The sequence below is a fragment of the Phenylobacterium sp. genome (assembly GCF_004299445.1).
Classification (GTDB): domain Bacteria; phylum Pseudomonadota; class Alphaproteobacteria; order Caulobacterales; family Caulobacteraceae; genus Phenylobacterium.
Map to the genome: position 1 here is coordinate 1 of NZ_SCTC01000006.1, position 52442 is coordinate 52442.

49 protein-coding genes are annotated in these 52442 nt (G+C 69.1%); 17 read left to right on the plus strand and 32 right to left on the minus strand.

Annotated elements, in window-relative coordinates:
- Positions 1–276, plus strand: a 276-nt coding sequence (locus EPN98_RS02240) for a putative quinol monooxygenase (protein WP_293359697.1), incomplete at its 5' end; no start/stop codon positions are given.
- A gap of 135 nt (positions 277–411) precedes the next feature.
- Here the strand turns inward: EPN98_RS02240 and EPN98_RS02245 are convergent.
- Positions 412–1794, minus strand: coding sequence for a methyl-accepting chemotaxis protein (locus tag EPN98_RS02245; protein ID WP_293359700.1), 1383 nt, complete (start codon positions 1792–1794; stop codon positions 412–414).
- Between the two features lie 796 nt (positions 1795–2590).
- Between EPN98_RS02245 and EPN98_RS02250 the strand changes: the two genes are divergently transcribed.
- The 3 genes from EPN98_RS02250 to EPN98_RS02260 all read left to right on the plus strand — a co-directional run bounded on the left by EPN98_RS02250 (position 2591) and on the right by EPN98_RS02260 (position 4578).
- Complete coding sequence (locus tag EPN98_RS02250; protein WP_293359703.1) at positions 2591–3082, plus strand: hypothetical protein; 492 nt, start codon at positions 2591–2593, stop codon at positions 3080–3082.
- Between the two features lie 82 nt (positions 3083–3164).
- Positions 3165–3980, plus strand: coding sequence for a nucleoside triphosphate pyrophosphohydrolase (gene mazG / locus EPN98_RS02255; RefSeq protein ID WP_293359706.1), 816 nt, complete (start codon positions 3165–3167; stop codon positions 3978–3980).
- Positions 3981–4062: 82 nt separating this feature from the next.
- Entirely contained in the window at positions 4063–4578 is a 516-nt protein-coding gene (locus EPN98_RS02260) for a hypothetical protein (protein WP_293359709.1), read from the plus strand.
- Here EPN98_RS02260 and hflX read toward each other — a convergent pair.
- The 8 genes from hflX to dusB form a co-directional block, all read right to left on the minus strand.
- Entirely contained in the window at positions 4557–5873 is a 1317-nt protein-coding gene (gene hflX, locus EPN98_RS02265; RefSeq protein ID WP_293359711.1) for a GTPase HflX, read from the minus strand. The genes EPN98_RS02260 and hflX overlap by 22 nt on opposite strands.
- On the minus strand, positions 5870–6115 hold the full coding sequence (hfq, locus tag EPN98_RS02270) for an RNA chaperone Hfq (protein WP_111274395.1): 246 nt from the start codon (positions 6113–6115) through the stop codon (positions 5870–5872). The genes hflX and hfq overlap by 4 nt, the downstream gene beginning before the upstream one ends.
- 99 nt (positions 6116–6214) lie before the next feature.
- Entirely contained in the window at positions 6215–7078 is an 864-nt protein-coding gene (locus EPN98_RS02275; RefSeq protein WP_293359713.1) for a D-amino-acid transaminase, read from the minus strand.
- A gap of 3 nt (positions 7079–7081) precedes the next feature.
- Positions 7082–8473, minus strand: coding sequence for a sigma-54 dependent transcriptional regulator (locus EPN98_RS02280; RefSeq protein WP_293359716.1), 1392 nt, complete (start codon positions 8471–8473; stop codon positions 7082–7084).
- Positions 8474–8481: 8 nt separating this feature from the next.
- Entirely contained in the window at positions 8482–10695 is a 2214-nt protein-coding gene (locus tag EPN98_RS02285) for a PAS domain-containing sensor histidine kinase (protein WP_293359719.1), read from the minus strand.
- A 105-nt stretch (positions 10696–10800) separates the two neighbouring features.
- The gene (gene ntrC, locus EPN98_RS02290; protein ID WP_293359722.1) at positions 10801–12222 is read right to left on the minus strand and encodes a nitrogen regulation protein NR(I); all 1422 of its coding nucleotides are present in this window, start codon (positions 12220–12222) and stop codon (positions 10801–10803) included.
- Positions 12219–13337: an ATP-binding protein gene (locus EPN98_RS02295; protein WP_293359724.1), complete on the minus strand. Its 1119-nt coding sequence runs from the start codon at positions 13335–13337 to the stop codon at positions 12219–12221. Before EPN98_RS02295 ends, ntrC begins: the two co-directional genes overlap by 4 nt.
- Positions 13334–14341 carry a tRNA dihydrouridine synthase DusB gene (gene dusB / locus EPN98_RS02300; protein ID WP_293359727.1) on the minus strand — a complete coding sequence of 336 codons (1008 nt, stop codon included), beginning with the start codon at positions 14339–14341 and terminating at the stop codon, positions 13334–13336. The genes EPN98_RS02295 and dusB overlap by 4 nt, the downstream gene beginning before the upstream one ends.
- A gap of 99 nt (positions 14342–14440) precedes the next feature.
- Between dusB and EPN98_RS02305 the strand changes: the two genes are divergently transcribed.
- Positions 14441–15586, plus strand: coding sequence for a bifunctional 2-C-methyl-D-erythritol 4-phosphate cytidylyltransferase/2-C-methyl-D-erythritol 2,4-cyclodiphosphate synthase (locus EPN98_RS02305; protein WP_293359730.1), 1146 nt, complete (start codon positions 14441–14443; stop codon positions 15584–15586).
- A gap of 3 nt (positions 15587–15589) precedes the next feature.
- On the opposite strand, the gene EPN98_RS02310 is transcribed toward EPN98_RS02305, so the two are convergent.
- Positions 15590–17890, minus strand: a complete 2301-nt coding sequence (locus EPN98_RS02310) for a spermidine synthase (protein WP_293359733.1) — start codon at positions 17888–17890, stop codon at positions 15590–15592.
- A 76-nt stretch (positions 17891–17966) separates the two neighbouring features.
- Between EPN98_RS02310 and EPN98_RS02315 the strand changes: the two genes are divergently transcribed.
- Together EPN98_RS02315 and EPN98_RS02320 are read left to right on the plus strand one after the other, a co-directional pair.
- Positions 17967–18458 (plus strand): CinA family protein, encoded by a 492-nt coding sequence (locus EPN98_RS02315; protein WP_293359735.1) that lies wholly within the window; start codon positions 17967–17969, stop codon positions 18456–18458.
- A gap of 50 nt (positions 18459–18508) precedes the next feature.
- The gene (locus tag EPN98_RS02320; RefSeq protein ID WP_293359823.1) at positions 18509–19759 is read left to right on the plus strand and encodes an APC family permease; all 1251 of its coding nucleotides are present in this window, start codon (positions 18509–18511) and stop codon (positions 19757–19759) included.
- On the opposite strand, the gene EPN98_RS02325 is transcribed toward EPN98_RS02320, so the two are convergent.
- Positions 19716–20159, minus strand: coding sequence for a type II toxin-antitoxin system RatA family toxin (locus EPN98_RS02325; RefSeq protein WP_293359738.1), 444 nt, complete (start codon positions 20157–20159; stop codon positions 19716–19718). The two genes, EPN98_RS02320 and EPN98_RS02325, sit on opposite strands and share 44 nt — an antisense overlap.
- Before the next feature lie 2 nt (positions 20160–20161).
- Positions 20162–21124: a lipoyl synthase gene (gene lipA, locus EPN98_RS02330; RefSeq protein WP_293359741.1), complete on the minus strand. Its 963-nt coding sequence runs from the start codon at positions 21122–21124 to the stop codon at positions 20162–20164.
- A 150-nt stretch (positions 21125–21274) separates the two neighbouring features.
- Between lipA and EPN98_RS02335 the strand changes: the two genes are divergently transcribed.
- Together EPN98_RS02335 and EPN98_RS02340 are read left to right on the plus strand one after the other, a co-directional pair.
- A complete protein-coding gene (locus EPN98_RS02335; RefSeq protein ID WP_293359744.1) occupies positions 21275–22828 on the plus strand; it encodes an AMP-binding protein in 1554 nt (517 codons plus the stop codon).
- A 10-nt stretch (positions 22829–22838) separates the two neighbouring features.
- Positions 22839–23228 (plus strand): DoxX family protein, encoded by a 390-nt coding sequence (locus EPN98_RS02340; RefSeq protein ID WP_293359747.1) that lies wholly within the window; start codon positions 22839–22841, stop codon positions 23226–23228.
- Between the two features lie 30 nt (positions 23229–23258).
- Here the strand turns inward: EPN98_RS02340 and lpdA are convergent, their stop codons facing one another.
- The 10 genes from lpdA to EPN98_RS02390 form a co-directional block, all read right to left on the minus strand.
- Entirely contained in the window at positions 23259–24650 is a 1392-nt protein-coding gene (gene lpdA / locus EPN98_RS02345; protein WP_293359750.1) for a dihydrolipoyl dehydrogenase, read from the minus strand.
- A complete protein-coding gene (locus tag EPN98_RS02350; RefSeq protein ID WP_293359753.1) occupies positions 24650–25129 on the minus strand; it encodes a glutathione peroxidase in 480 nt (159 codons plus the stop codon). The genes lpdA and EPN98_RS02350 overlap by 1 nt, the downstream gene beginning before the upstream one ends.
- Before the next feature lie 12 nt (positions 25130–25141).
- The gene (locus EPN98_RS02355; RefSeq protein ID WP_293359756.1) at positions 25142–26455 is read right to left on the minus strand and encodes a pyruvate dehydrogenase complex dihydrolipoamide acetyltransferase; all 1314 of its coding nucleotides are present in this window, start codon (positions 26453–26455) and stop codon (positions 25142–25144) included.
- Between the two features lie 15 nt (positions 26456–26470).
- On the minus strand, positions 26471–26896 hold the full coding sequence (locus EPN98_RS02360) for an aldehyde-activating protein (RefSeq protein ID WP_293359759.1): 426 nt from the start codon (positions 26894–26896) through the stop codon (positions 26471–26473).
- Positions 26893–27300, minus strand: a complete 408-nt coding sequence (locus EPN98_RS02365) for a GFA family protein (RefSeq protein ID WP_293359762.1) — start codon at positions 27298–27300, stop codon at positions 26893–26895. The genes EPN98_RS02360 and EPN98_RS02365 overlap by 4 nt, the downstream gene beginning before the upstream one ends.
- Positions 27297–28691: a pyruvate dehydrogenase complex E1 component subunit beta gene (locus EPN98_RS02370; protein ID WP_293359765.1), complete on the minus strand. Its 1395-nt coding sequence runs from the start codon at positions 28689–28691 to the stop codon at positions 27297–27299. Before EPN98_RS02370 ends, EPN98_RS02365 begins: the two co-directional genes overlap by 4 nt.
- A 3-nt stretch (positions 28692–28694) precedes the next feature.
- Entirely contained in the window at positions 28695–29741 is a 1047-nt protein-coding gene (pdhA, locus tag EPN98_RS02375; RefSeq protein ID WP_293359768.1) for a pyruvate dehydrogenase (acetyl-transferring) E1 component subunit alpha, read from the minus strand.
- A 53-nt stretch (positions 29742–29794) separates the two neighbouring features.
- Positions 29795–30091 (minus strand): septum formation initiator family protein, encoded by a 297-nt coding sequence (locus EPN98_RS02380; protein WP_293359771.1) that lies wholly within the window; start codon positions 30089–30091, stop codon positions 29795–29797.
- Positions 30092–30310: 219 nt separating this feature from the next.
- The gene (gene eno / locus EPN98_RS02385; RefSeq protein WP_293359773.1) at positions 30311–31591 is read right to left on the minus strand and encodes a phosphopyruvate hydratase; all 1281 of its coding nucleotides are present in this window, start codon (positions 31589–31591) and stop codon (positions 30311–30313) included.
- Positions 31592–31695: 104 nt separating this feature from the next.
- The gene (locus EPN98_RS02390; protein WP_293359776.1) at positions 31696–33126 is read right to left on the minus strand and encodes an alpha/beta hydrolase; all 1431 of its coding nucleotides are present in this window, start codon (positions 33124–33126) and stop codon (positions 31696–31698) included.
- A 112-nt stretch (positions 33127–33238) separates the two neighbouring features.
- Here EPN98_RS02390 and EPN98_RS02395 point away from each other — a divergent pair, with 112 nt between their 5' ends.
- Both EPN98_RS02395 and EPN98_RS02400 read left to right on the plus strand, forming a co-directional pair.
- Complete coding sequence (locus EPN98_RS02395) at positions 33239–34675, plus strand: LytTR family DNA-binding domain-containing protein (protein WP_293359778.1); 1437 nt, start codon at positions 33239–33241, stop codon at positions 34673–34675.
- 58 nt (positions 34676–34733) lie between these two features.
- Entirely contained in the window at positions 34734–35507 is a 774-nt protein-coding gene (locus tag EPN98_RS02400) for an enoyl-CoA hydratase (protein ID WP_293359780.1), read from the plus strand.
- Between the two features lie 282 nt (positions 35508–35789).
- Here EPN98_RS02400 and rpmF read toward each other — a convergent pair whose 3' ends face one another.
- The 3 genes from rpmF to EPN98_RS02415 all read right to left on the minus strand — a co-directional run bounded on the left by rpmF (position 35790) and on the right by EPN98_RS02415 (position 37710).
- A complete protein-coding gene (gene rpmF, locus EPN98_RS02405; protein WP_293359783.1) occupies positions 35790–35972 on the minus strand; it encodes a 50S ribosomal protein L32 in 183 nt (60 codons plus the stop codon).
- Between the two features lie 100 nt (positions 35973–36072).
- Positions 36073–36888 (minus strand): PhzF family phenazine biosynthesis protein, encoded by an 816-nt coding sequence (locus tag EPN98_RS02410; protein ID WP_293359786.1) that lies wholly within the window; start codon positions 36886–36888, stop codon positions 36073–36075.
- A gap of 3 nt (positions 36889–36891) precedes the next feature.
- Positions 36892–37710 carry a dienelactone hydrolase family protein gene (locus tag EPN98_RS02415; RefSeq protein ID WP_293359789.1) on the minus strand — a complete coding sequence of 273 codons (819 nt, stop codon included), beginning with the start codon at positions 37708–37710 and terminating at the stop codon, positions 36892–36894.
- Positions 37711–37802: 92 nt separating this feature from the next.
- On the opposite strand from EPN98_RS02415, the gene EPN98_RS02420 reads away from it, so the two are divergent.
- The gene (locus EPN98_RS02420; RefSeq protein WP_293359792.1) at positions 37803–38807 is read left to right on the plus strand and encodes a helix-turn-helix domain-containing protein; all 1005 of its coding nucleotides are present in this window, start codon (positions 37803–37805) and stop codon (positions 38805–38807) included.
- Here the strand turns inward: EPN98_RS02420 and EPN98_RS02425 are convergent.
- The 5 genes from EPN98_RS02425 to secG all read right to left on the minus strand — a co-directional run bounded on the left by EPN98_RS02425 (position 38804) and on the right by secG (position 45050).
- The gene (locus EPN98_RS02425) at positions 38804–39877 is read right to left on the minus strand and encodes an alpha/beta hydrolase (RefSeq protein ID WP_293359795.1); all 1074 of its coding nucleotides are present in this window, start codon (positions 39875–39877) and stop codon (positions 38804–38806) included. The two genes, EPN98_RS02420 and EPN98_RS02425, sit on opposite strands and share 4 nt — an antisense overlap.
- Positions 39878–39996: 119 nt before the next feature.
- On the minus strand, positions 39997–41793 hold the full coding sequence (locus EPN98_RS02430; RefSeq protein ID WP_293359798.1) for a methyl-accepting chemotaxis protein: 1797 nt from the start codon (positions 41791–41793) through the stop codon (positions 39997–39999).
- Between the two features lie 110 nt (positions 41794–41903).
- A complete protein-coding gene (locus EPN98_RS02435; protein ID WP_293359801.1) occupies positions 41904–42794 on the minus strand; it encodes a hypothetical protein in 891 nt (296 codons plus the stop codon).
- A gap of 94 nt (positions 42795–42888) precedes the next feature.
- On the minus strand, positions 42889–44529 hold the full coding sequence (locus EPN98_RS02440) for a CTP synthase (RefSeq protein WP_293359804.1): 1641 nt from the start codon (positions 44527–44529) through the stop codon (positions 42889–42891).
- 68 nt (positions 44530–44597) lie between these two features.
- Positions 44598–45050: a preprotein translocase subunit SecG gene (gene secG, locus EPN98_RS02445; protein ID WP_293359807.1), complete on the minus strand. Its 453-nt coding sequence runs from the start codon at positions 45048–45050 to the stop codon at positions 44598–44600.
- A gap of 143 nt (positions 45051–45193) precedes the next feature.
- Between secG and EPN98_RS02450 the strand changes: the two genes are divergently transcribed.
- Both EPN98_RS02450 and EPN98_RS02455 read left to right on the plus strand, forming a co-directional pair.
- Positions 45194–45730 carry a GNAT family N-acetyltransferase gene (locus EPN98_RS02450; protein ID WP_293359826.1) on the plus strand — a complete coding sequence of 179 codons (537 nt, stop codon included), beginning with the start codon at positions 45194–45196 and terminating at the stop codon, positions 45728–45730.
- A gap of 25 nt (positions 45731–45755) precedes the next feature.
- Entirely contained in the window at positions 45756–46169 is a 414-nt protein-coding gene (locus tag EPN98_RS02455; RefSeq protein WP_293359810.1) for a VOC family protein, read from the plus strand.
- Here the strand turns inward: EPN98_RS02455 and tpiA are convergent, their stop codons facing one another.
- Positions 46170–46913 (minus strand): triose-phosphate isomerase, encoded by a 744-nt coding sequence (tpiA, locus tag EPN98_RS02460; protein ID WP_293359812.1) that lies wholly within the window; start codon positions 46911–46913, stop codon positions 46170–46172.
- 135 nt (positions 46914–47048) lie between these two features.
- Between tpiA and EPN98_RS02465 the strand changes: the two genes are divergently transcribed.
- The 3 genes from EPN98_RS02465 (at position 47049) to EPN98_RS02475 (ending at position 51315) form a co-directional block, all read left to right on the plus strand.
- Positions 47049–48983, plus strand: coding sequence for a peptidylprolyl isomerase (locus EPN98_RS02465; protein ID WP_293359815.1), 1935 nt, complete (start codon positions 47049–47051; stop codon positions 48981–48983).
- Positions 48980–50512, plus strand: a complete 1533-nt coding sequence (gene trpE, locus EPN98_RS02470; RefSeq protein ID WP_293359818.1) for an anthranilate synthase component I — start codon at positions 48980–48982, stop codon at positions 50510–50512. The genes EPN98_RS02465 and trpE overlap by 4 nt, the downstream gene beginning before the upstream one ends.
- A gap of 506 nt (positions 50513–51018) precedes the next feature.
- Positions 51019–51315 (plus strand): hypothetical protein, encoded by a 297-nt coding sequence (locus EPN98_RS02475; RefSeq protein ID WP_293359820.1) that lies wholly within the window; start codon positions 51019–51021, stop codon positions 51313–51315.
- Between the two features lie 69 nt (positions 51316–51384).
- Here the strand turns inward: EPN98_RS02475 and EPN98_RS02480 are convergent, their stop codons facing one another.
- A complete protein-coding gene (locus tag EPN98_RS02480) occupies positions 51385–52155 on the minus strand; it encodes a DUF1080 domain-containing protein (RefSeq protein ID WP_293359822.1) in 771 nt (256 codons plus the stop codon).
- Positions 52156–52442 lie beyond the last annotated feature (287 nt).

Sequence of the window (52442 nt, forward strand, 5' to 3'; positions counted from 1 at the left end):
AAGCCGGGTCAGCGCGACGTGTTGTTGGCGATCCTGCTCGACGGGACCGGCGCGATGCCGGGCTGCCTCAGCTACGTGCTGGCCAAGGACCCTACGAACCCTGATGCGATCTGGATCACCGAGACCTGGGACAGCGCCGAGAGCCACAAGGCGTCGCTGCAGCTCCCGGCCGTCCAGAAGGCGATCGCCAAGGCCCGGCCGCTGATCGCCGGCTTCGGAGAGCGTTTCGAGACGCAGCCCGTAGGGGGCGTTGGCATCGGGGGCCCCGCTGCGTAACACGCTTACGATTTCTGATAATCTTCCTTAGGCGCAAACCAGATGTATATCCATCCTGTCACCCCCACTGGCCATTTGGGCTCGTCGGCGGTGGAGCCCACCCTCCGATCGTCGGGCTCTTTCGCGCTCGAGCCCTCAAGCTGCACGGCGCCCGGATGACTCTCCGGCCGTCTTGAACCTCTCGACCAGCCGGCCGAGCTGCAGCGCTTCCTTGCGCAGGTTGTGGCTGGCCGCAGTCGTTTCCTCGACCATGGCGGCGTTCTGCTGGGTGACCTGATCCATCTGGTTCACCGCCGTGTTGACCTCAGCAAGTCCCATCGACTGCTCCTTGGCGGCCTGGGCGATGTCCTGCACCAGCGTCTCGATGCGCGAGAAGTCCGAAACCACGCTCGATAGCGCTTCGCCGACCTTGACCACGAGGCCCACGCCGCTCTGGACGCTGTCCGAGGCTTCGGCGATCAGGCCCTTGATCTCCTTGGCCGCGCTCGCGGAGCGCTGCGCCAGGGCCCGGACTTCCTGGGCGACCACGGCAAACCCGCGACCCGCCTCCCCGGCCCGCGCCGCTTCGACCCCGGCATTGAGGGCCAGCAGATTGGTCTGGAACGCGATCTCGTCGATCACCACGATAATCTGGGCGATCTGACGCGAAGATGCGTCGATCCGGCCCATGGCTTCGACGGCCTGCCCCGCGACCGTGCTGGAGTTCCCGACCGCCATGCGGCTATGCGACATGGCTTCCTGCGCCTTGCCCGCATTGTCGGCAGTCTGGCGAATGGTCGCAGTCACTTGGTCCAGGGCGGCGGCGGTCTGCTCCAACCCTGCGGCCTGTTGCTCCGTTCGGCGCGAGAGATCGTCGGCCGCGGCGGAAATCTCACGGGCGCCCCCGTCGACGGCGCTCGCGCTGGTCACCACTTGCGAGATGGTCTCGTTCAGCGCGCGCAGCGAGCTATTGAAGTTCAGCCGCAGCTGCTCGAACTCGGGCGGGAAGGCCTGGGTGATGCCGTGGGTGAGGTCGCCGGCCGACAGCGCGCGCAGACCGGCGTCGAGGGCATTGACGACCTTCTCACGCTCGCGGGCCTCCGCGGCTGTCAGTGCGTGCTGCGCCTCGCGCTCCTCCTGAGTGCGCGCATCGAGCTGCTCCTGCCGCTCGCGTGCGGCGCGACGCTCGAGCACGGCGTTGCGGAAGACCCCGACGGAACGTGCCATTTCGCCGATCTCATCGGGCCGCCCCTGGTGGGGCACATCCTGTTCGTAGTCGCCCTCGGCGAGCCGGCCCATGTAGCCCGCCATCCGCAGAACCGGCTTCACCACCTTGGCGCGCAGCGACGCGACCCCGCCGACCACGACGACGAGCATCAGAAGCGAAGTCACCCCCAGCAAGCCGAAGATCTGCAGCGTGATCGCGTTCGCCGACTTCACCTGGGCCTCGGCAAAGCTCAGCGACAGCTTCGAGAGATCGTCGACCACCTTGCGATGCGCCTGGTAGTGAACGCTCAGCGTATCGATCGCGGCGTTCATCGCTGCAACGTCACCCGCCTTCAGGGCGGGAAGGTACTGGTTGTCCATCACGGCCCAGAACTTCTGAACCTCGACGTCCGATCGATTCAGATCGGCTTGAATCTCGGGGGAGAGCGGGTTTTCCGACCAGTAGGCGCGTCGCGCGTCATATTCGCTGTGCAGCTTGGCGATCGTGGCCGCCAGCTCCTGGGGCTTGTCCAGTTCGTCTGGACCGCGGTGAGCCGTCAGGAGGGCTTCAACGAGGTAGAGTGGCGGCGGCAGGATGTCGGCAATCAGGGTCTGGGCTTCCGATTGCGCCTTCGAAACGGGACCTCCTACGCGGAGTTCCAGCAATGAATAGACCGCGGCGCCGGTCGCCAGAACAAAGCCGCAGATAAGGAGGGTCGCAAAGAGGTTCAAAACCCCGCTGATCCGAATTGCCATGAGCTGCCTCGCGAAATTCCGCGGGCATCCCACGCCGCCAAGTCTTAATGTGTTTGGTAATGGTGCGCGAATTCGATGGCCTGCCTCACCGATCTGAGTAATTGAGTTATCTCCTGAGTTTCGCCGCGCACCCGCCCCGATCGAAGCGCTGAATTCTCCCTCTCAGCCCCCCATCTCGTCCCCGCTCCTGGGCCGCGATGAGATCGGCGACGAAGCCTCTCAGGTCTTCAAGCGCGTCCGGGTGGTGACGACGATCACGTACCGGCTCCGCTGGTCGCAACAGCCCTTGCACCCGGCGGGCTCACCGACTTGTCATGTGCATCCGAAACCCCATCTGTTAAGTAACTACTGTATCCTCCTCGGAGACCCGCCCATGCGCAGCCTCGTCGCCCTCTCGGCCGCCGCACTCCTCGCCAGCGCCGGAAGCGCCCTTGCCGCCCCCGCCTCGGTCAGCGTCAGCGTGGGGCCGGAACTGCAGAAGAAGTTCGACAAGACCTATGGCGTGCGCGAGGCCGAGCAGCTGACCGCAGATCTCCGCAAGTCGGTCGAAGACGCGCTCGCCAAGTCCACCGCGCACGACGGCGCCCGGATCGAGCTGATCCTCACGGACGTGAAGCCCAATCGTCCCACCTTCAAGCAGCTGGGCGATACGCCCGGCCTGTCGATGGAGAGCTTCGGGATCGGGGGCGCCAGCATCGAAGGTCGTATCGTGGCCGCCGACGGCCGCGAACAGCCGGTGAAATACAGCTGGTACGAGAGCGACATCACCCAGGCCTACGGCAACTGGATCTGGCACGACGCCGAGTGGACTTTCGACCGCTTTGCGCGGCGCCTGGCCCGCGGCGAGGAAGTCGCCAAGCGCTGATCTGCCGGTCCATTGCTTGCGCTGAACAACGGCGCGCGGTCTGATCGCCGCGCGCCGTTTTTCATGCCCTGCCGAGTCCCCCATGCCCCGCCCTGCCCCGTCCGCCGACCTGCGGCCCATCGACCGGCTGCTGGAGATCATGGCGCGGCTGCGGTCGCCCGAGGACGGCTGCCCCTGGGACCTGGAGCAGACCTTCGCCACCATCGCGCCCTACACGATCGAGGAAGCCTATGAGGTGGCCGACGCCATTGAGCGCGGCGATCCGGGCGACCTGAAGGACGAACTGGGCGACCTGCTCTTTCAGGTGGTTTTCCACGCCCGCATGGCCGAGGAGCAAGGCGACTTCGCCTTCGACGACGTGGTCCGGGCGATCAACGACAAGATGGTCCGCCGCCACCCCCACGTCTTCGCCGACGAGACCTACGCCGACCTTGACGCCCAGAAGGTGGGTTGGGAGCAGCTGAAGGCCGCCGAACGCGCGGGCAAGGGCAAGGCTGCAAGCCTGCTGGACGACGTGCCCGTGGGGCTGCCCGGCCTCACCCGCGCGGTGAAGCTCTCCAAGCGCGCCGCGGGCGTCGGCTTTGTCTGGCCCACCGTCCAGGACGTCGTAAAGAAGCTGCACGAGGAGGTCGGCGAAATGCTGGCCGAGATCGAGGCCGGCGACCTGGAGAAGGCGCGGAACGAGATCGGCGACGTCCTCTTCGTCGTGGCCAACCTGGCCCGCACTCTCGACGTCGATCCGGAGGACGCCGTGCGGTACACGAACGCCAAGTTCGTGCGCCGCTTCAAGTACATCGAAGCGAAACTTGCGGAACGTGGCAAGACGCCGGACCAGTCCGATCTCGCCGAGATGGATGCCCTCTGGGATGAAGCGAAAGCCGTCGAGCGGGCCGACTGAACGGCGGCGCCCCTATTTTGCAATTTGATAATTGCAAAAAGGCCTGCGAGGCAGGGGCATCGTCCCCTAGCATGAGCCCCGCATGACCCACGCCCTGTCTCGCAAACTCGCCGGCGCTGCGTGTATCGCGGGCGGCGCCCTGCGACTGGTCGCGCCCTCGGCGCAGGACCTTGAGCCCGAGGCTGCCCAGCTCGTGTACCTGACCGTCGACGCCCTTTTGCTCCTGGGGCTGGTCGGACTCTACGGCCTGTCGGCCGACTGGCTCGGGCGACTGGGACTCGCAGGTTTCGCTGTGGCGGTCGTCGCGATCTGCATCATTCGATCTCAGGGCGCCGTCGGCGCATGGGCCTATCCGGTCGGCTCCGGCCTGCTCGGAGCTGCTATGGCGGTGATCGGGGGCTTGGGGTTGAGGCGTCGGGTTCACGGACGACTGGCGCCCGCGGCGTGGATTACGGCGTTCGCTGTGGGCGCGATCGCATCCGCCCTGGCGAGTGGCGTCATGATGATGGCGGCCGGCATCATCTTTGGACTGGGCTTCGTGTTCGCCGGTTGCAGCCTCCTGGCGCCGCCGCGTGATCAGCGTCCGACGGAGGCCTGAGGAAAGAGCTGCTCGAACTGGCCCAGCGCCTGGGCGGTCAGGCTCACCGACAGGCGCACCCTCCCGTCCTCGCCGTCTTCGCGCTCGATCACCCGGCCATGGCTGTAGAGCCAGGCGATCGCAGCGCCCTCGCCCGGCGGCGTGACGACATCCACCGGCGGCGCCTCATCCACCAGACCGGCGACGGCGGCGAGCAAGGCGGCGCACCCCTCCCCGGTCACTGCCGAGACCACGACGGCCGGCGGATGCGCCCGACGAGCGTCGCGGAGCACTTCCTCGCGCAGGTCGTCGGGCAGCAGGTCGGCCTTGTTCCAGACCTCCAGGATGCGGCGCTCGTCCATGTCGACTTCGAGCCGCTGCAGCACGCTGCGGACGTCGGCGGCCTGGGCCTCCGTCTCCTCGCTGGCGATGTCGCGGACGTGCAGCACCACGTCGGCCTCGCGCACCTCCTCCAGCGTGGCGCGGAACGCCTCGACCAGTTCGTGCGGCAGGTCCGAGATGAAGCCCACGGTGTCCGACAGGATGGCCGGCCGGCCATCGGGCAGCTTCAGGGACCGCAGCGTCGGGTCCAGGGTCGCGAACAGCATGTCCTCGGCCAGCACCTTGGCCTCGGTCAGCCGGTTGAACAGCGTGGACTTGCCGGCGTTCGTGTAGCCCACCAGCGCCACGCTGGGGAACGGAACCCGCCGGCGAGCCGATCGCTGCAGGGTCCGGGTGCGGCGCACCTCGACCAGCTCACGCTTCAGCTTGCCGATCTTGTCGGCGATCAGCCGCCGGTCGGTCTCGATCTGGGTTTCGCCGGGACCGCCCATGACCCCGAAGCCGCCGCGCTGGCGCTCCAGGTGCGTCCAGGTGCGCACCAGTCGAGACCGTTCGTAGGTCAGCCGGGCCAGCTCGACCTGGAGCCGCCCTTCCCGCGTGCGGGCGCGCCGGGCGAAGATCTCGAGGATCAGGCCCGTGCGATCGATCACCTTGGCCTTTAGCGCCTTCTCGAGATTGCGTTGCTGCACCGGCGTCAGGGCGTCGTCGATGATGACGACGTCCAGTTCCTCCACCTCCACGATGGTGGCGAGTTCCTGCACCTTGCCCGACCCGAACAGGGTGGCGGGCGTCAGCTTGCGCAAGACAACGACCATCGTCTCGCGCACCTCGAGATCGAGGGCGCGGGCGAGGCCGGCGGCCTCTTCCAGCCGGGCCTCGGGATGGCGCGCGGAGCCGCGGCCTTCCCGATCCGGGTGGATGACCAGGGCGCCCTGGACGGGCGCCTCACGGTCTACAGATTTTGAACTGCTCAATCGGCCTCGTCGTCGGCCGGCTCATAAAGCTGAACAGGCTGAGCCGGCATGATGGTGGAGATGGCGTGCTTGTAGACGAGCTGGGATTGCCCGTCCCTGCGAAGCAGAACGCAGAAGTTGTCAAACCAGCTCACCACACCCTGCAATTTCACGCCGTTCACCAGGAAGATGGTGAGGGGCGTCTTGGACTTCCGCACGCTGTTGAGGAAGGTGTCCTGCAGGTTTTGTTTCTTGTCACTCACGGCTTTCCGCCTTTTCGTTTTGATCGGGCGGAAGGCCGCCCACACACAGGTTCAGGCTATGCCGCAAATCGCGGCAGTTTCAATCGCAGGTTTTTGACGTCAGACCGCGGTAGCCTTCGCGCGCTCGATATAGAGGCGCCGAAGCTCCATCGCCACGGGTCCCGGCGAGCCGCCCCCGATCGTCTTGCCATCCACCGCCACGACGGGGAGCACCAGGCTGCCCGCGCCCGTGATGAAGGCCTCCTTGGCCGCCAACGCCTCCTCCAGCGTGAATGGCCGCTCTTCGACCTTAAGCCCAGCCTCCCGGGCCACGTCGAGCAGGGTCAGTCGGGTGACGCCCCGCAGGATGTTGGCCTGTGTGTCGCGGGTACGGAGCACGCCGTCGCCGTCGACGATCCAGGCGTTGGACGACGCGCCCTCGGTGACCAGGCCCAGCTCGTCCACGAACCAGGCCTCCACGGCCCCGGCCTCGCGCGCCTTCTGCTTGGCCAGCGCGTTGGGCAGCAGGCCGACGGTCTTGATGTCGCAGCGGCCCCAGCGGTTCTCGGGCGTGGTCACCACGGCCACGCCCTTGGCGGCCCGCGCCTCGGTGGCGGCGCGGTCCACGCGGCTGACGGTGACCACGACGGCCGGCGCCACGGGTTCGGTCGGGAACGCGTGATCGCGCCGCGCCACGCCGCGGCTGATCTGCAGATAGACCAGGCCCTCACGGATGCGGTTGCGGCGCACGGCTTCCTTCAGGACCACGGTAAGCGCCGCGCGGCTCATCGGCATGTCGATCGACAGCTCGGCGAGGCTGCGTTCCAGCCGGGCGAAGTGGCCCTCGGGGTCGGCCAGCTTGCCGTCGAACAGGGCCCAGACCTCGTAGACCGCGTCGGCCAGCTGATAACCCCGGTCCTCGATGTGGACCATGGCGTCGGCCTTCGGCACGAAACGGCCGTTCACGTAGGCGATGCGCGACACGATCTAGACCTCTTCGGATTCCAGCGCCCGGGCGCCCGATAGGCCCAGCGACTTCAGCTTACGGTGCAGCGCTGAGCGTTCCATGCCGATGAAGGCTGCAGTCCGCGAGATATTGCCCGAGAACCGGAGCATCTGGGCGTTGAGATACTCGCGCTCGAACACTTCGCGGGCCTCGCGCAGCGGCAGCGCGATGATACGCTCGGCCCCCAGCGAGGTCGCGTTGTCGTTCACCGAGGCCTCGGGCGGCAGCATGTCGGCGGTGATCGGGTCGGCCGGCGAACCCGAGGCCAGGATCAGCATCCGCTCCACGTTGTTCTTCAGCTGCCGCAGGTTGCCCGGCCAGGCGCGCACCTGGAGCATCGCCAGCGCGTCGTCCGACAGCTTGCGGCGCGACATGCCCGACGCCTCGCAGATGCGTTCGATGAAATCCTCGATCAGTTCGGGGATGTCCTCGCGCCGCTCGCTCAGCCCCGGCACGTTCACCGGCACCACGTTCAGCCGGTGGAACAGGTCCTCGCGGAACCGGCCGGCCGAAATCTCCTCGCGCAGGTCCTTCGACGTCGACGAAATCACGCGCACATCGACCTGCACGTCCTGGTCCCCGCCGACCCGCCGGAACCGCTGCTCGACCAGCACCCGCAGGATCCGCCCCTGGGTCTCGCGCGGCATGTCCGCGGCTTCGTCCAGGTAGAGCGTGCCGCCGTGGGCGCGCTCGAACACGCCGATCTTGGCGGGGCGGTTGTCGGCCCCCTCCTCGCCGAACAGCTCGATGTCCATGCGCTCGGGCGTCATGCCGGCGGCGCTGATGGGCACGAACTCGTTGCGCGCGCGGATACTGGCGGCGTGGATCAGGCGGGCGACGGTCTCCTTGCCGGCGCCTGCCGGTCCCGAGATCAGCACCCGGCTGTTGGCGCCCGCCAGTTTGGCGATCATCTGGCGCAGCTGCTGGGCGGCCATCGACTTGCCCAGCAGGCCCTCGGGGGCGATCGCCTGGGTGCGAAGCCGCCGGTTCTCGCGCTTCAGGTTCGCCGTCTCCAGCGCCCGCTCGACCACCAGGATCAGGCGATCCGACTTGAACGGCTTCTCCAGGAACTCGTAGGCGCCGCGCTTGATGGCGCTGACGGCGGTTTCGATGTTGCCGTGGCCCGAGATCATGATGACCGGCAGGTCGGCGTCCAGCCCCTTGACCATGTCCAGCAGCTCAAGCCCGTCCATGCCGCCGCCGGACATCCAGATGTCCAGGATCAGCAAGGCGGGCTTGCGCGCGCGGATGGCCGCCAGCGCGCTTTCGCCGTCGTTGGCGGTGCGCACGTCATAGCCTTCGTCGGTCAGGATGCCGGCGACCAGCTCGCGGATGTCGGCCTCGTCGTCGACCACAAGAACGTCAGACGCCATTCTTCACCTCATCTCGTACGTGCGGCCATGGCCGGGCTTGCGACGCGCTGGGCTGGGGCGGCCGGCAGGCGCAGGATCGCCAGCGCCCCCTGCCCGCTCCGCGCGTCGGCCAGTTCCAGCTCGCCGCCATGGTCTTCCAGGATCCGCTTCACGATCGCGAGGCCCAGGCCGGTGCCCTTCTCGCGGGTCGTCACATAGGGTTCGGTCAGCCGGTCGCGATCCTTGGCCGGCAGGCCCACGCCGTTGTCCTCGACCTCGAAGGCGACGGCGGCCTCGTCCACGACAAGGCGGGCGGTGATCTTGCCCTTCACGTTGGGCGAATGCGCGCGCCGGCCCTCGACCGCCTCTGCAGCGTTCTTGAGCACGTTGGTCAACGCCTGGCCGATCATCCGGCCGTCGGCGTAGAGAACGGCGTCGCTCGACGACTCCTCGAGTTCGACGGTGATGTCGGCGCTGGCCACCCGCTGGGCGAACACGGCGGCGCGCAGCAATTCCGCCGCCTCCAGTTTGGCGAACTTGGGCGCCGGCATCCGCGCGAACGCCGAGAACTCGTCCACCATCCGGCCGATGTCGCCCACCTGGCGGATGATGGTGTCGGTGCAGCGGTCGAAGATCTCGAGCTCCGTGGGCGCGATGTCCTTGCGGTACTTGCGCCGCAGCCGCTCGGCCGACAGCTGGATCGGGGTCAGAGGGTTCTTGATCTCGTGGGCGATGCGGCGCGCCACATCGCGCCAGGCGGCGTTGCGCTGGGCGGCCACCAGCCGGGTGACGTCGTCGAAGGTCAGCACCAAGCCACCCTCCGACTGGCTCGCCCGCACGCGCAGCCGGCGCGAGTCGCGACCGCGCACCACGTCGATCTCCTCTTCCGCCTCGCCACTGCGGCCAGCGGCGGCCAGTTCGGCGAATTCGGGGACCACCTGTGCGAGCCTTTGGCCCCTTCCGAGGTCGTCTTCCAGCGCCAGGAGGACGGCGGCCTGGCGGTTCAGGACCGAGATCCGGCCATCGGGCTCCAGCCCGATCACGCCCGCGCTCACCTCGGCCAGCACCGTTTCGATGAACTGACGCCGCGCCTCGGCCTCCTCGCCGGCCCGCCGCAGGGCCTCCTGCTGGGCCTGCAGGTCGTGGGTCATGCTGTTGAACGCGCGCGACAGCACGGCGATCTCGTCGGGATCGTTGTCGGCGTCGACCCGGGCGCTCAGGTCGCCCCCGGCGACCTTGCCGGCGGCCTGCACCAGACGTCCGATCGGCGCAGAGATCGTGCTGGCCGCGCCCAGGCCCAGCCACACGGCGCCCACCAGGACCAGCAAGGCCGTCTCCACGTAGCTCAGGGCGAAGATCGTCTGGATCTTCGCGCGGCTGTCGCGGATCTCGCGGTACGAGACCAGCGAGCTCTCGGCCTCGCGCAGGTTGGCGACCACGCCGCGTTCCAGCGGGCGCACCGCATAGACATAGACCTGCTCATAGTCCGGCAGCCGGTAGAGCGAGCGGATGACGTTGTCGGCGCGGACATAGATTTCGCCCTGGTCGGCCGCCGCATAGGCCGAGGCCGGCAGCGCCTCGAACTTGGGTGCGCCGGACATCTCGGCGCGGGCCATCACCTGGCTCTGCTTGTTGACCAGATAGATCGCGGGAAAAGCATGGAAGTTCGCCAGCGCCGACAGCGCCTGGTCAAAACCCCCGGGCTTGCCTTGCAGCCCCGGCGCCTCGCGGTTGATGACCTGCGCGATCTCGGTGACGTCACGCGCGACGTCCTGCTGTTCGGTGTCGATGTAAGAGCGGAACACCGTGGCAGAATTCTCGACGACGGTGTTGACCCGCTGGCTGAACCACTTGTCGACGCCCTGGCTGACCAGGACGCCGGAGAACACGAAGACGACCAGCGCCGGCGCCAGCGCGGCCAGCGCGAACAGCCAGACGAAACGCACGTGCAGGCGGGCGCCCGCGTCATGCGACCGCGCGCGAATGAGGTCGAGCAGGCGCAGCGCCACCGATGTGATGAGGCCCAGGATCAGCAGCAGGTTGACGCCGAGGACCCAGAGGATCACGCCGCTGGCGGGGCCGAGGGGCCCCTGCTCGGGCGGTGACGAGGCCAGCAGGATGGCAAGGCCCGTCAGCGCCGCGGCGATCCCGTAGCCGACGCCCAGGACCAGCCGCGACTGAAGGGCGTTCCGGATCCGGACCAGGGCCGGGTGTCCGAACGCGCGATGCGCAAACAACGCCATTGTGGCCGGAGCCTAGGGAGCTGTGCTCCAAAATCAACAGCTATGTTGCCGCCTTGCACGGCGCCGCTTTCGCAACGCTGTGCTCACGGATCGGGGGACGTGGTCCTACCGTCGCCCGCGGGCCATTTCGACGCCCAGGTCCTGGATCTTCTTGCGCAGGGTGTTGCGGTTCAGGCCCAGGATCTCGGCGGCGCGGACCTGGTTGCCGCGCGTGGCGCCCAGGGTCAGCTGAATCAGAGGCCTCTCGATCTCTTCCAACACCCGGTCGTAGAGACCGGCCGGCGGGATGCCGTCGGGCTGGTCGGCGAAATAGGCGGCGAGCTTCTGCTCCACCAGCTGCGACAGCGTCGCCGGGCCCTCCTGGCCCTGCACGACTGGCTGCTGGTCAGCCAGCTCCTTCTCGATGATCCGCGCCGTGATCAGGTCCTCGCCGTAGAGGGCGCAGACCCGGCGGATGAGGTTCTCGAGTTCACGCACGTTGCCAGGCCACGCGTGGCGTTTCAGGCGGTCCAGCGCGCCCGCATCAATGGTCTTGGACGGCAGCCCCTCGCGATTGGCCCGCAGCAGGAAGGCCCGCGCCAGGTCCGGAATGTCCTCGGCCCGGTCGCGCAGGGGCGGGATCCGCAGCGGCGCCACGTTCAGCCGGAAGAACAGGTCCTCCCGGAACAGCCCCTGCTGGATCAGCGCGCGCAGATCGCGGTTGGTGGCGGCGATGATCCGCACGTTGGGGCGGCGGCCGGTCTTGGGGTTCAGCGCCGGCTCGGAGCCGTCGATCACCCGCAGCAGTCGCGTCTGGGCGTCCAGCGGCATGTCGCCGATCTCGTCGAGGAACAGCGTGCCCCCGTCGGCGTCGATCAGCTTGCCGGAGTCGCCTTCCTCCTTCCCGAACAGCTCGCTCTCCACCCGCTCTCGCGGCGTGGCGGCCAGGTTGATGACCACGAACTTGCCGTCGCGCCGGCGGCCCATGTCGTGAAGGGCGCGCGCCACCAGCTCTTTGCCGGCGCCGCTCTCGCCCGTGATCAGCACCGTCAGGTCGGCGCCCACCAGCCGCGCGATCGTGCGGTAGACGTCCTGCATCGGCCCCGATCGGCCGATCAGCGGCAGGCGGTCGTCGCGCACGGCCCGGGCCTGGGCCTTGGACGCCTCGGCGTCGGCCGGCCGCGCCAGGGCCCGCCGCGCGGCCGAGGTCATGTCGTCCAGGTCGAAGGGCTTGGGCACATACTCGAACGCGCCGACCTCGGCGGCGTTGACCGCCGTGATCAGGTTGTTCTGGGCGCTCATCACGATCACCGGCAGCTTGGGCCGGTGCTTCTTGATGCGGGGCAGCACGTCGAAGACGTTCTCGTCCGGCATGACCACGTCGGTGACCACCAGGTCGCCCTCGCCATCGGTCACCCATTTCAGCAGCGTCGTCGCGTTGCCGGTCGCACGGACCTGATAGCCAAGCCTCGTGAACGCCTGGCTGAGCACCAGCCGGATCGACGAGTCATCGTCAGCGATCAGGATCTTCTTGGAAGCCGCGTTCATGCAGTGACGTCCTCGTTGGACACGATCGGCAGCAGCACGCGGAAGACCGTGCGGCCCGGCTCGGACTCGAAATCGATCAGGCCGCCATGGCCGGCGACCAGCTTGGCGACCAGCGCCAGGCCCAGGCCCGCGCCGTTGTTCTTGGAGGTGACGAAGGGCTGGAACAGGCTCTCGCGGATGTGCTCGGGCACGCCCGGGCCGTTGTCGACGATCCTGACCTCGAGCGGCGCTCCCCGCAGCGCCTGGCCCTTGGCCGAGCGCACGCGCACGCCGTGGCGATAGGCGGTGTGTATCGAGACCTCGCCGCGCCCGTCATTGCGTGAGTGCGCGGCCTCGGCGGCGTTCTTCACCAGGTTCAGGAAGATCTGGATCAACTGATCCTCGTCGCCCATCACCGGCGGCAGCGAAGGGTCGTAGCTTTCCTTCAGGCCCAGGCCCTCGCCAAAACCGTTGGCCGCCAGCGCCCGCACCCGGTCCAGGATCTGGTGGATGTTGATCGGAGTCAGCGACGGCAGGGCGTCGTCCGAGAACGCCTCCATGCGGTCCACCAGCCGGCGGACGCGGTCGGTCTCGTCGACGATCAGTTGCGCCAGCGGCGCGTCCTCGGCCTTGGCGCCCGACTTCAGGAGCTGCGCGGCGCCCCGGATGCCCGCGAGCGGGTTCTTGATCTCGTGGGCCAGCATGCGACCCAGACCGACCAGCGAGCGAAGGCCCGCGGCCTCATGGGCGCTGCGGTCCACGCCCAGGCCGTTCTTCACGGTCAAAGTCAGCAGCACCGAGCCGTCGCCGAGGGGCGCGGCGGCGCCGTCGGCCTCGAACGGCGGCAGGCCAAACAGGCTGATTTGCACACCCCGTTCCCGGACGCGCGCGTCTTCCTCGATGGCCCGGTTCAGCAGGGACACCAGCGCCGAGCCGGGCGGCAGGGCCGCGCGGAAACGGCCCTTGGCCAGGAGGCCCAGGCCCTGGCCGAACAACGCCTCGGCCGCCTCGTTCACCGCCACCAGCGCGCCGTCCGCGCTGACCACCAGCGCCGGGTCAGGAGACAGCTCAAAGGCCGCAGCCTTCAGCGCATCCACGTCGGCGCCCTTCTCCTGCAATCGGGTCGTTCCACTCATGCCGCAAGCCTGTGGTCTGGGGTTCGCCAGAGCGCGGACAGTCCCCGCTCCACCGATTGGGCGTCCTCCAGCCGGCACAGGGCCGACCTCGCTTCTCGCCGGGCCTGCGCATCGGCGGGCCAGGGGGCGTTTTCGATGTAGGCGGCCAGATGCTTGCGGAAGATCCGCAGGCCCAGGCGTTCGCCGTAGAACTCGAGGCTGTCGCGCAGATGGGCGACGGCGATGGCCAGACGCTCTTCCGACGGAGGCTCGACGAAGACGCGCCCCTCCATCTCGGCTTCGATCTGGGCGGCGATCCAGGGCCGGCCGTATACGCCGCGGCCCACCATCACCGCGTCGGCGCCCGACAGCTCCAGCGCCCTCGCGGCGCTCGCGCCATCGACGATGTCGCCGTTCGCGATCACAGGGATCGACACCGCCGCCTTCACCGGCCGGATCGCGGCCCAGTCGGCGGCGCCCTTGTAGAACTGGCAGCGGGTGCGGCCGTGCACCGTCACCGCCTTGACGCCGATCGCCTCGGCCGTGGCCGCCAGCTCTGGCGCGTTGCGGCAGCCGTCGTCCCAGCCCAGGCGCATCTTGACCGTCACAGGGACGTCGACCGCCCCGACCGCGGCCGCCATCAGCTCGGCCGCGAGGGCCGGCTCGCGCATCAGAGCCGAGCCGCCATGGCCGCCGGTGACCTCCCGGGCGGGGCAGCCGAAGTTCAGGTCGATGATCTCGGCGCCGGCCGCCTCGGCCATCCGCGCGCCCTCGGCGATCGCGGCGGGGTCGCGCCCCACCAGCTGGATCACCATAAGCGGAAGGCCCTCGCCTACGGCTGCGCGCCGCACCACATCGGGACGGCCCCGCGCCAGTTCGGCGCAGGCGACCATCTCGGTCGAGACGTAAGACGCCCCCAGCCGGCTCGCCGCGCGGCGGAACGGCAGGTCGGACACGCCGGTCATCGGCGCGATCCAGACACGTCCCCCGACCCGAACACCTCCGATGTCGAGCTCATTGCTCATTTTGTAATCAACCCCATCGCCATATTTCTAGGCAGAATGTTGCGGCGCCGTAAAGCCGGAAAGCTGGCGTGGCTCGCGGCAGTTCCGTAAATGCGGCCCATGAGTTTTTCAGCTGTCGTCGTCGCCGCAGGCGAAGGTCTCCGCGCAGGTCCGGGCGAACCCAAGGCCTGGCGCCAGCTGGGCGGTCGCCCGATCGTCCGCTGGTCAGTCGAAGGCCTGCTGGCCGCGGGAGCGCGTGAAGTGGTCGTCGTGGTGGCCCGCGACCGCCTCGCCGCGGCGGACGACGCCCTGGCCGGCCTGGTGGGGTGGAAGGCCGTCACCGGCGGCAGGACCCGCGCCGAATCCGTCCAGGCGGGCCTTGCCGCCACGACGGTCCAAGAGGCGCAGCCGGTCCTGATCCACGACGCGGCGCGGCCCTTTGTCGACGGGCGGCACGTGAGCGCCCTCCTGGCCGCCCTGGAGCAAGCCGACGGCGCCATCCCCACCCTGCCCGTTCCCGACACCCTGAAGCGCGGGGACGGTCATGTGGACGAGACGGTGTCGCGCGAGGGGCTCTGGCGCGCCCAGACGCCTCAGGCCTTCAACATGGCGCGGTTGAAGGCCGCCTACCTCAACTGGCCCGCCGGCGAGGAGCCGACCGACGACGCCTCGGTGATGGAGCGCGCCGGCGGGCGCGTCGCCATGATCCCGGGCGACCCGATGCTGATGAAGCTGACCTATCCCGAGGACTTCCTGATGGCTGAGCAACTGGCCGGCGGTCGGCGCATCGTGCGCATGGGCCAGGGAATCGACGCCCACCGTTTCGGCCCCGGCGACATCGTCTGGCTGTGCGGCGTGGCCATTCCCCACGACAAGGGACTGATCGGCCATTCCGACGCCGACTGCGGCCTGCACGCGCTGACCGACGCCGTCCTGGGCGCCATCGGCGACGGCGACATCGGCGAGCACTTCCCGCCCTCCGATCCCCAGTGGAAGGGGGCGTCCTCCGACCGGTTCCTGCGGCATGCCGTCAGCCGGGTCGCGGCTCGCGGCGGCCGCATCCTCAACGCCGACGTCACCCTGATCTGCGAGCGCCCGAAGATCCGTCCGCATCGCGACGCCATGCGCGCCCGGATCGCCGAACTGCTGGACCTGCCGCTCGATCGGGTGAGCGTGAAGGCCACCACCACCGAGGGCATGGGTTTCACCGGTCGCGAGGAAGGGCTCATGGCCCAGGCCGTCGTCGCGATCGAGACGCCGGCCTGAGCGCTACTCGTCGGCCGGCTTCATCCGATTGCGCAGGTTCGCGACCAGAGATCCGGCCAGGTTGGTGTAGTCGTCGGTCCAGGGGCGCGCCTTGTAGGGGTTGGTCGGCTCCCATCGGGCGTCGTTCCGGAAGCGGTTCAACGCCTCGCGGGTCCGCGTCACGATGATAGCGTCTTCCGGCGACTCCCAGGCTCCGCGCGCTTCCGGGGTGTCCAGCGGCCGGTACTGCTGGACGGCCGCATAACCGCCCGCAGCCTTGGCCACGGCCGCAGCCGGACCCAACAGGTCGAGGTTGCGGTTGGACAGGTGCAGGATCAGTACGCCGTCAGGCTTCAGCTTGGTCAGGTAGCCCTTCACCGCCTCCACCGTCAGCAGGTGGGCCGGCACGGCGTCGGATGAGAAGGCGTCGATCAGCAGGATATCGAAGCTGCCCGCGGGCTGCTTGGCCACCGTCAGCCGCGCATCGCCGATGATGTAGTCCACCAGGCTCTTCGCGCAGGTGGTGGTGTAGCTGAAGTTCACCGGGTCGCTTGAGATCCGCACCACCAGCGGGTCGATCTCGAAGAACGACAGGTGGTCGCGCTCGCGGACATAGGCCGCGACCGAGCCGGTGCCCAGGCCGACGGCCCCGATCCGCAGGTTCGGATACTGGGCCTGCTTGGCCGTGAAGACCTGACCGATGGGCGTGTTGGGCGTGTAGTAGACCAGCGGCTGGCAGGCGTGCGCCGGGTCCTGCGCCTGGGCGCCGTGCAGCGTCGTGCCGTGCGCCAGCATCTTCACCGGGCCGCCCAGCGCCGCCACGTAGGTCTCGGACTGCCGCAGCACGCCGAAGAAACTGCGCCAGGTCTTGCGCGTGTCGACCCGGTCGGCGGCCACCTCGGACGCGTACGACATGACGGCGATGATCGCGAACATCAGCAGCGCGCGCTGGCGCACCATGAAGGCGGCCAGCACCGAGCACAGCAGCAGAACGCGCATGCCCATGTCGAACAGCTCGCGCTGGTCGAACTTTCCGACCACGGGCGTCTCGGTCAGCCCGACCCCCATCAGCTTCACGGCGACGAGGATGATGAGCGAGGCCAGCAGGCCCATCCCCAGCATCGTCCAGGTCGCGATCGGGATCTTGCCGCGCAGTCCGCCGCCCCAGGGCCGCGCCAGCACCGCCAGGGCCAGTACGATCGGGTACTCCCAGACGTTGTTGAAGATCACCGGGGCCACGAAGGCGTTGAAGGCGCCGCCCACTACGCCGCCCAGCGACAGACAGAGGTAGAACTCGGTCAGGTGCGCCGGATCGGGCCGCCGGGCCACCAGCCGCTGGTGACACATCAGCGTCGTCAGGAAGAACGCGAGCAGCTGAACCGCGAACTGCAACAGGAACGATGTCGAGCGGAACGGCAGCAGCGCCGCGCACGCCGCGATCGCCGCCGCCTGCAGGATCAGCGTCAGCTCGAGCCGGATGATCGGCTTCTCCGAGAATGCGATGATGAAGGTGATCAGGTACAGCGCCAGGGGAACCACCCACAGGAACGGCGCCGAGGCCACGTCCGTGGTGATGTAGGTCGTGACGCCCAGCATCAGGCTGGAGGGGATGGCCGCCAGCGCCACCCAGGCCAGACGGTCCAGCCAGGCCGGCGGCGGCGCGGTCGCCTCGGCCATCTTCAGCTCGACCGACCGGGCCCGGGACACAGCGATCGCCAGGCTGCCGATGAGCAGCACGAACAGCGCGTAGCCCCCGCTCCAGCCATAGCGCTGGCCCACCAGCGACGTCAGCGGCTCCACCACGATCGGATAGGCCAGCAGCGCGATCAGGCTGCCCAGATTGCTGGCGGCGTAGAGGACATAGGGTTCCTTGCCCTCGGTGGCGCCGATCGTCCGCGCATGCCAGGCCTGCACCAGGGGCGCCGTGGCCGACAGGACCGCGAAGGGCGCCCCGATCGAAACCGCCAGCACGGCGAGCAGCCACAGGTTCGGGTAGTCCGACGACGGCGGACCCACCAGTTCGCTGACCCGCAGCGGCAGGGCGATGGCCGCGACGACCAGCGCCGCGACGTGGGCGATGGCCTGCGCCCGCACCGAACGCAGCCGCTGCAGCAGGTGGGCGTAGAAGTACCCGGCCAGCAGCGCCAATTGGAAGAACGCCATTGAGGTGTTCCAGACTGAAGGGCTGCCGCCCAGCAGCGGCAGCACCAGCTTGGCCACCATGGGCTGCACCAGGAAAACCAGCGCCGCGCTCGTGAAGACGGTCACGGCGAACAGCGCCGGCGGCGCCTGGCGAGCGGAGGCGTCGGCGGCAAGCGTGGTCATGGGTCTCGAATCGCCTTGATCGGGGGAGAAGAGCAATGCTCTGTGGTCGGGCTTAAGTAGAGGGACGTTCACGCTGATGTTCAACCTGGAGATCGTCACCCTGGCGCGCCTCCTCATCGATGAGGCGCGTGAGCGTTCCCTGCGCATCGTGACGGCCGAGAGCTGCACGGGCGGCCTCGTGGCGGGCGCGATCTGTTCGATCCCCGGATCGTCCGATGTCTTCGAGCGAGGCTTCGTCAGCTATTCCAACCGCGCCAAGCAGGAGCTGCTGGGGGTTCCCGGCGACCTGATCGCCGACCTGGGCGCGGTGTCCGAGCCCGTGGCTCGGATGATGGCCGAGGGCGCGCTCGAGGCCTCCAACGCCCACCTTGCGGTCGCCATCACCGGCGTGGCGGGCCCGGGCGGCGGCACACCGATGAAGCCGGTCGGCACCGTCCACATCGCCACCGCCCGGACGAACCAGCGTCTGGTGCACGAGGAATTCTTCTTCGAGGAAGAGACCCGCGAGGGTGTTCAGCTCGCCGCCGTGCAGGCCGCGCTGCAGATGATGCGGGACCGCCTCACCTGAGCGAGGCCCCGCCCCTCCTCCGCGCGCTGCGCCGCCGCGATCTCACCGGGATCGTGCTGAACGCCATGATCGGAGCCGGCATGCTGGCTGCTCCCGCCAAGGTCTATGCCCTGGCGGGCGGCTGGAGCTTCGTGGTCCTGGCGGCCGCGGCCCTGGCGCTGACCCCGCTGATCCTCTGCTTCGCTGACCTCTCCAGCCGCTTCTCTGGCACCGGCGGGCCCTACCTCTACGCCCGCGCCGGCCTGCCCGCGCTGCCGGCGTTCGCGGTGGGCTGGCTGATGTGGTTCAGCCAGGCGATGTCGGTGGCCACGCTGTCCAGCCTGTTCGTGACCTACCTGGCGGGCTTCGTTCCGGCGCTGGAGACGGGTCTTCCGCGCTACCTGACCATCGCCGCCCTGGGCGTGGCGCTGACCGGCATCGTTCTGCTGGGCATCCGTCAGTCGGCGCGGGCCAGCAATGTGCTGATCGTCCTGAAGGTGGGCTTCGTGATCGCCTTCGCCGCCGCCGGGATCTGGTTCGTCCAGGGCCAGCGCCTGGCCATCGATCAGCCGCTGCCCACCGCCATCCCCTTCGCCCAGGCGATGCTGATCTACCTGTTCGCCTATTCCGGCTTCGAGCGCGGCTCAGTGGTGGCGGGCGAGGCCCAGGACCCCCAGCGCGACGTACCCGCCGCCCTGATCGGCGGCGTCCTGGCCGTCACCTTCGCCTATGCCGCGGTTCTTCTGGTCTGCATGGGCGTGCTCGACCAGCCGGCCGCCAACGATCGCCCCCTGGCCGAGGCGGGCCGCCAGCTGTTCGGTCCCGCCGGCGCCGTCGCGGTCTCCGCCGGGGCGCTTGCGGTGATCGTGGGCACCATCCTGGTGATCACCATCTCCATGCCCCGCATGCTGCTCGCGCTGTCCGAGCAGGAACAGCTGCCCCGATGGCTGGGCGCCGTGCATCCGCGCTGGCGAACCCCCCACGTGGCCATCGTCATCTCCAGCGTGCTGGGCTTCGGCTTCGCGATGATGAGCGACCTGCTCACCGCGCTGACCATCGCCACCGCCGCGCGCCTGACCGGCTATGTGCTGTGCTGCATCTCGCTGTGGCGCATGTCGGGCCGCCCCGATGCGCCGCAGCCGCGCTTCTCGCTGCCGTTCCGGGGCCCCATCGCTCTCTTTACCGCGGTCCTCTTCACCGGCGTCCTGGCGCTGGGCGCGACCAAGGAGCTGCCGCCGCTCGCGGCCGTGCTGGCCGTCGGCCTGGTCCTCTGGGCGGTCAGCCGTAGAGCGCCTTCGCCCGGTCCTCGAAGCAACCCATGAGCCGCTCCACAGCGTGATGGAAGTTGGCCTGCAGCAGGCCTTCCAGCAGCCGCGACTTGAACTGAAAGTCGATATCGAACTCGACCCGGGTCCCCTGCGGATCGTCCAGGAACCGCCAGCTGTTGGTGAGCTTCCGGAACGGCCCCGACAGCAGGTTCACGTCGATCTGTTTCGCGGCCGCATCGCGCCGCACCCGGGTGGCAAAGCGCTCCTTCAGGAACGAGAAGCCGACGCCCGCTTCGGCGTCCAGGGTTTCGACCCCGTCCGCCAGGGTTCGAGGGTTCCACGTCCGCATCGACGTGATCCACGGCACGAACTCGGGATAACGCGGCACATCGCCGACCAGTTGGAACAGCTGGTCCGGCGTGTAGGGCAGCACCCGCGAAACGTGATGGCGCAAGCTTAGGCCGCCGCTTCCTTGGCCCGCCGAGCTTCCTGCAGTCGGGCGAAGTCCTCATCGGCGTGGTGCGACGAGCGGGTGAGCGGGCTGGACGAGACCACCAGGAAGCCCTTGGCCTTGGCGATCTCTTCGTAGGCCTTGAACTCGTCGGGGTGGACGAACCGGTCGATCGGCGCGTGCTTGCGGGTGGGCTGCAGGTACTGGCCGATGGTGATGAAGTCGACGCCGGCCGAGCGCATGTCGTCCATCACCTGCATCACCTCATCCTTCGCCTCGCCCAGCCCGACCATGATGCCGGACTTGGTGAACTGCGTCGGATCCCGCTCCTTCACCCGCTCCAGCAGGCGCAGCGAGTTGTAGTAGCGCGCGCCCGGCCGGATCGAGAGATACAGCCGCGGCACAGTCTCAAGGTTGTGGTTGAACACGTCGGGCCGCGAATCGATCACCTCATGCACCGCCGAAAGCGGCTTGCGCAGGAAGTCCGGCGTCAGGATCTCGACCGTCGTACCGGGTGAGGCCGCGCGGATCGCCAGCACCACGGCGGCGAAGTGCGCCGCGCCGCCATCGGCCAGGTCGTCGCGGTCGACCGAGGTGATGACCACGTGCTTCAGGCCCATCTTGGCCACCGCATCGGCGACGCGCTGCGGCTCGGTCGGGTCCAGCGCGTTGGGCTTGCCGGTGGCCACGTTGCAGAAGGCGCAGGCGCGCGTGCAGATCTCGCCCATGATCATCATGGTGGCGTGGCTCTTCGACCAGCACTCGCCGATGTTCGGGCAGGCGGCCTCCTCGCATACCGTGACCAGGCCATTGCCTTTCACGATCTCGCGGGTGGCGTTGTAGCCGGGCGAGCCCGGCGCGCGCACGCGCAGCCACTCCGGCTTGCGCAGGATCGGCGTGTCGGGCCGGTTCTGCTTCTCGGGGTGGCGTGGGCGCGGGCTGTTGAGGGTGTCGATGACGACGGCCATGCCCCTAAATCGTCTCTCTGGGCTCAGGGATCAAGCCGCCGCCGTGACACGACCCTAGGGCGAAGCTTGCTCACGGCCGGTTACCGATCTTTTCAGCACCGTTTCCGGGGGCTAGGGTCGGTCCAACGATAATGATGGGAGGCGCCGCTCTTGCGTGCGTTCGACAGCGCCAAGGCGCAGTCCACAGTCTTTGATGCGCTGATCGCCGCGTCTCGGAAATACGGGCAGAAGAAGCTGATCCTGGAGGACCAGGAGCGGAACCCCCTCTCCTACCTCGACCTCATCCGGGGCGCCTTCGCCCTGGGCAAGAAGATCGCGGCCTTCACCCGGAAGGGCGAACGCGTGGGCGTCATGCTGCCCTCCAGCGTGGGCGGTGTGGTGACCTTCTTCGCCCTGCACGCCTTCGGGCGCGTGCCCTGCATGTTGAACTTCACGTCGGGCATCCGGAATCTGAAGGCTGCCTGCGAGCTGGCCGGCGTGAAGACGGTGCTGACGTCACATCGCTTCGTCGAGCAGGGGAAGCTGCACGACCTCATCGACGCGCTCGAGACGTTGACCAACGTCGTCTACCTCGAGGACGTCCGGAAGACCGTGGGTCTGTCCGACAAACTGTTCGCCGCGGCTGCCGGCGCTCTGCCCAAGCAGTTCCGCACGCCGCTCGACCCGTCCGAGCCGGGCGTGATTCTCTTCACATCCGGCAGCTTCGGCGCGCCGCGCGGCGTGGTGCTCAGCCATTCCAACCTGGTCGCCAACAGCCGCCAGATCCTTCAGCACATCCCGCTGGACACCAACTGGGTGTTCTTCAACCCGCTGCCGATCTTCCACTGCTTCGGCCTGACGGGCGGCGCGCTGTTGCCGATCTTCTCGGGCCTCAAGGCTTTCCAGTACCCCTCGCCGCTGCACATCAAGCAGATCCCGGCGCTGGTGAAGGACACCAAGGCCAACGTCCTGTTCGCCACCGACACCTTCATCAACCAGTACGCCCGCTCGGCCGAGCCCGGCGAGCTCAGCGGCCTGACCTTCGTGGTGCTGGGCGCGGAGAAGGTGCGCGAAGAGACCCACAACCTGATCGCCGAGAAGTTCGGCCCGATCCCGCTCCTGGAAGGCTACGGCGCCACCGAGGCCTCGCCGGTGATCGCGGTGAACAAGCCCACCGACAACCGTCGCGGCACCGTCGGCGGCCTGTTGCCCGGCATCGAGGCCAAGCTGGAGCCCGTCCCTGGCATTCCCGGCGGCGGCAAGCTGCTGGTCCGTGGGCCCAACATCATGTCGGGCTACCTGAAGGCCGACGGCAGCGTCGAGCCGCTGCCCGACGGCTGGCACGACACTGGCGACGTGGTTTCGCTCTCCGACGACGACTGGGTGAAGATCCTGGGCCGCGTGAAGCGCTTCGCGAAGGTGGGCGGCGAGATGGTCTCACTGACCGCCGCCGAGGACCTGGCCTCCGCGGTCTGGCCCGACTGCCGCCACGCCGTGGTCGCGCTGCCCGACCCCAAGAAGGGCGAGCGCCTGATCCTGGTGACCGACCGCCGCGACGCCGACACGGCCGCCCTGATGGCCCACGCCCAGCAGATCGGCGCGCCCGAACTGGCCGTGCCGCGCAAGATCATCAAGGTCCAGGAGATCCCCGTCCTGGGCACCGGCAAGACCGACTACCCGGCGATCCAGCGCATCGTCGACGCCGAGATGCCGCGCGTCGCCTGAGGAGACCGACATGCTCGACACTTGGGCCCCGCGGATTCTCAGCCTGCTGCGGATCATCACCGCCCTGCTCTTCATGGAGCATGGCCTGATGAAGTTGTTCGGCTTCCCCGGGCCCCAGCCCGGCGTTCCCGATCCGCTGCCGATGATCCTGGTCGTTGCGGCCTGGATCGAGGTGGCCGCCGGCGCCCTGATCGCCGTCGGCCTGTTCACGCGCGCAGCGGCGTTCCTTTGCTCAGGCACGATGGCCGTCGCCTACTTCACGGCCCACGCCACCCAGGGCTTCTGGCCCGCGCTGAACGGCGGCGAAGCGGCGATCCTGTTCTGCTTCGTGTTCCTCTACCTGGTCTTCGCCGGCGGCGGGACGTGGAGCCTGGATGCCACCGTCAGGAAGAAGGTCTAGCCATCCCTCTCCGTCTGGCGAGGGAAGGCTTCAGATGTGCAGGACCTTGCCGTAGGCGTCCAAGGTCGCCTCGTGCATCGCTTCGCTCATCGTCGGGTGCGGATAGACCGTCGCATGCAGCTCGGCCTCGGTGGCCTCAAGGGTCATGGCCAGCACGTAGCCCTGGATCATCTCAGTGACCTCGTGGCCGATCATGTGGGCGCCGATCAGCGCGCCGGTCTTGCCGTCGAAGATGGTCTTCACGAAGCCGTCTGTTTCACCGGCGGCGATCGCCTTCCCGTTCACCTTGAACGGGAAGCGGCCCACCTTCGGCTCCAGCCCCTGTTCCTTGGCCTGCGCCTCGGTCAGGCCCACCGAGGCCACCTGCGGCGTCGTGTAGGTGCAGCCCGGGATCGGCGAGGTCAGGTTCGTGGGCTTGAGGCCGGCGATGTGCTCGATGCAGTGCACGCCCTCGTGGCTGGCCTTGTGCGCCAGCCAGGGCGGACCCGCCACGTCGCCGATGGCGTAGAGGCCGGGCACGCCGGTTCCGCCATGGCTGTCGGTGACGATGTGCGTGCGGTCGATCTTCACGCCCAGGGCTTCCAGACCCATGTCCTCGACGTTGCCCACGATGCCCACCGCCACGATGGCGACGTCGGCCTCCAGGGTCTCAGCCTTGCCGCCGATCTCGATGTCGACGGCGACGCCGGTCTTGGTCTTCGAGAGTTTCTTCACATTGGCCGGCACGCGGAACTTCAGGCCGCGCTTCTCGAAGCTCTTGTGCGCCGCCTTCGACACCTCCTCGTCCTCGACGGGCAGGATGCGGGGCAGCATCTCGATCACTGTAACATCCGAGCCCAGCGCCTTGTAGAAGCTGGCGAATTCCATGCCGATGGCGCCCGAGCCGATCACCACGAGAGACTTCGGCGCGGCCTTCGGGACCAGCGCCTCGCGATAGGTCCAAACCCGCTCGCCGTCCGGCTCCAGGCCGATAGCCGGAATGGTCCGGGCGCGCGCGCCGGTGGCGACGATCACATGCTTGGCGGTCAGCTTGCGGTTCCCCACCACCACGGTCGGCGCGGGGCTGCCCTTCTCCAGCTTGGCGAAGCCCTCGACCACCTCGATCTTGTGCTTCTTCATCAGGAACGTGACGCCGGCGTTCAGCTGGGCCGCCACCTTGCGCGAGCGCTGGATCACCGCGCCGAAGTCGAACGAGGCCTTCTCCACCGAGAGGCCATAGTCCTTCATGTGGCTCAGATGCTCGTACATCTCGCCCGACTTCAGCAGCGCCTTGGTCGGGATGCAGCCCCAGTTCAGGCAGATCCCGCCCAGCTCGGACCGCTCGACGATGGCCGTCTTGAAGCCCAGCTGGCTGGCTCGGATGGCGGTCACATAGCCGCCCGGCCCCGAGCCGATCACGATCATGTCGAAGGCGTCGGCCATCAGAGCAGCCTCTCAATCGCGCCCTCGAGCGCCTTGGGTTCAACGGTGGGGGCGAAGCGGCCGACGACCTGGCCCTTCCGGTCGATCAGGAACTTCGTGAAGTTCCACTTGATGCCCTGGGTCCCCAGCACGCCCTTCTTGGCCGCCTTCAGATAGGCATAGAGCGGATGGGCCTTGGGGCCGTTCACGTCGATCTTCCGCATCATCGGGAAGTCCACGTCGTAGGTCAGCGAGCAGAAGGTCTTGATCTCGGCCTCGTCGCCCGGCTCCTGCGCGCCGAACTGGTTGCAGGGGAAGCCCAGGATCACGAAGCCGCGGTCGCGGTGCTTGCGGTAGAGCTCCTCCAGTCCAGCGTACTGCTTGGTGAAGCCGCACTGGCTGGCCGTATTGACGATCAGCACCACCCTGTCGCGATAGTCCGCGAGCGGCGCCGGCGCCCCGTCGATGGTCTCGGCCGTGAAGTCGTAGATGCTGCTCATGGTCATCCGTCCTCAGACGATCATCCGGAGCGGCTCTTCCAGCATCTCCTTGAAGGCCGCCAGGAACCGGGCGCCCACCGCGCCGTCCACCACTCGGTGATCGCAGGTGAGCGTGACGCTCATCACGTTGGCGATGACGATCTGGTCGCCCTTCACGACGGGCCGCTTCTCGCCCGCGCCCACCGACATGATGCAGCCCTGCGGCTCGTTGATGATCGAGGCGAAGCTCTTGATGCCGAACATGCCCAGGTTCGAGACGCTGAACGTGCCGCCCTGGAACTCCTCGGGCTTCAGTTTCTTGTCCCGCGCCCGCGCCGCCAGGTCCTTGGCCTCGGTGGCGATCTGGGCCAGGCCCTTGGTCTCGGCCTTGCGGATGATCGGCGTGATCAGGCCGCCGGGGATCGCCACGGCCATCGCGATGTCCGCGTGGTGGTGCATGGCGATGCCTTCGGGCGAGTACGACGCGTTGGCTTCCGGCACCTTCATGAGCGCCACGGCGCAGGCCTTCATGACGAAGTCATTCACCGAGACCTTCACGCCCGACTTCTCGAGCAGGCCGTTGATCTTGGTCCGCGCCGCCAGCAGCTCGTCGATCTCGATGTCGATGGTCAGCGGGAAGTGCGGCACGTCGCGGAAGCTGTCGGTCATCCGCCGCGCCACGGTCTTGCGCATGCCGTCCAGCGGGATCAGGTCGTAGCTGCCGGGCGCGATGCCCATCTGCTCCAGGCTCTTGTGCTCGCGCGGCGCAGCCGCCGCCGCAGGCGCCGCGGTCGGGGCGGCGGCAGGAGCCGCAGCGGGCGCGGGCTTGGCCGCGCCGGGCTGAGCCTTGTCGATATCCGCCTTCACGATGCGGCCATGCGGGCCCGACCCTGCCACGCCGGCCAGGTCGATCCCCTTCTGCTCGGCCAGCCGCCGGGCCAGCGGCGAGGCAAAGATCCGGCCGCCGTCGGCCGCCTTGGCGGGTGCGGGCGCTGCCGCCACCGGGGCCGGAGCGGGCTTGGCCGCCTCGGCCTTGGCCGGTTCGGGCGCCTTTGCAGGCTCGGCCGCCTTGGGCGCCTCGGCCTTCGGGGCCGGCGTCGCCTCGCCCTCGCCGCCCAGGCGGGCGATCGGGGTGTTGACCTTCACCCCCTCGGTCCCCTCGGCCACCAGGATGTCCTCGACCACGCCCTCGTCGACCGCCTCCACCTCCATGGTGGCCTTGTCGGTCTCGATCTCGGCGATCACGTCGCCGGAGCGGACGCTGTCGCCCTTCTTCACGTGCCACTTGGCGAGGGTGCCCTCCTCCATGGTGGGGGACAGGGCGGGCATCAGGACGTCGATGGGCATGTCGTCTCCGGGCTCTCAGGCGCTCGGTTGGAGTTCGGTCAGGTCGGCGGGCGACCAGCGGGCCTTGCGCCGGGCCGCACGGGTCTCAGGGGTCTCGTCGTCGAAGACCATCGGCTCGGGCGTGCGCCCCTCAAAGCCCGGCAGGTCGACGCCGGTGACGTTCACGATCGCATAGCGCGCGCCGTCGATCTCGACCGCGGCCCCCACGCAGCACCCGCATTCCGTGCAGAACATGTAGTCCGACTGCCGGTGGCCAAAGCGGTAGTTGTGCAACTGGGCCCCGATGAAGGTGACTTCCGCCTGTGGATGGCTGGTCCAGACCGCGCCGTGCCGGCGGCAGAACCCGCACTGGCAGGCGCGAAGCGGCAACTCGGCCGCCTCGACACCCTCAATGGCGACGCGCATCGCCCCACAGTGGCATTGCCCATGCAGTCGCTTCATGCGGGCTCCTTCGACAGGTGCGCCAGGCTGGCGCCGTTGGCTTCCCAGTTCTGGCCGTCAAAGGCCTCGATGACGATCTCGAGCCCGTCCACCGAGTCCAGGCAGCGGGCGTTGACGCTCCAGCCGTCCGGGTTCGACCGCGGCCGGTAGAAGCTCTTGATGCCGCACTCCGAGCAGAACAGGTGCTTCGCCACGCGCGTGTTGAACGTGTACTCGGCCAGCCGGTCGATGCCCCGGGTGATCCGGAACCGGCTCTCCGGCACGATCACGTGCACGAACCCTGTCTTGGCGCACATCGAGCAGTTGCAGCTCTGCGCCTCGACGCGGTCAGGAACAGCCACCTCGAAGCGCACTCCGCCGCAGTGGCATCCGCCCGCCCGCCATTCGAACGGGCCCCCGGTCATCCCCGGTAGCTCACAGCCTTGGCAGCCGCCACGATCCGCTCCACCGAGGGCATCGACAACAGTTCCAGGTTGGCCGCGTAGGGCAACGGCACGTCCTCCTGGCACACCCGCAACGGCGGGGCGTCCAGGTAGTCGAAGGCCAGCTCGGTCACCTTGGCGCAGACCTCGGCGCCGACGCCCATCGGGCCCCAGCCTTCCTCGACCGTCACCAGGCGGTTGGTCTTCTTCACGCTCTCGACGACCGTGCCGATATCCATGGGCCGCAGTGTGCGCAGGTCGACCACCTCGGCCTCGATGCCGTCAGCGGCCAGGACCTCGGCCGCCTGCAGGCAGAAGCCCACCATGCGCGAGTAGGCCACCAGCGTGACGCCCGTGCCCTCGCGGCGCACCTTGGCCTTGCCGATCGGCACGACCCAGTCGATGCCCTCGGGCACGTCGAACTCCTGGCCGTAGAGCATCTCGTGCTCCAGGAAGACCACGGGGTTCGGGTCGCGGATCGCGGCCTTCAGCAGGCCCTTGGCGTCGGCGGCGTCATAGGGCGCCAGCACCTTCAGGCCCGGCACGTGGGCGTACCACGCGCCATAGTCCTGGCTATGCTGGGCGCCGACACGGGCGGCCGCGCCGTTTGGGCCGCGGAAGACGATCGACGTCTTGATCTGGCCACCCGACATATAGAGCGTCTTCGCGGCCGAATTGATAATGTGGTCAATGGCCTGCATGGCGAAGTTGAACGTCATGAACTCGACGATCGGCTTCAGGCCCGCCATGGCCGCGCCCACGCCGATGCCGGCGAAGCCATGCTCGGTGATCGGCGTGTCGATGACCCGCTTGGGACCGAACTCGTCCAGCAGGCCGCGGCTCACCTTGTAGGCGCCCTGGTACTGCGCGACCTCCTCGCCCATCAGGAACACGTCCGGATTGGCGCGCATCTCCTCGGCCATCGCGTCGCGCAGGGCGTCGCGGACGGTCACCTTCACCAGGTTCACGCCCTCGGGCAGCTCGGGGTCCTTCAGCGCCACGGCCGGCGCGGCCGGAGCCGCCGCCGCGGCGCGCACGGGGTCGCCCTTGGCCTCGGCGCGGGACGCCGGCTGCGGGTTGGGATCGACCGCCGCCTCGGGCTCAGGCGCGGCCTTGGCCGGAGCCGCCGCCCCGCCCTCGCCGGCCAGCCGCGCGATGGCGGTGTTGACCTTCACCTCCTCGGTGCCCTCGGGCACCAGGATGGCCTCGACCACGCCCTCGTCCACAGCCTCCACTTCCATGGTGGCCTTGTCGGTCTCGATCTCGGCGATCACGTCGCCCGACCGGATGGTGTCGCCCACCTTCACGTGCCACTTGGCGAGGGTGCCCTCTTCCATCGTGGGCGAGAGCGCCGGCATCAGGATGTCGGTCACGCCTCAGGCCTCCGTATAGACGTCGGTATAGAGCTCGGACGGGTCCGGCTCGGGGCTGGTGCGGGCGAACTCGGCGGCGTCGGCGACGATGCGCTTCACGTCCGCGTCGATGGCCTTCATCGTCGCCTCGTCGGCCCAGCCGTTCTTCTCCAGCAGGTCCTCGATGTGGTCGATCGGGTCGCGGGTCTTGCGCACCTCGTCGACCTCTTCCCGCGTCCGGTACTTGGCCGGGTCGCTCATCGAGTGGCCGCGGTAGCGGTAGGTCTTGAGCTCGAGGATGTAGGGCCCCTTGCCGCTCCGGCAGTGCTCGGCGGCGCGCTCGGCGGCGGCCTTCACCGCCAGCACGTCCATGCCGTCCACTTCCTCGCCCGGGATGTTGAACGAGATGCCGCGCTTGTGGAGCTTGGTCTCGGACGAGCTGCGGTCGATGGCGGTGCCCATCGCGTACTCGTTGTTCTCGATGCAGTAGACGACCGGCAGCTTCCAGACCTGAGCCATGTTGAAGCTCTCGTAGACCTGGCCCTGGTTGGCCGCGCCGTCGCCGTAGTAGGCGAAGCACACCTTGCCGTCGCCGCGGTAGGCGTTGGCGAAGGCGAGGCCCGTGCCCAGGCTCACCTGCGCGCCCACGATCCCGTGGCCGCCGTAGAAGGCCGCCTCGGTCGAGAACATGTGCATCGACCCGCCCTTGCCCTTGGACGACCCGCCCGAGCGCCCGGTCAACTCGGCCATGACCTCTCTCGGATCCATGCCGCAGACCAGCATGTGGCCGTGGTCACGGTAGCCTGTGATCATCTGGTCGCCCGGGCGCTTGGCGGCCTCGCAGCCCACCGCGATCGCTTCCTGGCCGATGTAGAGGTGGCAGAAGCCGCCGATCAGGCCCATGCCGTAGAGCTGGCCCGCGCGCTCCTCGAAGCGGCGGATAAGCAGCATCTGCCGATAGTACTCGAGGAGATCTTCCTTGGTGGCCGCGACGGTCGCAGGGGCCTTGCCCTGACCCTCCGCGCCATTGGCCTTACGTCGACCAGCCGTGCCGGTCTGCGCGCGCGCCATGCGTCTCTCCGTGTGATCGATCGTTCAATGTCGAAGGACCGGCGAACCCGGGCCTAAGGCTTCACCCGGATCACATAATCCCTTGGGTCGGCGAAGCCTAGCAGGGAGCGCGCCCTTTCCTCCAGCAGATCGGCGGAAAGGCTGTTGTCGCGAAGAAGTTGAGCGCGGACTTCCAGATCGTGCCGCTGGGCCGAGAGCCGCTTCAGTTCGGCGGCCTTGGCGGTCAGGGTCGCATCGCGCTTGTCCGACTGCAGCAGCCCGCCCTCGCCGGTGAAGGCGTGATACCCGAAGTAGAAGATCAACAGCGCCAGGGCGGCGGTCGACAGGTACGGACGCAGACTTGCGAGCACGGCGATTCTCGAACGGGACTGAGCCTTTGTCGCGCCGCAATCCCTAACGCGGCGCTAACCAAGTTCGGCCTGCGTTTCCCTCCCCTTTTGGGGAGGGGCAGACCGCGATGCGGTCGGGGTGGGGAAGTATGGGCCGGAGTGCTGCGGTCGGTGAGGATCAATGCCTCCCCACCCGTCTCGCTTCGCTCGCCACCCTCCCCACGAGGGGGAGGGAAAGTCCTAGAGCCGCTTCAGCGCCCCACGCCCGGCATAGATCGCCTGATCGCCCAACTCTTCCTCGATGCGGAGAAGCTGGTTGTACTTCGCCGTGCGATCCGAGCGGGCCAGCGAGCCGGTCTTGATCTGACCGCAGTTGGTGGCGACCGCCAGGTCGGCGATCGTCGAATCTTCGGTCTCGCCCGAGCGGTGGCTCATCACGGCGGTGTAGCTGTTGCGGTGGGCCATATCGACGGCGTCCAGCGTCTCGCTCAGCGTGCCGATCTGGTTGACCTTCACCAGGATCGAGTTGGCCAGGCCCTTGCCGATCCCCATCCCCAGCCGCTCGGGGTTGGTCACGAACAGGTCGTCCCCCACCAGCTGCACCTTGCCGCCCAGCGTGTCGGTCAGGATCTTCCAGCCCTCGAAGTCATCCTCGCCGCAGCCGTCCTCGATGCTGACGATCGGGAACTTGGCGACCAGGTCGGCCAGGTAGGCGACCATGCCGGCCGGATCGACCGTCTTGCCCTCGCCTTCCATGACGTACTTGCCGTCCTTGAAGAACTCGGTCGAGGCCACGTCCAGGCCCAGGTGGAAGTCGCGGCCCACCTTGTAGCCGGCGCTCTCGCCCGCCTTCACGATGAACTCCAGCGCCGCCTCGGCCGAGCCGATGTTGGGGGCGAAACCGCCCTCGTCGCCCACGTTGGTGTTGTGGCCCGCGGCCTTCAGTTGCGCCTTCAGGGCGTGGAAGATCTCGGCGCCGGTGCGCAGGCCTTCGGCGAAGGTCGCCGCGCCCGTCGGCAGGATCATGAACTCCTGGATGTCGATCGGGTTATCCGCATGCGCGCCGCCGTTGATGATGTTCATCATCGGCACCGGCAGCACGCGCGCCGACACGCCGCCCACGTACTTGTACAGCGGCAGCGCCGCCGAGCTGGCCGCCGCCTTCGCCGTCGCCAGGCTGACGCCCAGGATCGCGTTGGCGCCCAGGCGGGCCTTGTTCTTCGTGCCGTCCAGCTCGATCAGCAGCTTGTCGATCCGGCGCTGGTCCTCGGCGTCCGAGCCCGAGAGCGCGTCGTAGATCTCGCCGTTCACGGCGTCGACGGCCTGCTGCACGCCCTTGCCGCCATAGCGCTTCTTGTCGCCGTCGCGCTTTTCCGAAGCCTCGTGGGCGCCGGTCGAGGCGCCGGAGGGCACGGCCGCGCGGCCCATCGAGCCGTCTTCCAGGATCACGTCCACCTCGACCGTCGGGTTGCCCCGGCTATCCAGGATTTCACGGGCGGTGATGTCGACGATCTCGGTCATGGGGCTCCCCTCGGGCGGCAGGCTGGGCGGGCCGGACCCTTAGCCTAAGCCGCGCCGGAGGGGCAACGGTCAGGGCCCCTTCACCACGAGGTAAGTGGGGGCGGTCAGACCCTGAACCTGGGCGGCGGCAGGCTGAGTTTCGTGTCGGCGACGGCCTCGCCCGCGAAGAACCGCACCAGCAGCGCCTGCACCTCCGGGTGCGCCTCGAAGACGTTGTGCCCGGCGTTCTCGACCGTCACCTGCGCCTTGTTCCGGAATTGCGCGGCCACCTCGGCCTGCTCTTCGAGCACCGTGCGCCCGTCCAGCGTGCCCTGGACCAGAAGGCTGGGATGATCGATGCGGATCGGCGCCCGGAACCTGTCGCCGAGGTCCACGCCTGGAACGACGCCCAGCATGTGCGGCATCGGGAAGTTCAGCGCGTCGCCCAGCACCGCTGTCTTCGCCTCGCGCGTCACCATCCTCAGCTTGGACCGCGAGATCCCCGACGCGAGATCCATGGCCTCGGGCATCCCGCCGATGCCCAGCATGCCGAGCATCTGGCCCATGAAGGGCGTCACGGCCGAAAGGTCGCCGGCGTCCAGCCTGCGATAGAGGCCCGGCAGCATCGCCAGCGTGTCGGGATTGGCGATCAGGCTACCGGCCAGCATCTGCACCGCGAAGCCGCCCACCAGCACCTCCGTCGGCGCGCCCCGGAATGTCACACTCAACCTGGCGGGCTCGGCCTCCATGCGCGCGTGCGCCCGCCGCATGAGCGCCGACAGGTCCGGGACCTGCGCACGCACCACCGGATCGGCATCCAGCAGCGCGTCCACCCGCTTGAGGTAAAGGTCGCTGCGTCCCGGCCGCTTCACCGTCTGGTCCTGGCCTTCCAGGCTGGCGAGAGCCACGCGCCGGACTCGATCCCCGTGCCGCTTCAGCACCGAAAGTCCCAGGTGCGAGCCATAGCTGATGCCCCACAGGTCGATCTGCTCGGCGCCCAGGTGCTTGCGCAGGTCTTCGACGTCGTCGGCGCTCTGTTCGGTGTTGTAGCCGGCCATGGCGACGCCGGCCGTGGTCCATTCCGCCCAGGCCTTGGCGAACTCGGCGCGGACGTGCGCCGTCAGCCCGTCCCGCGTGAACGCCGGCGGCGGCCCTGCGAACGTCGGCCGTCGCGGGATGTGGTTCGAAAGCCCCGTGCCCCGCTGGTCGAAGGCGATCACGTCGGCGTGTTCTCGCAACGCCAGCAGGATCGGGAACCGGGGGCCCATCATCGTGCCCGTCGCTGTCCCGCCCGGTCCACCCGCCAGATAGACGATCGGCGGCCCGGGCCGCGTCGCGCTCGAAGCGAACCGGACGTAGCTCAGCCGGATCCTCCGTGACCGGGGATCGCGGCGATCCTCGGGAACCTCGAAGAAGCCCCGCTCGGCGCCGGTCTCGGCCCCGCGCCAGCCCTTGAAGCGGAACGGGCCCGGCTGGGTCTGCGCCAGGGCCCAGGACGGAACGGCCAGGCCCGCGGCGGCGATCACGGCGCGGCGGTGAAGATGTGCAGGACTCATGCGTCGGCCTGTGCCGGCGCTCGCGGCGCTCCGCCTGCCCGTATCGGCCAACCGACGCGCCGCATCGGTGAACGGCCGCGCGCCTCGGCCGGCGGCGCCCTAGACTGTCGCCATGTGGCGCTTGCTCACGATCGCCGGCCTCCTCGCCCTCGCCGTCACCACGGGCGCGCGCGCCCAGCAGCCCCGCTGGGACCTCTGTCGTGGCGTCGCGACGGCGGCCGGCCCGCAGCTGTCGGACTGCCGCCCGCTCGTGGGCAAGATCGATCCCCAGGGACGGGAACTCTGGCTCCGCGCCACCCCGCCGCCTCCGGCCCCGGGCGACCCCAAGGCCTTGTTCGCCGTCGGCGCGGCGTCGTCCGAGGTCTGGTTCAACGGCGAACGCCTGGGCGCGAACGGCCAGCCCGGCCCGACCGCCGAAGCCGAGAGCCCCGGCCGATACCAGGCCGACTTCCCGATCCCCGACGCGCTGTGGCGGCCGTCCGGCAACGAACTGGTCGTGCGCCTGTCGGCCCACCACGTGGGCCTGACCTTCGCGACGCCCATCGGCTGGCTGGGCATCGGCGCGGCCCGCCAGCCGTCGATGCTGCCTCTGCTGGCGATCACCTTCGTCGCGGCCGGCGCCCTGGCGGCGGCCACCTTCGGCTTCGGCGCCATCTACGCCATGCGCCGCACGGGCTCGAGCCTGACCCTGGCCGCGCTCTCGGCCGTGGCCGCGCTGCAGGCTGGCGTGGAGAACCTCCGCCACCTCTGGCGCTACGACTATCCGGTCCACGCCTACCGAATGGTCGGCATCTGGGCGCTGTCGCTGGCGTTCGCGTTCCTGCTGATCTCGTGGGCCGGCTCGCGCTTCCTACCCCGCCGGCGCGCCCAGTTGCTTGCGGTCGCGGCGATCGCTCTGCCGTTGACTTGGTTCATCCCGGGCTTCGACATCAGGACCGGCGTCGCCCTCCTGCTCGGCGTGGCGCTGGCCGGCGTCGCGGCCCTGGGCGGCGCCGTTGGTCGTCTCCCCGGCGCGCGGCCTACCCTGGCCTGGCTGGGCGCTTTCCTGGCGCTGGGGGTGCTGCAGCCGGTCTGGCTGCTGGACCTGTCGTTCTTTGTGCTGGCCGCCGCCCTCGTCCTGCCGCTGCTGATCGCCGAGGTGGTCCGTCTTGGCCGCGACGACACCGCCCGCGAGGCCGCCCTCACCCGCGCCGCCAGCCGCCCCGACCGGCTGACCGTCGCCTCGGCCCGTGGCGTCCAGCTGGTCCCGATCCCCGACATCCTCGCCATCGTCGGCGCCGACGACTATGTCGAGCTGCGGCTCACGGGGGATCGCACGCTGCTGCATGCGGCCCGCCTCGACGCCCTGGAAACCCAGCTGCCCCCCAGCTTCGTGCGCATCCACCGTTCGGTGATCGCCAACCTGGCCCACGTCCAGCGTCTGGAGCGCGACGGCGGCCGCTGGCGGCTCCACCTGGCCGAGGGCTCGCCCCTGCCGGTCAGCCGCGCTCGGCTTCCGGCGCTGCGCGACGCCCTCGACGAACCGGTTCCCCTACGCGCCAGCGCCTGACCGCCCCTTGACCGACGTTGCGGCGCCGGGCCAACGGACAGGCATCCCGGAGGATCCCATGCTGCTCGTCGAAAAGCCCTCGGACGGCGTCGCCGTCGTCACGCTCAACCGCCCCGAGGCGATGAACGCCCTGTCCAAGGCGCTGCGCGCCGCCCTGCAGCAGGCGATCGCCGAGCTGGACGCCGACCCCGACGTGCGCGTCATCGTGCTGACCGGCGCGGGCGAGCGCGCCTTCACCGCCGGGCTCGATCTCAAGGAGCTGTCCACCGATCCGCTGGGCATGGGCGCCGCCAACGCGACCGATCCGGCCGAGAACCCCGCCCGCGCGGTGCTGTCGTGCTCCAAGCCGATCATCGGAGCCATCAACGGCGTGGCGATCACCGGGGGCTTTGAGGTGGCGCTGGCCTGCGACGTGCTGCTCTGCTCGACCAACGCCCGCTTCGCCGACACCCACGCCCGGGTCGGGATCACGCCCGGCTGGGGTCTGTCGCAGAAGCTCAGCCGCTGCATCGGCCCCTATCGCGCCAAGGAGCTCTCGCTCACCGGCAACTTCCTCTCGGCACACCAGGCCTATGACTGGGGTCTGGTGAACCGGGTGGTCGCCCCCGAGGAACTGATGCCGGCCGCGCTCAAGCTTGCGGGCGAGATGGCCTCCATCGAGGCCGACATGCTGGTGACCTACAAGGCGATGATCGACGACGGGTACGCCGCCACGCTGGGCGAGGGCCTCGAGCTCGAGCACCAGCGCTCGGTCGTCCACAACCGCGAGGTCACCCCCGACATGGTCGCCGCCCGCCGCGAGAAGGTGCAGGCGCGCGGCCGCACGCAGTGACATCTGCCTTTCCCACGAAGTGGGAAGGGGGACCACACGCCGAGGCCGCAGGCCGGAGAGCGGGTGGTGGAGAGGGCATGCCCCATCCACGATGTCATCCGCCAACCTCAACGAGCCCTGACAGCCCCACGGCCCTGCTGGCCGCGCGCCCTCTCCACCATCCGCTCTTCGCTGCGCTCGGCGGACGGTCCCCCTCTCCCACTTCGTGGGAAAGGCAGGCCACAACGCAAAACGCCGGCCTCTCGGCCGGCGTCTCGGGACAAGCGTCCTGAACAGGAGCGCTTAGTCTTCCTTCGGCGTCAGGACCTGGCGGCCCTTGTACATGCCGGTCTTCAGGTCGACGTGGTGCGGACGCTTCAGCTCGCCCGTCTCCTTGTCTTCGTGGAAGGTGTTGGGGCCGAGCGCGTGGTGCGAGCGGCGCATGTTCCGCCGCGAGGGCGAAGTTTTGCGTTTAGGAACAGCCATCGGAAATCTCGCGGGCGTGAAAAAGGTTGCGGCGGCCAAGTCCGAAAACTTCGGGGGCCGCCACGTGAGCGGGGGCTTATGCATGAAACCCCGCGCGCAATCAAGTCAGGTGCAGCCGGCTCTCCATGACCGTCACCGCGCGCCCGCGCAATATGACGCTTTCACCCTCCAGACGCCCCTCGAATTCTGCGCCCCGGCCGGGATAGGCCTGCCGGAATCGGATCGTCGCCCTGGGCAGGCGCTCCGCGAGGATCGGGACGAGTATGGCGTGGAACGAGCCCGTGGCCGCGTCCTCCAGGATCCCGTAGCCCGGGGCGAAGAAGCGGTCGATCACGTCGTGAGTCGCCTCGTCGGGCGCAAGCGCCGCGACGCCCACGTTGCCCTGTCCCCCCAGCCCCTCTGAGATTCGACGCAGATCGTCGTGCCGTGGCTCCAGCCGCCCGATCGTCTCCGCCCTGTCGAACAGCGCGACCAGGTACGGCGCCGCCCACACCTCCGCGGGCTCCGCGCCCAGGGCCTCGGCTAGGCCCGGCGGCGTTTCGATTCGGCGAGGCCGGGGGCGCGGGAACGACAGCTCGTAGCGATCCTCGCCGGCGGCGGTGGCGGTCAGGCGCCCTGAGGCCGTGTCGAACTCCAGCGCCGTGTCGCCCACGCTCAGTTCTCCCAGCAGCGCATGCGCGGCGGCCAGTGTTGCGTGCCCGCACAACGGCACCTCGGTGGCCGGCGTGAACCAGCGGAGGCCGAACCGGTTCGCCGCCTGGGTGCGCAGCAAGTAGCCGGTTGCGCCCGCGCGGTTCTCCGCCGCCAGGCTCTGCATCCAGGCGTCGGGCGGCCAGATCTCGAGCGGTTCCACGATGCAGGCGGCGTTCCCCAGGAACGGCCCGGCGGCGAAGGCGTCGATCGTCCACTGGCGCATCGTTCAAGCCCCGAGTCGGTGACGGAAGAAGTCGAGAATCTCGTCGCGCGCCAGGACGGTCGGCTCACCCGCCGCGTCGATCAGATGGACCGTCACCACGCTGTGCGGCGTCGTGACGAAGCGCTCGAAGAACGGCGGCAGGTTCTTGGTGTTGGCGGCGCTGTCGGGCAGCACGCGGGGCTGGAAGCGCGGCCCCAGCGCCTTCGCATACGCCGCGAACCGCTCCGCCCGGCAGAAGCTGTCGCCCTCGAATCGGTAGGCCAGCACGGTGAGATCATCGCGCTCCAGCCGCTGCGCCACCTGGGCCAGGTCCTGGTCGGCGATTTCCAGTCCGTCGGGCGTGTCCAGCGGCAGCGAGGGCTGGGCCAGCACCGGCGCCAGCATCACCGGCTCCAGCATCATCGACAGCGCGAAGTTGCCCGTGAAGCACATCCCGATCGCTCCTACCCCCGGCCCGCCGCATTCCCCATGCGCCAGGCGGGCCAGCGCGCGCAGCCAGTCGGTGACGGGGCTGGAGACGCCGGCCCCGAACGCCCGGAACTCGGCGCTGACGCAGGCGCGCCGAAACACCTGCCCTGCCGTCTCGGCGTCCGGCAGCGCGCCGTCGCGCCCGAACAGCGACGGCATGTACACGGTGAAGCCGGCCTCGCGCACCCAGCGGGCGAAGCGCGCCACATGCGGGCTGATCCCCGGCATCTCGGCCATCACGATCACCGCCGGCCCCGCCCCGGAGACGTAAACGACCTTCGTGGCTTCCTGCAGGGTGATCTCCCGCGCCTGGAAGTCGGCCAGCGGGTCGTCGGTCATCAGATCCGTCGTCATCATTCGGCTCCCGTGTTGTCACCGAAGACTGGCGTTCGCGGCCGGACCGGGCCAGTGTCGCAAATGACACCATTCAGGGATTTTCCGCCAACATGATCGTGGATGTCCTCACGCCCTCGGGCGCCTCGCCCTCCAGCGTCGCGATCACCTTCGAGGTGCTCTTGACCGCCAACCGCGTCCTGCTCGGCCGTCGTCGCGAGCCCGCCTTCGCCGTCCGTGCGATTGGGGACGCAGCCCAGGCCGCGATCGCCTTCGCGGGCGTGCCCGACCCCGCGCCGCGCGGGTCGGCCGGTCTCGCGATCGTGCCCGGCTTGGCCCTGGCCAGCGAAGCGGCCGTGAGCGAAGGCCTGGCTAGACCGGAACTGGTCGCTGCACGCCGCACCCTCGCCGAGGCGGCCGCAGGGGGCGCCGAGATTGCGGCGTCGTGCTCAGGCGTGTTCCTGGTGGCCGGGGCGGGGCTGCTGGAGGGACGACGCGCCACCACCTCGTGGTGGCTGGCTCCCGCCTTCCGCAGGATGTTCCCGAACGTCCGTCTCGACACCGCGCCGCTGGTCGTGCGCGACGGGCCGGTGACGACGGCGGGGGCGGCGATGGCCCAGCTCGACCTGATGCTGGCCCTGGTCGCCCGTCACGCCGGCAGCGACGTGGCGGCGCACTGCGCTCGCTACCTGATCGTGGACGAACGGCGCTCTCAGCTGCCCTACATGGCGATCAGCCTGTTGGCCGCAAGCGACGTCCATGTGGCGCAGGCCGAGGGTTGGGCGCGCTCGCGGCTGCACGAGGGCATCCGGGTCGAGGACCTCGCCGCTGCCGTCGGGATGGCGCCCCGCACCTTCGCCCGGCGCGTCGAGGGCGCGACAGGGCTGTCTCCCGTCCGCTTCCTGCAGCGCCTGCGGATCGAGCGCGCGCTCGAACTCTTCGCCACGACGCGCGCCTCCCTCGAGGCCGTCTCCCACCAGGTCGGCTATGCCGAGCCATCCACCCTTCGGCGACTGTTGCGCGCCGAGGGCGTCACCCTCCCCCGCCGTCCGCCGCCGGGCCGCGGGGACCCATCGCTGGCGGCGGCGTCCCGCCGCGTCCGCGCCGGACCCGGCTAGGGCCCTCGGGGCGGGTCGGTCGCTTCCAGGACCCCCGAGATCGCCGCGACGATCGCCTCCGGTGCATCCAGCTGGATATTGTGGCCCGTCGCCGGAACAACGCGGTGACGGCCGCGCCGGGAGAGCCGCGCCGTCTCCTGATGCAGCGCGATCATCACGGTCTGGCCTGCCGCATCCAGGGGGTCGCGCGGGTCGAACAGCCCGTGGGTCAACACCACCAGCGGCTTGCGTCCGAGGGCCCCCGGGCGGAACAGCCCGGCATAGACCGGGTCGCCCCGCTCATCTCCATAGACGCTGTTCAGGATCTCCGACGCCTGGGCCTCCTGATACACGCTGGTCACCTGGACTCGGCGACGCTCGGCCGCGATCTCGGGGCCCAGCCGGGGGCGCACCGGGTCCGTGCATCGCCGGTATTGAAGCGAGTCCGGGTCCAGCGGTCCGCTGCGCGCCGCCTCGGCGCAGCCGCGGTAGCGCGCCGCCAGCTGCGTCCAGAACGCCTGGTCCAGCAGCTCGGATCGGGCCGCGAGCGAGGCGCCGAAGCGCCGATGCAGAAGCGCGCGGCCTCGATCGGCCGAGCGGTCTTCCGCCGGGTCCACCAGCACAAGGCCCGCGACGTCCTGGGGGTACAGGGCCGCGTAGAGCTTGGCGTTGAACCCGCCCAGCGAGTGACCAACCAGCACCAGCGGCCTCGGCAGCTTGGCGGCGACGACCAGCGCATGCAGGTCTTCGACGATGGCCACCGGCGTCCGGGCGCCCCGGGCCGGGTCGCTATGTCCCAGGCCCGCGCGGTCATAGGCGCAGGTCCGCGTTCGGGCCGCCACGGCCGGCTGCACCAGCGCCCAGGTGTCCGACCAGTCGCTGCCCCCCGACTCGAAGAGCACGACACGATCGCCCGAACCCATGCAGACCAGGTTGAGGCGCCGGCCGCCCACATCCACCGCCGTCTGCGGCGTGGCATAGACGCGCGCCAGTTCGGGCGGCGGCGCGCCGGCGGCGCCGGCGGCGCCGGCGGGCCTGGCCACCAGCGCCATGAGCAGGAATGAAAGGAACGGTCCGATGGCGAGTTTCATGCCGCAGAGCATTCTCAAGCGACACGCCCCCAACCAGCGGCAGTCCGGTCAAAATCGGGGCTGAATTGGCCAACGCCCCGGGGGCCGTCACCGGCATCCCCGGGCGGAGCACTTCGTGGTCAGGCCGCCCTGTGCGCCTCCGCTTGGCTCGTCGTGAAGTGATCGATGTGCTGACGCAGTCCCGCTGCGCTGGAGCGCATCGCAAAGGCCGCGGCCGTCGTCTCTTCGACCATCGCCGCGTTCTGTTGTGTCATCTGGTCCATCTGGCTGACGGCGATGTTCACTTCCGACAGGCTGGTCGACTGCTCGTCGGCCGATCGCGCCAGATCGGTCATGCGGGCGTCGATCTCGGCGACCTGTTGCAGGATCGCCGCCAGGGCCTCGCCGGTCCGGTTCACCAGTTCCACGCCATCGCGAACCTGGTCGGTCGACTGGTGGATCAGGCCCTTGATCTCCTTGGCCGCTTCCGCCGAGCGCTGCGCCAGCGCGCGGACCTCCGAGGCGACGACCGCAAAGCCCTTGCCGGCATCTCCGGCGCGCGCCGCCTCAACGCCCGCGTTGAGGGCCAGCAGGTTGGTCTGGAACGCGATCTCGTCGATCACGCCGATGATCTCGCCCACCTGGTCCGACGAGCCGGAGATCGCCTGCATGGCGCGCACGGCCGAGGCCACGACGTCGGCCGACTGTTCGGCTCCGGCGCGCGCATCGGCGACGAACTGGCGCACCTCTCGCGCGCTCTCGGCCGCGCCCTTCACGGTGCTGGTCAGTTGTTCGACCGTCGCGGAGGTCTGCTCGAGGCTGGCGGCCTGCTGTTCGGTACGGCGCGACAGGTTGTCGGCCGCCTGGGCGATCTCGCTCGCGCCCACGCCCACGCCCTGGGTCGCCGCCCGGATAGACCCCATCACCTGGTCCAAGGCGTCGGCCGCTCTGTTGAAGTCGCTGCGGAGCTGTTCATAGCGGCCTGGGAACGGGCTCGAGAGGCGGCAGGCCAGGTCGCCCTGGGCCATCCGCGAAAGCCCCTCCGCCAGGGCGGCCACCACCGCGGCGCGCTCGCGTTCCGCCGCTTCGCGCTCATGTCCGGCGGCGATCTCGTCCTCGCGCGCCCTGCGTTCGGCTTCCTCCTGTTCCATTCGCATCCGACGCCGCTCGAGCACGCCCTCCCTGAAGACCGCGACGGCCTTGGCCATCTCGCCGACCTCGTCGGCGTGCCGCGGCTGGGGTGGGTTGAGCTCGTAGTTCCCCGCGGCCAGTTCGCTCATGTAGCTGGTCATGGCGCGGACGGGACGGATGCGGCGCGCCAGCGCGATCAGAGCCAAGAGCACGGCCAGCGCGCCGATGCCTGAGATGCCCGCTACGGCGGCGCGTGAAACGGCGACCAGTCGATCGGCGTCGGCCTCGGTGCGGGCGCTGCGGGCCGCCATGAGCGGAACAAAACGGTCGACCGCCTCGCGATGCGTCCTGTACGCCGCATCCACGCGCTCCAGCGCGACCGCTCGCGCCGCAGCATCGCCAGAGTTCCAGGCCGGAAGGAGTTCGGCCTCGACGATCTGCCAGAACCTGTCGGCGCTTGTCCTGACCTCCCCGAACAAGGGCGCCCGCAGGTCTTCGGGAAGCGGTTGTTCGCTCCAGTAGGCGAGCCGGGTTTCGTAGTCGCGCTTCAAGGACGCCAGCTTCTTCCGGCTTGCGGCGACGTCGCCGGCCGTCGCATGGGCCACAAGGTTCGCCTCGACCAGGAAGAGTGGCGGCGGAAGGACGTCGGCCGTCAGATCCTTGGCATGAACGATGCCGTCATAGGACTTGCCCCCGACCCGAACTGACTCAACGACCATCAGCGAAAGCACGGTCGTACAGATCAGAACGCTCACCACGAAAGCGGTGATGGCCATCACAATCGAAGAGATCTTCCAGGATTTCATGGCGTTCCTGCTCGACATAGTAAACCGGACCAATCCAGTGCACGATGCGCGACGCCACGATTAACTGGGCGATAGAGTTAATTGTGATTAATGCTTCCCGTATTGGGGAATTACAATTTATCCACAGCGCCTGACGCTGTTGCAATCCCTGCGTACATCGTGCGCAGCAGGTCTGCACTGTAGGCGACCAGATAACGCACGTCCGCTGAGGTCGCGAAATCACGTCGCACCTTGAACCCCTCCTCATCGCGCTCGGCGAGGCCTCTCTCGACCAACACCATCGCGCGGCGTCTTGTGCTCTCGATGGGCCGTTCCATGGACTGGGCGAGACCCAGGAAGGTCAGCCGGCGTGGCGTGCCGTCGGACTTCACGGCCTCCAGCAGCGCGAGGTAGATCAATGCGGCTTCATGGCTTCCGGTCAGGCGGGAGACCTCGCGTAGAAAGTCGATCGCGAAGGCCGCCGTCGCGCGATTGACCACGCGTACCGGACTGGCCGGATCGATGGGGCGGAGGATCGCCTCCACGACCGAGGACGCCCCGACATCGAGCCCCGACCGCTGGACATCCGCCGTCAGCCGTCGGAGCGCTTCGTAGGCTTCGATGGCCAGCGCGCGACGCGTGGGTCCACTCATCAGTTCCACGGGAACGACGTATCCGCCGTAGGACCTGACGCAGCGCTCGCGTGCGACCAGGGCTTCCAGCCGCCGTCGAACGGTTTCCCTCGGCAGGCCGGTGCGTTCCGCCAGCATCGGCACCGACGCCGGTTCACGCAGGTCGGCTGGCACAGGTTCGTCGAACGTATCGTACGCCCCCGTTCCGAGCGCGCGTCTGACGTTCGCCTGGACCACGGCCGCCACGATGACCGCGTCGATCGAGTCCCCGCCGCCCGTATGTCTCCGGGACGCCACGGTCCTCAGAACGAAGCGCGACGCGGCGATCAGACAAGCGAGCCGCGCAGACTCCTCGGGATCCCTGGCCCGTGCATCAAGGCTCGCGGACATCGTCGGCCCCCCTGCGATTCCGCCCCCGACTATGCGGCGGGTCGACGGATCACGCCACGGAAAGTCTGGCGTCGCGTGGGCCTGGTTTCGACGGCTAGACGAGCCGACTGCGTTCCTTCGCCGCCCCGATGAAGCTCTGGAACAGCGGGTGGACGTCGAACGGGCGGCTCTTCAGTTCCGGGTGGAACTGGACGCCCACGAACCAGGGGTGGTCGGATCGCTCGCACAGTTCGGGCAGGACGCCGTCGGGCGACAGGCCGGTGAATTTGAGGCCCGTCTTCTCGATGGCCTCGCGGTAGCCGATGTTCACTTCATAGCGGTGGCGATGGCGTTCCGAGATGCTGGACGCGCCGTAGATCTCGGCCACCCGGCTGCCCGGGGTCAGCACGGCTTCGTAGGCGCCGCACCGCATGGTGCCGCCCAGCTCGCCGCCCTCCGAGCGGACTTCCTTCTCGTTTCCGCGCACCCACTCGGTCATCAGCCCCACGATGGGCTCGGACGTCGGGCCGAACTCGGTCGACGAGGCCTGCTTGATACCGGCCAGGTTCCGCGCCGCCTCGATCATCGCCATCTGCATGCCGAAGCAGATCCCAAAGTACGGCACCTCATGCTCGCGGGCGAACTGCACCGAGCGGATCATCCCCTCCGAGCCACGCTCGCCGAACGCGCCCGGCACCAGCACGCCGTGCACGCTGTTCAGCCGCTCGGCGATCAAGGCCTCTTCCTTCTCGAAGACCTCGCCCTCGATCCAGTCGAACTTCACGCGGACATTGTTGGCCACGCCGCCGTGCACCAAGGCCTCGATCAGCGACTTGTAGGCGTCAGTCAGGGCCGTGTACTTGCCGACGATGGCGATGTTCACCTCGCCGTCCGGATGGCTCAGACGGTGGGAGATTTCCTCCCACTTTGTCAGGTCGGGCGCCGGGGCCTTGTCGGCCAGGCCGAAGACGTCCAGCACCTCGGTGTCCAGGCCCTGGGCGTGATAGTCCAGCGGCACGGCGTAGATGTTCTCGCTGTCCATCGCCTGGATCACGGCGCTGGGGCGCACATTGCAGAACAGGCCCAGCTTCTTCCGTTCGCTCTCCGGAATCGGCATCTCGCAGCGGCAGAGCAGGATGTCGGGCTGGATGCCGATCGAGCGGAGCTCCTTCACCGAGTGCTGCGTCGGCTTGGTCTTCATCTCGCCCGCCGTCTTGATGAACGGCAGCAGGGTCAGGTGAATGAAGCAAGCATGGCCGCGGGGCAGTTCCTGGCCCAGTTGGCGGATCGCCTCGAAGAACGGCAGGCCTTCGATGTCGCCGACCGTGCCGCCCACCTCGACCAGGACGAAATCGACGCCCTCGCCCGGGTCCGACAGCACGAAGTCTTTGATCTCGCCGGTCACGTGCGGGATCACCTGCACGGTGGCGCCCAGGTAGTCGCCCCGGCGCTCCTTCTCGATGATCTTCTTGTAGATCTGACCGGTCGTGATGTTGTCGGCCCGCGTGGCGTTGACGCCCGTGAACCGCTCGTAGTGGCCAAGGTCCAGGTCGGTCTCGGCGCCGTCGTCGGTGACGAACACCTCGCCGTGCTGGGTCGGACTCATCGTGCCCGGATCCACGTTGAGATACGGGTCGAGCTTACGAAGGCGGACCTTGTAGCCTCGCGCCTGAAGAAGCGCGCCGAGAGCGGCGGACGCGAGACCTTTTCCCAGGGAGGAGACCACGCCGCCGGTGATGAAGATGTACCGGGCCATGGGCGTTCAGATTAGCGGTGATTCGGGCACAGTTCGCCGCGCGTTTCGCCGCTATCCCCAGCCTTCTCCTACTTCTTGGCCGGCTCGGCGGGCGCGGGCGCGGCCGGCGCGGGTTGCGCGGCGGGGAGCTGACCGAACGGGCTCTGGATCGTGGGCGTCGGGGCCTGCAGCGGCGCCGGCGCCGAACCCGCGGGGCCGGGCTGGGCGGTGCCGGCCGGGGGCTGCGGGACTTCGCGGTTCAGGTCGGCGGGGTTGATCGCGTTGACCTTCATGCGGTCGACGACCGAGGCCGAGCCGCGCTCGCGACCCGCGACGATCGTGAGCAGCAGGCCCAGCACGAAGAACGTGGCGCCCAGGATCCAGGTGATCCGGGTCATCAGGTCGCCGGCGCCGCGCACCGACATCAGCGAGCCCGTGCCGCCGCTCACCAGGCCGCCGCCCTCCGAACGCTGCAGCAGCACCACCACCACCAGGAACAGGGCGACGATGACCTCGATCACGAGCAGCAGGTTCAGAAGCATTGCGGTCTATCCCGTGCGGGCAAGGTGAGCCTGGGCGGCCACACCCAGCCGAAATGAAGCGCGCGCTCTATCACCGAGCCCGCGTCAAAGCCATAGCTAGTGCGTCACACCCCAGAGGCAATGGGTGCGAGACTTGCGGCGTGATGTTCGATCCTGAGCAGCTTCCGATCCTGGAGACCGAGCGGCTTCGCCTGGAGCCGTTGCGGATCGGCGACGCCGAGCACCTCTTCCCGATCATGGGCGACCCCGAGGTGATGGCCTACTGGGACGTGCCCGAGGTGGACGATCCGGATCTGGTCGCCACCATCGTGCAGAGCCAGGTCGACGCCATGGCCGCTGGCGAGGCGTTGTACTGGGCGATCCGGACCCTGGAGGGCGGAGCCTTCCTCGGAAGTTGCGACCTCTCCGAGATCGACCGCTGGCATCGGCGGGCCGAGGTGGGGTTCATGCTGGGCCGCGAAGCCTGGGGCCAGGGCTATGCGCTGGAGGCCATGACCACGGTCGTCGCCTTCGCGGCGACAGGCGGCGTCCGCAAGCTGACCGCCCGCACCCACCTGGGCAACCGGCGCTCGGAGGCCCTCCTCCAGAAGCTGGGCTTCGTCGAGGAGGGCCTGTTGCGAGGCCATATCCTCCGGGCCGGCGAGCGCCGCGACTGCCATGTCTTCGGCCTGTTGCTTTGAGCATGCGGCGCCTATCTCAGGCCCCATGAGCCATCCGATCGCCGTTCAAGGCTTCGACCACATCGTCCTGCGCATCGCCGACAAGCCGCGCATGCTGGCCTTCTATTGCGGGGTCCTGGGCCTTGCGGTCGACAAGGAGCAGGAGAAGCTTGGGCTCACCCACATCCGCGCCGGGCGTCAGCTGATCGACCTGATCACCGTGGACGGCCAGTTGGGTCGGCTGGGCGGCGCCGGTCCGGGCGAGGAGGGCCGCAACCTCGACCACTTCGCCCTGCAGGTCCGGCCCTTCGATGCGGCCGCCATCCGCGCTCACCTCGCCGCCCACGGAGTCGAGATCGTCGATGAAGGGCCCCGCTACGGCGCCGACGGCGACGGCCTCTCGTTCTACATCCGCGATCCCGAGGGCAACACGGTCGAGCTCAAGGGGCCGGGCGCCTAGCTACAGCGCCCGGATGATCCCGAGGAAATCGGCCGCCTTCAGCGAGGCTCCGCCCACCAGCGCGCCCCCCACCTCGTCGGCGTGCAGGATCTCGGCGGCGTTGCCGGGCTTCACCGAGCCGCCGTACAGGATCGGGACGCGCTTGCCCGCCTCGCCGAACATCTCGACCAGGGTGGCGCGGATCGCCCGGTGGACCTCCTCGATCTCGGGGGTCGTGGGCGTCAGCCCCGTGCCGATCGCCCAGACCGGCTCGTAGGCCACCGAGAACGTCTTGCCGGCCAGCTCGGACGGCAGCGAGCCCCTCACCTGCCCCGTCACGATCTCCAGGGCCTTGCCCGCCTTGCGCTCGTCCAGGGTCTCGCCGACGCAGACGATGGGCTCGAGGCCGTACTTGAGCGCCGCCTTCACCTTGGACGCCACCAGCTCGTCCGTCTCGCGATAGCCCGCCCGGCGCTCGGAGTGGCCCAGGATCACCAGGCTCGCGCCCGCGTCGGCCAGCATCTCGGCCGACACGTCGCCGGTGAACGCGCCCGCGTCGTCCCAGTGGTGGTCCTGTCCGCCGATCAGCAGCGGCCCGCCGCCAAGGGCGCTCGCCATGCGGTGAATCAGGATCGATGGCGGGCAGATCGCCACCCGCGCCGGGGTGTCGCCGAGCCCCGCGGCGACGGCGCGGGCTTCCTCCAGAGAGGCTCCCAGGCCGTTCATCTTCCAGTTCCCGGCGATCAGCGGCTGCGGCGCGGTCATCTCGATCCCTTGCTCTTGAGGAGAGAGCGCCGCGGTTAAGCCATGCCGCGCTTGCTGTCACGCGCTTGCCCCACGGAACCGCCCTCCACTATACCGGCCCGCTAGCTCGCGCTGTGTCGCGGGGAAAGGACTCGAATGCTCGCTTCCATCCGCCAGTTCGCCAAATCCTGGCCCGCCCGGATTCTGCTCATCGTCCTGGCGATCAGCTTCGTGGGCTGGGGCGCCCAGCAGGGCGGCTCGGCGATGTTCGTCGGCGACCAGGTGATCAAGGCCGGCTCGCGCGTCCTCGACTCTCAGGACTTCGCCCGCGAGTACGACAACTACCGCAAGCGCATCGAGCAGGAGAGCGGCCAGCAGGTCACCCGCGAGCTCGCCGAGCAGAACAACCTGGACGCCACGGTGCTGAACGGCGTCGCCACCCGCGAAGCCTTCGCCGAGGTGCTGTCCAAGGCCGGCATCAAGCCGGGCGACAAGCTGATCCTCGACCAGATCCAGAAGATCCAGGCCTTCTTCGACCCCATCACGGGGAAGTTCGACAAGAAGACCTTCGAGGCGCGCCTGCGCGAAAACGGCATGACGCCCGAGAATTTCGACGCGGGCCTCCGCGACCAGATGGCGACCCAGCACTGGGCCGTCGCGGTCCAGAACGGCCTGTCCGCCCCGCGCAGCTACGGCGCCCTGGCCGCCATCTATGGCCTGGAAGCCCGCGACCTCGCCTTCGTGACCCTCGCGCCCAACAGCGTGCCGGCGCCCGCCGCGCCCACCGACGCCCAGCTGCAGAGCGTCATCAACGAGAACAAGGACCGCCTGACCGTCCCCGAGACCCGCGTCCTGTCGGTCGTGCTGTTCACGCCCGCCGGCGTCCAGGCCCAGGCCTCGGCCCCGATCGACCCGGCCGAGCTGCAGAAGCGCTATCAGTTCCGCAAGGACACGCTGTCGACGCCCGAGGTCCGCAGCCTCGTGCAGATCCCCGTGAAGGACCAGGCGTCGGCCCAGCAGGTCACCGCCCGCCTGGCCCGCGGCGAGGCCCCCGCGGCGATCGCCAAGTCGCTGGGGGTGGACGCGGTCGTCTACGACGCCAAGCCGATGTCGGCGATCAGCGACCGCAAGGTCGGCCAGGCCGCTTTCCGCCTGCCCGCCGGCCAGGCCGCGACCGTCCAGGGCGACCTGGGCCTCGCCGTGGTCCGCGTCAGCGCGATCACCCCCGGCCGCGAGGTCAGCCTCGACGAAGCCCGCCCGATGCTCGAGGCCGAGATCCGCAAGGACATGGTCGCCGAGAAGGTCTACGCCCAGACCCAGGCCTTCGACGACGCCATCAAGGCCGGCGGCGACCTCGCCTCGGCCGCCAAGAAGGCCGGCGTCACGGTCACCCCGCTTGGGCCCATCTCGGCGCAGGGCGTCGACGCCCAGGGCCGCCAGCTGCAGGGCCTGCCGCCCAAAATCCTCGAGACCGCCTTCGCGCTGCCCACCGGCGCCGAGAGCGACATCACCGACCTGGGCGACGGCGCCTACTTCGCCGTGAAGGTCGACCGCGTCGTGGCCGCTCACGTGCCGCCGCTGGCGGAGGTCCGCCCGATGGTCACCCAGTTCTGGATCCAGCGTGAGCTGGTCCGCGCCCTGGAGGCCAAGGCCGCCGGCCTGAGCGAGCGCATCCGCAAGGGCGAGACCCTGGAGGCCGTCGCCGCCTCGGCCGGCCTGACCGTCAGCCGCGTGCCGGGCCTGACCCGCCAGACCGCCCAGCAGCAGGAGGCCCTTGGCCGCGAGGTCATCGGCCGCGCCCTGGCCGCGCGAGCGGGCGAGGTCTGGACGGCCGGCGCCCCCAACGGGATCGTCGTCGGTCGCGTGGACAACATCCGCATGGAGGGTGGTCCCACGGCGGCGCGGCTGGCCGAGATGGCCCGCCCCGAGCTCTCCCAGGTCCTGTTCCGCGAGATGGGCGAAGCCGCCCAGACCTACGCGCGCAACAAGCTGAAGGTGAAGGTCGACCGCGACCGCGCCCGCGCGGCCATCGGCTTCGAGCCCCTCAAGCCCGAGGTGAAGGCCGGGGCCGCGGCGGAGAAGAAGAAGTGACGTCCGAGCCTCCGTTCGAGGCCTTTCGTTCGACCTACGACGGCGGCGCGCCCCAGGTCGTCTGGACGCGGCTGATCGACGACCTGGAGACCCCGGTCTCGGCCTTCCTGAAGATCGGCCACGGCAAGCCGTACGCCTTCCTCTTCGAGTCGGTCGAAGGCGGGGCCTTCCGCGCGCGCTATTCGATCATCACGCTGAACCCCGACCTCGTCTGGCGCTGCCGCGGCGACCAGGCCGAGATCGCCACCGGCGCCGACATCGCGGCGGGCCGCTTCACCGCCCAGAGCGGTGGCGCGCTCGACAGCCTGCGCGACCTGCTGGCCGCCTCGCGCATCGAGCTGCCGCCGGGCCTGCCGCCCATGGCCGCGGGCGTCTTCGGCGCGCTGGGCTACGACACCGTCCGGCTGGTCGAGACCCTGCCCGACATCAATCCCGACCCGCTGGGCCTGCCCGACGGGGTGCTGGCGCGGCCCTCGATCATCGCGATCTTCGACGCCATCGCCCAGGAGATCCTGCTGGTCACGCCCGTCCGCCCGGACCGGTCGTCCGCCGCCGACGCGTACGCCGCCGCCCAGGCGCGCCTGCAGGCCGTGGCCGCCGATTTCCGTAAGCCCGCCCCGCCGCTCAGGGGCGACGCCAAGCCCGAGCCCGACCGCTTCACCACGCCCATCAGCCGCGAGGACTACCGGGGCATCGTCGAGAAGGCGAAGGAGTACATCCGCGCCGGCGACATCTTCCAGGTGGTGCCCAGCCACCGCTTCCGCGCGCCCTTCGCGCACGACCCGTTCGCCCTCTACCGCTCGCTGCGCCGCTCCAACCCCTCGCCGTTCCTGTTCTTCCTGAACTTCGGCGACTTCCAGTTGGCGGGCTCCAGCCCCGAGATCCTGGTCCGCCTGCGGGACGGGAAGATCACCATCCGCCCGATCGCCGGCACCCGTCCGCGCGGCGCCACGCCCGAGGAGGACCGCCGCCTCGAGGAAGAGCTGATCAACGATCCCAAGGAGCGCGCCGAGCACCTGATGCTGCTCGACCTGGGCCGCAACGACGTGGGCCGCGTCGCCATGCTGAAGCAGGCGGGCGCCAACGAGCCCCCGCAGCCCAGCCGCCGGCCGCGCGTCCGGGTCACAGACAGCTTCTTCGTCGAGCGCTACGCCCGCGTCATGCACCTGGTCTCCAACGTCGAGGGCGACGCGCCCGACGGCCTGGACCCGGTGGACGTGGTGATGGCCGCCCTCCCCGCCGGCACGCTCTCGGGCGCGCCCAAGGTCCGGGCCATGGAGATCATCGACGAACTCGAGATCGAAAAGCGCGGCATCGGCTATGCCGGCGCCGCCGGCTACTTCGGCTCGGACGGCTCGGTCGACACCTGCATCATCCTGCGCACGGCCCTGTTCAAGGACAACGTCATGTACGTCCAGGCCGGCGGCGGCGTCGTGGCCGACTCCGATCCCGACGCCGAATATGACGAAACCCTCCACAAAGCCCGCGCGCTCCGCGACGCGGCCGTGGAGGCTTGGCGGTTCGTGTAAGGTCTAGAGCGGACGTACGAATGTCCGAGACGGGCGGCTTGCGGACTTTACCTCCCCCGCGAAGCGGCGGGAGGGGGACCACGCGCCGAGGTCGGCGCAGCCGTCCGTAGAGCGCGTGGTGGAGGGGGCGGGCCCCACCCGCTGAACCAGCCATGGCCAATCCTTCCGCTGAGCCTGAGGCCCGCCCCCTCCACCAGTCGCTCTCCGCTGCGCTCGGCGACTGGTCCCCCTCCCGCCGCTTCGCGGGGGAGGTAAGCGTCTGCAATGGGTCGAACGCGGAAGTTGGCGCCCAGTGCGGAAGGCGGCGTTGGCGGGGCCCTCAGCAGCGGACCATCCGGACGTCCGAAGGGGGTAGTTCGTGGAACCTAGTCATGCAAGCTTCGCCATGACCGCGAAGGTAGGCAGCTGATGAAGTCACTCTTCGAGACCTACGACCGACATCTGAAGGGCCTGGCGTCCATGCCCGCTGCTCAGCGAATGAGAGCGATGTACAGGGCGATGTTCCCTTGGGCGCTGGTGGCAATGGCTGGCTGTTCGACCGCACGCCAACTGACCGAGACCTGATGGAGATGTGCGGTAGCGACGAGCTCGTAGACGCGCTCCGGCGCATCACGCTCAATGGCTTGTCGAACCTGAACCTGACGACCCGGCTCCGAGCCGACCTTAAGCTCACAGAAGGGGACATCTCCCAGCTGTTGGGCATCTTGGAGGCGGAGAAGCGGCTCGACGCGCCCGCCCTCGAAGCGATCAAGTCGGGCGACACGACGATCGAGTCGCTGCTCCAGAAGATGTCCCGGGTATAGGCTTGAAGTCGGCAGCGGGTCGAAAGCAGCCATCGAGCCGCCCACCAAGAGCGAACGCCGCAACGATCTCTAAGGCAGTTCCCGCACCCAGATATTCCGGAAGCTGATCGCCGGGCTCGGATCGCCATGCGCCTGCAGCTTGATCGGCGAGGCCCCATGGGCCTTGTACTGCGGCTTGCCGATGTAGCGGGTCTCGCCGGTCAGGATGAAGTTGTTCTGCACCACCACGCCGTTGTGGATCGCCGTCACCCGCGCCGGCGACTTCACCTTCCCCGCCGCGTCGAACACCGGCGCTGTCCAGATCACGTCGTAGGTCTGCCATTCGCCCGGCTTGCGCATGGCGTTCGCCAGCGGCGGGGCCTGCTTGTAGATGCTGGCGGCCTGCCCGTTCACGTAGGTTTCGTTCTCGAAGCTGTCGAGGATCTGGATCTCGTAGCCACCGTCCCCGCCGCCGGTCGACGCCAGGAACACCCCGCTGTTGCCCCGCGCCTGTCCCGACCCGGTGGTCCCGGCCGGCACGCGCCACTCCAGGTGCAGCTGGTAGTTCCGGAACGACCGCTTCGTCTCGATGTTGCCGCTGAGCTTGTTCACGGTCAGCAGCCCGCCCTCCACCTTCCACCCGGCCGGGCCCTTGTCGCGGGTCGAGACCCATTCGCTCAGGTCCTTGCCGTCGAACAGCACGATGGCGTCCGAGGGCGGCGCCGCATCCGTCGCGCCCGGCGTCACCACGGGCGGCTTCGGCGCCCACTGTTCGGTGTCCTGCGGCTTGCCCGCCTCCTGCGCGCACGCCGCCCCCACCAGCAGCGCCACCGCCCCCACTCCCAACAGAACCCGCTTCACGACGCCGCCCTCACGCTCTTTGTCGCCAAGTTGGCCCGCCGCACCCGCCCTGTCATCCCGGTTTGGGCGTCCGCTAGCACCCCCATCCCCCTAGAACGTCATAGCCGGGCCTGTCCCGGCCATGCCGTTCCGAAAAAGTGGGAACGAGGCGCGCTTCTACGACCGTTTCTGTCGTACCCCCATGTTCCACTCGCGATCATGTCCGAGCCCACGCCCGACATCTTCGAAGAGGACCAGCTGCTGGCCCAGACGGCCCGCATGGACTTCGCCTTCGCCCGCCACGTGCA

What these genes read in the sequence shown, in the direction of transcription:
- EPN98_RS02410 (WP_293359786.1), bottom strand. Translation starts at nt 36,888, where the DNA reads ATGCGCCAGTGGACGATCGACGCCTTCGCCGCCGGGCCGTTCCTGGGG.
- EPN98_RS02310 (WP_293359733.1), bottom strand. Translation starts at nt 17,890, where the DNA reads ATGACCACGCTTGCCGCCGACGCCTCCGCTCGCCAGGCGCCGCCGGCG.
- EPN98_RS02285 (WP_293359719.1), bottom strand. Translation starts at nt 10,695, where the DNA reads ATGGCGTTGTTTGCGCATCGCGCGTTCGGACACCCGGCCCTGGTCCGG.
- mazG (WP_293359706.1), top strand. Translation starts at nt 3,165, where the DNA reads ATGCCCCGCCCTGCCCCGTCCGCCGACCTGCGGCCCATCGACCGGCTG.
- EPN98_RS02400 (WP_293359780.1), top strand. Translation starts at nt 34,734, where the DNA reads ATGCTGCTCGTCGAAAAGCCCTCGGACGGCGTCGCCGTCGTCACGCTC.
- EPN98_RS02260 (WP_293359709.1), top strand. Translation starts at nt 4,063, where the DNA reads ATGACCCACGCCCTGTCTCGCAAACTCGCCGGCGCTGCGTGTATCGCG.
- EPN98_RS02465 (WP_293359815.1), top strand. Translation starts at nt 47,049, where the DNA reads ATGCTCGCTTCCATCCGCCAGTTCGCCAAATCCTGGCCCGCCCGGATT.
- EPN98_RS02395 (WP_293359778.1), top strand. Translation starts at nt 33,239, where the DNA reads ATGTGGCGCTTGCTCACGATCGCCGGCCTCCTCGCCCTCGCCGTCACC.
- secG (WP_293359807.1), bottom strand. Translation starts at nt 45,050, where the DNA reads ATGCTTCTGAACCTGCTGCTCGTGATCGAGGTCATCGTCGCCCTGTTC.
- EPN98_RS02245 (WP_293359700.1), bottom strand. Translation starts at nt 1,794, where the DNA reads ATGAACGCCGCGATCGATACGCTGAGCGTTCACTACCAGGCGCATCGC.
- EPN98_RS02420 (WP_293359792.1), top strand. Translation starts at nt 37,803, where the DNA reads ATGATCGTGGATGTCCTCACGCCCTCGGGCGCCTCGCCCTCCAGCGTC.
- tpiA (WP_293359812.1), bottom strand. Translation starts at nt 46,913, where the DNA reads ATGACCGCGCCGCAGCCGCTGATCGCCGGGAACTGGAAGATGAACGGC.
- EPN98_RS02415 (WP_293359789.1), bottom strand. Translation starts at nt 37,710, where the DNA reads ATGACGACGGATCTGATGACCGACGACCCGCTGGCCGACTTCCAGGCG.
- EPN98_RS02390 (WP_293359776.1), bottom strand. Translation starts at nt 33,126, where the DNA reads ATGAGTCCTGCACATCTTCACCGCCGCGCCGTGATCGCCGCCGCGGGC.
- ntrC (WP_293359722.1), bottom strand. Translation starts at nt 12,222, where the DNA reads ATGAACGCGGCTTCCAAGAAGATCCTGATCGCTGACGATGACTCGTCG.
- lpdA (WP_293359750.1), bottom strand. Translation starts at nt 24,650, where the DNA reads ATGGCCGACGCCTTCGACATGATCGTGATCGGCTCGGGGCCGGGCGGC.
- EPN98_RS02455 (WP_293359810.1), top strand. Translation starts at nt 45,756, where the DNA reads ATGAGCCATCCGATCGCCGTTCAAGGCTTCGACCACATCGTCCTGCGC.
- EPN98_RS02450 (WP_293359826.1), top strand. Translation starts at nt 45,194, where the DNA reads ATGTTCGATCCTGAGCAGCTTCCGATCCTGGAGACCGAGCGGCTTCGC.
- EPN98_RS02425 (WP_293359795.1), bottom strand. Translation starts at nt 39,877, where the DNA reads ATGAAACTCGCCATCGGACCGTTCCTTTCATTCCTGCTCATGGCGCTG.
- pdhA (WP_293359768.1), bottom strand. Translation starts at nt 29,741, where the DNA reads ATGGCGCGCGCGCAGACCGGCACGGCTGGTCGACGTAAGGCCAATGGC.
- EPN98_RS02360 (WP_293359759.1), bottom strand. Translation starts at nt 26,896, where the DNA reads ATGAAGCGACTGCATGGGCAATGCCACTGTGGGGCGATGCGCGTCGCC.
- dusB (WP_293359727.1), bottom strand. Translation starts at nt 14,341, where the DNA reads ATGAGCAATGAGCTCGACATCGGAGGTGTTCGGGTCGGGGGACGTGTC.
- lipA (WP_293359741.1), bottom strand. Translation starts at nt 21,124, where the DNA reads ATGGCCGTCGTCATCGACACCCTCAACAGCCCGCGCCCACGCCACCCC.
- EPN98_RS02435 (WP_293359801.1), bottom strand. Translation starts at nt 42,794, where the DNA reads ATGTCCGCGAGCCTTGATGCACGGGCCAGGGATCCCGAGGAGTCTGCG.
- EPN98_RS02315 (WP_293359735.1), top strand. Translation starts at nt 17,967, where the DNA reads ATGTTCAACCTGGAGATCGTCACCCTGGCGCGCCTCCTCATCGATGAG.
- EPN98_RS02365 (WP_293359762.1), bottom strand. Translation starts at nt 27,300, where the DNA reads ATGACCGGGGGCCCGTTCGAATGGCGGGCGGGCGGATGCCACTGCGGC.
- rpmF (WP_293359783.1), bottom strand. Translation starts at nt 35,972, where the DNA reads ATGGCTGTTCCTAAACGCAAAACTTCGCCCTCGCGGCGGAACATGCGC.
- EPN98_RS02350 (WP_293359753.1), bottom strand. Translation starts at nt 25,129, where the DNA reads ATGAGCAGCATCTACGACTTCACGGCCGAGACCATCGACGGGGCGCCG.
- EPN98_RS02355 (WP_293359756.1), bottom strand. Translation starts at nt 26,455, where the DNA reads ATGCCCATCGACGTCCTGATGCCCGCCCTGTCCCCCACCATGGAGGAG.
- eno (WP_293359773.1), bottom strand. Translation starts at nt 31,591, where the DNA reads ATGACCGAGATCGTCGACATCACCGCCCGTGAAATCCTGGATAGCCGG.
- EPN98_RS02440 (WP_293359804.1), bottom strand. Translation starts at nt 44,529, where the DNA reads ATGGCCCGGTACATCTTCATCACCGGCGGCGTGGTCTCCTCCCTGGGA.
- EPN98_RS02430 (WP_293359798.1), bottom strand. Translation starts at nt 41,793, where the DNA reads ATGAAATCCTGGAAGATCTCTTCGATTGTGATGGCCATCACCGCTTTC.
- EPN98_RS02340 (WP_293359747.1), top strand. Translation starts at nt 22,839, where the DNA reads ATGCTCGACACTTGGGCCCCGCGGATTCTCAGCCTGCTGCGGATCATC.
- EPN98_RS02295 (WP_293359724.1), bottom strand. Translation starts at nt 13,337, where the DNA reads ATGAGTGGAACGACCCGATTGCAGGAGAAGGGCGCCGACGTGGATGCG.
- EPN98_RS02280 (WP_293359716.1), bottom strand. Translation starts at nt 8,473, where the DNA reads ATGGCGTCTGACGTTCTTGTGGTCGACGACGAGGCCGACATCCGCGAG.
- EPN98_RS02250 (WP_293359703.1), top strand. Translation starts at nt 2,591, where the DNA reads ATGCGCAGCCTCGTCGCCCTCTCGGCCGCCGCACTCCTCGCCAGCGCC.
- EPN98_RS02305 (WP_293359730.1), top strand. Translation starts at nt 14,441, where the DNA reads ATGAGTTTTTCAGCTGTCGTCGTCGCCGCAGGCGAAGGTCTCCGCGCA.